This window comes from Microcoleus sp. AT3-D2, from assembly GCF_036705715.1.
In the GTDB taxonomy this organism is placed as follows: Bacteria; Cyanobacteriota; Cyanobacteriia; order Cyanobacteriales; family Microcoleaceae; genus Microcoleus.
The window spans coordinates 1-57,671 of sequence record NZ_JAUBVE010000035.1; the positions used below are offsets into that span (position 1 = coordinate 1).

Genomic DNA, 57,671 nt, shown 5'->3' on the forward strand with positions numbered 1-57,671 from the left:
CTTAAATGGCTTAATTGGTAGACCGCCAAAAACTGCACAACAAGTATAAATACTTATTGCAAAAGTGACATGCTCCCACGAGTTTCCATGTTTTTACATTCCTTAACAATGTTCGCTTCTCATGGTAGCGACCTAATTTCTGCTTTGCTATCTGTCTCTAGGCTCAAGATACACACAAGTCTAAAGGAGGATTTTGAAACAAAAAATAAAGTGTTAACTTTTGTTGCGCGAGATTTTTCAGCGATCGCCTGGATCTCTGAATACTATATACAACTGGAAGTTGAGATTGCTGCTGTGAAAAGCCCGATCGCGCTGCAGCGACAAACAACGGCGCTTTTGACTCTTCAGTAGATTTCAGATTTGAGATTTACTCCACAGATGAATCTGGAAGCTCTAAAATTTTGGCAGACTCACGACTGTTGTCGGAAAGCAAGTATCCGTTTTTGATCTCGCCCCGACTCAATCCGCGAAATCCTAGAAGCAAGAAAATTTAGTAAATTTCAACTGAAAAGCCGAACACGATCGCCCTTGAGTTAACTAAAATAAGAGATAAATAGATCGATCGGGAGAAACAGTTATCGAAACCATCTACGGCAATCTTCAAGGTTTAAAGTCCAGCCAGCTCAAGCAACTCGAAAAGCTTTACCACCAGCGACTACCGGGCGATCGCATCACCACTGCAGAATTCGCCCAGCGCGTCGCAGCCATCAGCACGGAAATAGACAAACCAATCTGCACCTACATCAACCGTCGCGGACAAGTAATTCGTGTCGGCGTGGGTACACCCCGGCAAACGCAGATTGCGCCCCTAGAATTGCCCCGCTACGGGGGAGGTCGCCTCAGCGGCATTCGCTGCATCGCCACTCACCTGAAGCCAGAAACCCCAAGCGAAGCAGCCCTCACAGCAATGGCAATTCAGCGCCTGGATGCCCTGGTTTGGCTGACACTGACCGGCGGAGGATTTCAGCGCCGGGGGGGCGGTGCGACTGGTTACATCCAAGAAGCTTATCTCGCTCACTTGATACCCCAGGGAGACCAGCCAAATTTTGAGTTTTCTGTTTTGAGCGCTCAGTTAGAACCAGATTCAACTGATGAAATAGAAGAGCCTTCAATTCAAAAGTCACTAATTCAAACTCCACACTTTCCCTGGAAAATATCAGAACCGCTGAATTTGGACGAACTCGCCGACCAAGACTTTCTGGATTTGGTGGAAGGGCTCGAAGCAGAGTTTGAAGCAGAGTTTGTCGCTAAGCAGGTCGATGCAGACCAAGACAAAGTGCTGCTGGTAGGTGTAATGACTCAGCACATGACTCAGTTGGAGTTTGAGGACGGGCTCGCAGAAATCACGCGGCTGGTTGAAAGCGCCGGGGGTCAGGTACTGCAAACAGTGCGCCAAAAACGATCGCGCCCCCATCCGCAGACAGTCGTTGGCGAAGGCAAAGTTCAGGAAATTTCCCTCACCGCTCAGACGATTAGTGCTAACCTCGTGGTATTTGATCGCGACCTGGCCCCCGCACAAATACGGAACTTGGAAACTCAGATAGGTCTTCGCGTTGTCGATCGAACAGAGGTAATTCTCGACATCTTTGCCCAAAGAGCTCGATCGAGCGAGGGTAAATTGCAAGTCGAACTCGCTCAGCTAGAGTACGCCCTGCCCCGGCTCAGAGGTCGCGGTCAGGCAATGTCGAGACAGGGTGGCGGCATCGGTACCAGAGGCCCTGGGGAAACCAAGCTAGAAACCGAACGGCGGACGATCGCCAAACGCATTTCTCGATTGCAGCAAGAAGTAAATCAACTGCTGGCGCACCGCTTTCGGCTGCGACAGAACCGCCATCATCACGATGTACCCTCAGTGGCGATCGTGGGCTACACCAACGCGGGTAAATCGACTCTGCTCAACCTGCTCACAAATTCCGAAGTCTATGCCGCCGACCAGTTATTTGCCACCCTCGACCCCACAACTCGACGGTTGACCATTCCCGGCGTCACCGGGGAACCCCTGTCGATCGTCCTCACAGATACAGTGGGCTTTATTCGCGAACTGCCTCCCGCCTTGATCGACGCTTTCCGGGCTACCCTCGAAGAAGTCACTGACGCCGATGCTTTGCTGCATCTGGTCGATCTCTCCCATCCCGCGTGGCAGAGCCAAATTCGATCGGTCATGAATATTTTGACAGATATGCCCGTAACTCCCGGGCCAGCCCTTGTAGTTTTTAACAAAATCGATGCCGTAGATGGAGAGACTCTCGCCCTCGCCCGAGAAGAATTTCCTCAAGCAGTATTTATTTCGGCGGCCAAAGGTTTGGGGATGGAAACTCTCCGCGACAGACTAGCTCAGCTCATTCAATACGCCCTCTACCCTCGGTAAATACTTAAATATTTCTTTTGAGTAGTTGACATGGGGGAATATACGTACATATACTGAGGACAGATCTAGTTGAACTATGAGATTATAAAAGAGTAGTCAGATTGTGCATGGCAAAGTACAATACAGCAGCTCTATTTTGCGATCGGTTAAATAAATAATTTCCGGAGGCCCCGGTCAAGGTAAAAACACTCTTTGTTAATGGCTGTAACGGCTGTTGGTTCAGAGGTTGCAAAAAGATGTTGCTTCACTCTGGCCCAACCACGGTACGCGACGTCAATGTAAAAGAGAATAATATTATTAAAGTGTTTGGGCACTCACCTCAAGCGCTATACTATCTTTTACAGACGTCCGCGAGAAAATACATCCATTTATTGTTAGAACTCTAAAATCCTTGCCCGTCGTACAGCGCTAATCTCTAGGACTATTTCTATTTTTTGATTTTACCACTGATTTTACCACTGTTTAACTAAATAGTTATGTGTACGCCACTGGCAAAACTAGCAATTGGACTCTCTGCCACAATGGCAACAGCGTTTTACTATCTAGCTGCCGCCCCTCCGGCAGCAGCACAAGTAGATGTGTGTGGGCCTGGAAATTATTCTACTGCCTGTGCCCCCAGCCCGGCACCAACACCACCGCCATTACCCGAACCGCCATTACCCGAACCGCCGGCGACCCAGCCGAGTTTGTCCCAAATATACACAGGCACACCTTCGAGAAACTCAACTGCTATTCCTGAACCGGGTACTGCGATCGCAGTCCTACTGACAGGTGCAGGAATGATCTGTTCGTGCAGAAAGCGAAACAAGCAGGTTGGTTCGCAGCGCTAGGCAGGCTGATGACCAACCTGTTTGCCTTTACAATGTCTCCGTTTTTTTGAGCGTGGGTATTTGTTTACTTAAATTTATATAAGAAATAAAAAATTGTATAAAAAATAACTTGACACCTCGCTTGTGCGCTGCAAATAGAGCCGGATGTTGAAGGAAGAAAGCGATAGCGACTTCAGCCAGGGTAAAAAAAAGGAAGAAGGCAAATGCACTTGCCGGCAAGGGTTTCAGCAATGAATAACCTCCGGTGTAAAAGATAAGGTTGCTATATAAAATAAAAATTAAAATATAAAAATTAAAATAAGATTGGTTAAGATCAATCCTTCGGACAGTTTTTTATAGGCAACCGTAGAATAAGGGTTTCAAGGCTCCAAGGCAAGTTTGCTACCAACGCAAAATCGAGGGTTTCAGCCTAGGAACTAAAAACAGTCCGCACTAGGGTTAAGATTACAATTAAAAAATATTGTTATTGCTTGAGCGTCCATGACCCCTAAAGTAGAAATTTACACTTGGAGAACCTGCCCGTTTTGCGTTCGTGCCAAAGCACTGCTAAAGCGAAAAGGGATTGATTTTACAGAGTACGCGATCGACGGAGATGAAGCAGCACGAGCTCAAATGAGCGATCGAGCCAACGGAGGCCGCACCCTCCCACAAATATTCATTAACGACCAACACATAGGTGGTTGCGACGAAATCCACAAACTCGATGCTCTAGGCCAGCTAGACCCCCTGCTAGCAGCAAAATGAGGCATTCCCTGTCGAATTTTCCGTTAGCCCAAATTTTCCGGCGACCAATTCTTAATTTTAATTGACAATGAAATTTGCATTCATCATCGATCCCCTCGCGCGACTAATTCCAGGACACGATACCAGCGTAGCGCTGATGGAGGCAGCTCAAGAGTTGGGTCACGAAGTGTGGGCGACTCAAGCCAACGAACTAAGCGTCATCGGCGGCAAAACCTGGGCAATACTCAGTCGGGTAGCCCTCACCCCAGTAAAAGTGGTAGATGGACGCTGGGAGGCGGCTCAGATCTGGTACGAGGTGGAACAGCCTACATTGCAGCCACTCGAAGCAATGGACGCAGTATTCATGCGGACAGACCCCCCAGTCAACGTTCCTTACCTTTACGCTACTTACCTTCTAGACGGCATCGATCCGGCTAAAACTTTGGTAGTTAACAGTCCCAAAGGATTGCGGGCGGCGAATGAAAAGATGTATGCTTTGCAATTTGAAGGAGCGATCCCGGAGACAATTGTTTCTCAAAACAAGCAGGTAATTCGGCAATTTGTTGAGAAAAAAGGAGCGGCAGTTCTTAAACCCTTGGGCGGCAAAGCTGGCGAGGGGATTTTGTTTCTGGAAGCGGACGATCGCAATCTCAACTCCCTGGTCGAAATTAGCACTCAACAAGGGCAAATTCCAGTGATGGTTCAGACTTATCTGCCGGAAGCAAAAGAGGGAGACAAGCGGATAGTGCTGTTGAACGGCAAGCCGATCGGTGCTATCAACCGTATTCCCACTGGCAATGAATTTCGCGGCAACATGGCCGTCGGCGGCCGAGTCGCAAAAACCGAAATTACCGATCGCGAACTGCAAATTTGCACTCAGTTAGAACCAGTGCTGCAACGGGACGGACTGTACTTTGTTGGCATTGATATCATTGGCGGTTATCTCACAGAAGTTAATGTCACCAGCCCTACAGGGATCAGAGAAATTGACTTGTTTGACGGCGTTAGTTTGGGAAAACAAGTAATTGAATGGGTAGTTAGTCATTAGTCATTAGTCATTAGTCATTAGTCATTAGTCATTGGTTATGAGTTATTAGTCATTAATTAGTCGTTATTAGTTATGAGTTATTTGTCATTAGTTATTGATCGCCGCTAACAACTAACAACTGCCAACTAACAACTGCCAACTACCAACTGCCAACTATCCACTGCCAACAGTCAACAGTCAACAGTCAACAGTCAACAGTTAACAATTATTAAATTATGTCAAAAATTGGCGTTGCAGTAGTCGGTACAGGTTTCGGTCAAAAAGTGCACCTTCCAGGATTCCAGGCACATCACCGAACAGAGGTTGTGGCTGTTTACCACCGGAATTTAGACAAAGCAAAGGCGATCGCCTCTACCCACAATATCCCCTATGCTTGCAACTCGATCGCCGATATAGTAGCGATCCCAGAAGTGGCGGGCGTCAGCATTTCCACACCGCCATTTTTGCATTATGAAATGGCAAAAACCGTTTTGGAAGCAGGCAAGCATTTATTATTAGAAAAACCCACCGCCCTGACAGCAAATGAAGCCAGGGAACTTTACCGATTGGCAAACAACGAATCTCAAACCGATTTTAAAAATGGTGGTTCGAGAGCAATTGCCACAATGGACTTTGAGTTTCGCTTCATCCCCGCATGGCAAATGCTAGCAGAATTATTGGCAGCAGAATATGTGGGAGAAAAGCGTTTAATTAAGATTGACTGGCTGGTGTCGAGCCGCGCTGATGCGAGTCGCCCTTGGAATTGGTACGCGCAAAAAGAGCGAGGGGGCGGAGTTTTGGGCGCGACAGGTTCTCACGTTTTTGATTATATTAGCTGGCTGTTCGGCCCGCCGCAGAGGCTTTCTGGGCAATTAATTACAGGAATTTCGCGGCGGCCAGATCCGAATGATTCGGGAAATTTAAAATTAGTTGATGCAGATGATTCTTGCACCTTGATGTTGGAATTAGCAGGGGGAACTCCTTGTCAAGTTTGTTTGAGTTCGGTTACTTATCAAGGGCGGGGACACTGGGTGGAAATATACGGGAGTAAGGGTACGTTGGTATTGGGAAGCGACAACCAGCAAGATTACGTCCACGGATTTCGCTTGTGGGGTTCCCAAGGTGGAGAACCTTTAGCTGAAATCAAAATTCCTCAAAGATTGGAGTTTCCTCAAGTTTATCCAGACGGGAGGATTGCACCGTTTATTCGAGTAGTAGATAGGTGGGTAGAAGCAATAGATGCGGGCCAATCTTTGATACCGTCCCTCAGAGAAGGGGTTTACTCGCAGTTGTTGATGGATTTGACCCAGGAGTCGAATGCTACGGGAACTTGGGTAGATTTACCTAATATAGATAAATTTTTGGGCACTAAGTAAAAGTAAAAACTCCCAAAGGAATCTCTCGCACTCGATCGCACCCCAAACCCGATAAACTACAAATAGAGAAACTCAATTCAACCCTATATCCAGAGTCGGTAGTTGTGAATGGCGCGCCCTGAAAGTCCTTGCCTCAGTATAGCGATCGCTCGCCTGAGAACCGCTGGGGCAAACCATTTTGCCACTTGGGTTCTACAAGCTCCTTATCCCAGCGGGTACGTTCACCACGACTGTATGTGGCCCGATACCCTCTCCCAATCTTGGAAAGCTTGGCAGGAAATGTTTTCGCCCTCCGGGACAATTCACGAATTGCCCCTAAATCCTGATGGCAGTTTCGTCTCGCCAGAAAACAACCAGAATATACTGGCAGAAACTGAACAACGAAGTCTTCAGTCGCTCGACCTCGCTCCAGCGACGCCCTCTGTGCCGCTCCACCTCGGTCAACGGGGGTGGGGCAACAAAGGGGATCAGCATCCGCCTCGGGCACCGGCAAGCTACAGCAGCCGCCTGATGCAGCATTTGGGGATTAATCTTTGGCAGTGGCTGTTTGAAGGGCCGATTCAGGGTAGTCTCCAGGAAAGTAAAGGTATCGCGATCGGGCAAAATCTACCCCTGCGAGTACGCATAGATTTGCGCGAACCGTATTTAATTGCTTTGCCTTGGGAAATTATGCAGCCTCAAGCAGGTCAACCGGCAATTTCTCTGTCGCAGCAACTGCTGTTCAGCCGCACTACCAGCAATGTTGAACCTTTGCCACCCCTGCAGCCTGCAGAGTCGCTCAACATTTTGCTAGTTTTGGGACAAGCAGAATCCGGCCGCGGTGCTAATTCTCAATTTTCCAACAGTAATAACGGTCATTTGCAGTTGGGAGAAGAAGCACTGGCCTTAGCGGGGATTCTGGAAAGTGCTTTTCAAACCGACGACAGCGGCAAATATTTTGACATCAGCGTTCCGACTCGCGTCGATACTCTGATCGAACCTACTGCGGCGGAACTAATTTCTCGGCTGGAAACGCAAGCTTACAACATTCTTTTCTACGCCGGCCACGGGATACCTGGCCCCGACGGCGGTTTGCTGTTTTTGGGGCCGGAAACGGCGATCAATGGCACTGAACTAGCTCAGGTATTAGTTCGGTGCCGCGTGACTCTGGCGGTGTTTAATGCCTGCTGGGGAGCTCAGCCGGCGGTGGAGATGTGGCACTCAACTAACGGCCAGCAACAGGCGATCGCCCGTAGCAGTTTGGCTGAGGTACTGATCCATCACGGGGTGCCTGCGGTGTTGGGGATGCGGGACTCGATCGCCGATCGCGAGGCCCTGAGTTTTATCCAAACTTTTGCCCAAGCTTTGGCCGGCCGGATGTCGATCGATCGGGCAGTCGCCGTCGCCAGACAGCAGTTACTAACGCTCTACAAGTTCAATCAGCCGGCTTGGACGCTGCCTGTGCTGTATATGCACCCTGAGTTTGACGGTCAGCTAACTGAGCCGGTAGATGACCTCAAAACTGAGTTGCCTTTAAATTCTTCTACTTGGCTGGGACGCTTGCCGTCTTGTGCTTATTTGCGGGGGCGCGATCGACCGAATGCCAAATCCACCGACTCCACCAATCAGGTTTGGCCGATTCGCGCAGGTATGGTTCGAGTCGGACGGTGGGAAGAAAACGACGTAGTGATTCGAGAACAGTGGGTTTCTCAAAAACACGCCGAGATTTTCTGCCGCAACACTATCGGAGATAGCCGGGAAGAACCTAGCTACTTCCTCCGCGATTTTTCTCGCTACGGGACTCTAGTTTTGGGATCTGAGGGATGGCAGAGAGTTCACCACCAAGAATTGCTGCTACGCAGCGGGACTCAGCTAAAATTTGGCAGTTCTCAAGGTCAGATTTTTGAGTTCACTATTGAGGTTCCCAAAACTTCGGGCTACAGTGAGACTGATTGCGGAACGAATTAAGGTGCGTGTGTAGCTAATGAAGGCAAGCGGCGACTGGCACAGCAAAGTTCTGGGCGTTGAGTCTCCAGTCTGAATTTAAAAGAGTTATTTACCACTGATAGCTCCCAACTAGCTCTTGGCACAGTCCCCCTTCTATATTTTCCTTTTCCCCCTGAGGTATTACATCATGGCTACCCACTCTACTGATTCTGAATATTTTCGCGAGTCTCAAACTCAGGCCCAGATGGAACTTCTCGCCACAATTGTTCAGACTGATGTTGCTTACCCCTGGAATCCTGCACAGCTTGAATCCGAATCTTATTTAACTGCCCTAGAGCAGGAATTTGCGCTATCTGATTCATTCAGCGACAGCGATATTGCCCTGAAGTCGCAAGTTTTATTCTCGCAATTAGAACAAGTTTGGCTGACGACTGCTCTGCAAAAGTCTTTGCGCGAGAAATTTGCTCGCGTTCCTCAAGATTTTCTGGCCAGCATCGCTCAAAGCGTGCAAAACGCAACTGTTAAGTATCAATCTTTAGCTGACCAGATGGTAGAGTGCGTCTTAGATATTTTGCCTCAGTGGGCTGAGGAAGATTTGCAGGTGTTGGCACGTCCTTTGGCTTATGCCATGCGAGATGTGGATTCGGAAGGGGGGGAATTGGTCATGGCGGCTAAAAGACCTTGGGCCCAATTGTCGGAAATAGAACAAGCCAGAGTTAGTTTGGCTGTCGCCCGCTATGCAATCTCGCAATTAGAAATTGCTGATTAGTTTTTTGATGGCTTGGTTTTTGGGCTGGGATAGCGGTAATTTTTTTAAATTAATATAAAATTAATCTACCTTTAGTTAGATGTCAAGTTCGTCTAATTGTTAAATTAAATAGGATTGCTATAGTTTGATATAGCAATCCTATTTGATTTGTAGACAAGATAATTTTTTTTTGAACTATAGCAAACACGCCCGACGGTTAGGACACAGATGTGGCAGCATTTTCAATAAGCTTTTTATGGGCGGCGTCGCAGAAACGGCCCACAAGAAATATTTTTTATTGTGGAACAGGCCCGAAAGCCTGTTGCTGACATTGCTGCAAGATGTAAGTTAAGAGGTTCTTAATTGCTGAAATCCTTGCCGAAGGTTGCTTCTGACCGAAAGCATCCAGGATACAAGCCCCCGAATTTATCCGTGGGGTCAATGCTTCAATCTAAAATCTAAAATCTAAAATCTAAAATCGATTGACTTCTCTCCTAGGTAACTAAAGCCTTTTTCCTTCTTCCTTCTGCTATATTTAACCAGGTTTGGACTCGCTAAGCAGTTTGGCAACACCAAGCAAGATGAATTATCATACAATGGTCAGAATGTTAAAAAATGTAAATAGAGTAATTGGGGTGTGTCGGAATTTTCAACTGAATTAAAAAGTGGACAGCAGGAAACCCTTACTGTTGCATGCACGATCGGGACTTTAAAATTATTTTATGACAACTTCAAGATTTGATTTTCAAGACTTGAAACGCCGCTTTGGGCGGATTTCGCGGGTGCAGACGGCAACGCTAGTCGTCTTGGGGGTGGTTGCTTTCGCAGGTGCGATCGCCGCAGCCTGGTTTGGCAGTGAAGGTACAGTCAGCGGTATTTTTGCCACAATCAACACTTGGCAGCAAAACCCGCCTGTGTGGCTGCAAGTGCCTGCTACGAGCAAGATGTATTTGTTACTGCCGACTTTTATGCTGGTTTCGACCGCTTTAGGTGCAATTAAAATTTCGCCTCAACCGCAGAAATGGTCGCGCGCTGTAGTAGTTGCAATAGTTCTGGCTTTAACCATTCGCTACGTTTTATGGCGATCGCTAGCTACTCTAAATTTAACCGATCCCCTCAACGGTATCTTTAGTTTGGGGCTGTTTTTCCTAGAAATGTTACTGGTTTTCAACACCAGTATTCAAATGTATTTAATGCTGAGAATGAAAGATCGGCGTCAAGAAGCCGATCGCATGGCAGTTGCAGTGGAAGCTGGAAACTTCACCCCGCCCGTAGATATTTTTATCCCAACTTACAACGAACCGACTTTCATTTTACGGCGCAGTGTAATCGGCTGTCAAGCTTTAGATTATGCCAACAAAAAAGTATATTTGCTCGACGATACCAAGCGGCATGAAATCAAGTTGCTAGCAAAAGAACTGGGATGCGAGTATATAACCAGACCCGATAATATTCACGCCAAAGCTGGAAACATCAATCATGCCACAGCCCTAACTAATGGAGAATTAATTGTAGTTTTCGATGCCGATTTTATTCCCACTAAAAACTTTTTAACTCGCACAGTTGGATTTTTTCAAAATCCCGAAATCGCCCTCGTTCAAACACCGCAAAGCTTTTACAACCACGATCCAATATCCCGTAATTTAGGTTTAGAAAATGTGCTCGCGCCGGAAGAAGAAATCTTTTATCGGCAAATTGAAATCATCAAAGACAGCGCCGACAGCGTAGTTTGTTGCGGTACATCTTTTGTAGTGAGGCGAAGTGCTTTAGAAGCAGCGGGAGGCTTGGTCACAGATTCAATCTGCGAAGATTATTTTACCGGAATTCGGCTGTCAGCAACCGGATATCGCTTAGTTTATTTAGATGAAAAATTGAGTGCTGGTTTGGCGGCTGAAAGTATAGAGGCTCATCTAAATCAAAGGCTACGCTGGGCGCGAGGCACGCTTCAGGCATTTTTTATTGATTCCAATCCTTTAACAATTCGCGGTCTCAGATTCGTACAAAGGCTGTCTCATTTGGAAGGATTGTTGCACTGGTTTACCAGTTTAACCAAGGTTTTATATCTGTTAATACCTTTAGCTTATTCATTTTTTGGAATAATTCCTTTGCGGGCAAGTGCGCGGGAATTGCTGTACTTTTTCCTGCCTTACTATTTGGTGCAACTGACTGTGTTTTCTTGGCTGAACCGCCGATCGGGATCGGCTTTGCTTTCGGATATTTATTCGTTCGTCCAGTGTATTCCTTTAGCGGTGACGGTGGTGAGTTCCATGCTGAATCCGTTTGGGAAAGGGTTTCAGGTGACGCCAAAAGGAATGGCGAGCGATCGCTTTCGTTTTAATTGGAATTTGGGATGGCCTTTGATTGTCTTGTTCGCAGCTACAGCAGTCAGTTTGTGGCACAATTTAAACATTAATTTAGTTAAAAATGTTGGCACCGTACAGTCAATATCAGAAAGTGCAGATTTGTCAAAAGGCATGGGTTTGGGATGGATTTGGAGCGCGTACAACCTGCTGATGCTGGGGATTGCCTTGCTGATTTTGGTGGATATTCCTAAGCCGGACATTTACGAATGGTTCAATTTACGCAGGGTTGTACAACTGAATATTGGCGGTCAAAGTTTTTGGGGTATAACCACTGTAATTTCCGAAAGTGGCGCTGAAGTTGCTCTGACCCAGTGGCCAAGTTTTGCGGTGAAAAGTAAAGGTAGTAAAGAGAGTTTGAACCCAGCAGAGATTTTGCCAAAATATGCCGTTCAGACAAGTTTATCGCAGGGTAAAATAAAAGCGCTCCCTCGCAGGGCGGCAGTCAAAGCGAGGAACTCGCTAGCGCCCTCTGTTCTTGAGTTGGGTAGTGAGGGTCGTTTGGCCAAAGGTTTGATTGATTGCGATTCGGCGACTCTGAAAATTATGGAAGAGAACTGTTTTATTCCTGTGGCTAAGATTGAGTTGGTGAGCGATAAATCTCAGTTGGAGTCGAGTTTTCGGGATGGAAAAGAGTGCAGTTTTGTAGAATTTCCCACTGTGCGAATTGCGTTCGATCGCCTGAACATTAGCCAGCACCGCTGTTTGATCGAAATGCTTTACTGTCGCCCGGGCCAGTGGCAGCGGCAGGAAACTCCCGGAGAATGGCGATCGCTGTGGCTGTTGTTGAGAATTGCTTTGAAACCGAGGGCTGTTTTTGAGAGGAATAGGGAAGTTAGGCCGATCGGAGTTTCACAACTTTAGATCGAGTTTCCATCCCGGGTGGGTTTCACCAAACCTTTATTGCGCCAACAAACAATCCGATCAAGCAGCCCCCGCCAAGGAGCAATGGTAGAGTTGATAACAACCGCCAAGACGGTTAGGACGTTGTTAATGGCTGACACGATTGATTTTATTGCTTCTTCCTTCTTCCTTCTTCCTTCTTCCTTCTTCCTTCGGCTATACATAGACAAATGACCAGAACTTGTTTTTTAATTAATCGGCACAAACTCGTAACCGTAACTGGTGCGATTTCCGGGTTTAACAGTTACTAATTGAACTGCTCGATTGCGATCGCCCGAAGGTAAAAACCGAATCGGGCCGGATGCTCCTTTTGCCGAAAAATCTGACGCCGATAAAGCTTGTTGAATGCCTGTACGAGTCGGATTGCGCCCTAAACCGGCAATTAACGCCTGGGCTGCGTCGTAGGCTAAAGCTGTGCGCCAACTTACTTCAGCATTCCAAAGTTGTTTGGATGTTTGGGGAAAGTTTGACTGCGGATCTGCGAGAATGTGCCAAGGAACTGCCAGCACCATATCTGTTGCTCCCGCGCCACCGATTTGCAGGATTTTAGCAGTATAAACGTCGTCTCCTGCGAGTAACGGCAGGCGTTTGGCGTTTACTTGCACTACTTGCAAAGCTTGGTCGAGCGTGGCGGTATTGGCTGCTAACACAATCACTTCTGCTCCCTGGGCGATCGCGCTTTTAAAGCTATCGGCAGCATTAAAATTACCCTTAGCAAAGTCAAATTCCGATACTACTTGTCCGCCATCTCCGTAAAGAGCAGTAGTGAATTCACTTTTTAAAGATTTGCTATAATTGCTAGCAGAATTGAAAAATACAGCAGCTTTTTTCTTTTGCAATTTTGTCAGCATATAGCGGGAAAGAGCATTAGCCGCAAACCGATCGCTCGGCACTGTCCGAAATATATTGTTGCCAACTCCTGAAAGCTGCACCGACGTACTTGTGGGAGAAATTGCTACTAATTGTTTTTGCTGGTAAATCTTGCTGGCTGCTAGCGTTGCGTCAGAACTAAAATGCCCGATCACTCCTAAAACTTCAGAGTTATTTGCGATCGCGCTGGCAATTTGCGAGGCAATCTCTGGGTTGTTGTCGTCGTTAGCAATTAGCACTTTTAATGGAGTACCGCTAATGCCGCCGCTTTGGTTGATTTCATTTTGAGCTTGAGCGACGCCCCGCAGAATTTCTTGAGCACCGTTGATATCGGCGCCAATGGGAACTGCGGCGGCAATTGTGTAGGATTTGCGATCGCCGATGCGGGCGTTGTTGAGGTAAATTAGTGCTTCTGGATCGTTGCGATTGGTGTTCAGGGAAGCTTGTAAGTCGGAAATAGCTGCGTTATACTTGCCAGAGGCGATCGCCCCTACAGCTTCTGTTTTTTTTGCTGTTGCTCCCCCCGCAATTAACAGTTTGTTCCCCGCGCTCAAACGCTGCTCAATTGACTGTTCAGACTGCGGGGATTTATTGGATAATGCCTGATTGTCGGGAGGAAAACCTTTGAAATTCGTGCCGCTACGGCTTGTCAGCCACCAAATACCTGCACCGGCTAGCCCGATCGTAATTAGGAGCGACAAGATGAGAACAGCAGTTTCATTTTTTTGTGACATAATTTTACCTTTTTAGATTTTTGAAATAACGAAGTCATTAGTCATTAGTTATTAGGAGGGAGTCAAAAACATTGACCAAGGAGAAAAAGTGATTTTAACTTGGCGATCCAGAATTGATGTAGGGTGCGTCAGATAGAGTGATTGGATCTATCAATTGATGATCTCGGAGCTGAGGCACCCTGCAAGCCTAAAATCCAGTAGTCACTATTCCCTTATTATATGCGATCACCCGGACATGATATAATTCAGTAAGATTGGCACAGTAAAAATAGCGATCGCACTCTTTAGTCTGAATGCTTTCAAAGTGGTTCCACCAGAAAAGTGCAGGAATTTTTATAAGTTACCGCATCAAAGATTAGTGAACCCTACCCTGCAAGAGCGCCACTTTCTCCATTCCAAATGTAGTTAAGCAGGCAAGAAATGATAACTGGTGAATTAGATAAAACGCTGAGTGTTGGAACTGATGTGGCAGCTTGGTTTCTCTTTCATCCGCACGATCTGGCACATCGTCGGGCAGATCCTCTGAATTGGTGGAGCTATGACTTTGCCATTTTTAAAGAATTTGCCGCTGGAACACTTGTTGCCGTCTGCACAGGGGGGGACGGTAATTCTAGAGTTAGGTTCACTAACGTCGGATTGACGGAACGAGAACTTACCTACGCAGTCTGTTGGGCCGATTTTCGGTTGGATGTAAAACATCAATCTCTCTATCTGGATGGGGGTGATGTGTTGCCCGCAGAACAGTGTGACGAAATCGAGCGATGCGATCCGGAGGGTTATGGATGGATTGAGTTACCTAATGGCAATTATCGAGTGACGGTTCATGCTATCGCTTGGTACGACGAACCAGGTGCGCTGGACGAGAACAATTATTCAACCGAGTCAGCTTTAGCTGCCTATGTTGTTCACTTTCAGCCTGTGGCAGATCTAGATTCGATTACGCCTCCAACAACGCTTCCAGATCTATATCGACTGTGTTCAACTTCCGAAGATGTGGTATTTTCTGAAGGCGAAGAGTTATCGATTGAACACACACCGTTGGAATGGTCTGAGTACCCTGTATTACAGTGGCATGAGGTGATTTTCCCTTACATTAAACACCGATTAGATATCACTGGATTAGAACCGTTTGGTCTAAGCGACGGGCAGGTGGTTACAGTTTTATCGTTAGACGTTCCTACAATTGGGACACTGGTTCAAGAAAGATATTGGGGCACAACATATAGCGAGGGCGACTCCTATAAATCAGAAATGTGTGTAGTAGCAATCCGGTTGGTTGAGTTGAAGCGGGTCTTTAAACGCAATGAGATTTTTTGGGCAGAGGTTGAACCTTATAATCCAACTTTTGTGCCTGCCGATTTAGAATCCATTGAGGAGTTGAAGCGTCTTTTTGCAGACTGTGCAGCAATCAAACTTACCAATTCCATCCATGTGGAGTATCCTCACTTTTATGCAGAACATATTGCGTCCCTGACAGAAGCCCGTGAGTTGGGATGGCGGGTGGCTCATGCTCTAGATTTAATGAGCGATCGCCAACAGGAATTACTAGCCCTATCAGAAAGAGAATTAATTCACAGGTTGATCTGTCACTTGAGTCACAGAGAGTAAACCAACATTATACAATCTGACGTGAGTCAACCTCAGAACTACCTTGAAAAACATCTAGGGGGTAGCTCTTCAGTCCTGTATTTAGTTACAAATTTTTACGTTAAAGTTGGATATATATCATAAACCTTTGAAAAAAAGCTTTTCTTAATTATATCTTTATTTTCTTCCGCGAGTGGGAGTGGGAGGGAGGCTGTAACAGCAAAGGGTTCGGTAAAATAATTAAAGTTTGTTGAAATTTATAAAAATAGCTGCAATACTTTGTAATGTAAAGAGGAAAGTTGAAAAATATCTAAAGACAAACTAATTGGATTGCGATGTCGCTAAGGTAGTATATATGACGGTTTGTCACCGAAAAAGAGTGTTAAGCTCCGCTAAGCTCAGCAAAAGTAAAAGCTCGCTATTTCATTAAGTTCGATCGATAACAAAGGCTAAGGTAAAGTTCATGGCAAACTCAGTTTTAAATCAGCCAAACGCAGCAGCAGGAGTGCAGTGGCAGCCACAAAATATTATCCGCGGCCTAGTGTGGAAAATTGCGATCGCAACCTGGCTGTTAATGGCAGTAGGCAGCGCCACGCGAGTCATGAATGCGGGGCTCGCTTGCCCCGACTGGCCGCTGTGCTACGGTCAATTAATACCTGCCGCGCAAATGAATTTGCAGGTATTTCTGGAATGGTTTCACCGATTGGACGCTGCGGCAATTGGCTTGAGCGCGATCGCACTTTTAGGGCTATCTTTGTTTTACCGCAGTCGCCTGCCAAAATGGCTGCCTTGGGCAAGCGCCGGAGCACTATTTTTAATCGTTTTTCAAGGCGTATTGGGCGGCTTGACAGTAACACAACTGCTGAGATTTGACATCGTTACCGCTCACTTGGGAACCGCTTTACTGTTTTTTGGCGCCCTGCTAGTCATCGGTTTCATGCTGACTCCCTACGAAGCTACAGGAAATGTCGGCAAATTGGCTTGGGTAAGTTCGATCGCAGCATTGTTAGTTTACCTGCAAAGTTTGCTAGGAGCATTAGTAGGCTCTAGATGGGCACTGCACCAATGTTTGGACTCCTCACAATTGTGCTCGGTAATGAACAGCCACATCGCCGGTATCGTACCAGCTACAGCAGCGACTTTAGCCGTAGCAGTCATGGCTTGGCGGCAGCCTGCACTGAGTCAAAACTTGCGAAAACTAGCTAATTGGGCGAGTGTTTGCCTCATTGCTCAATTAGTTCTGGGATTAGCAACTTTCCGGCTGCACCTTCAGGTAGAACCGCTGACAGTCGCCCACCAAGCCGTCGGTGCTGCTTTGCTGGGAACCCTGATAGCTTTTAGTGTTTTAGCTTGGCGCGATCGAGTTTTATCAGCTTGAGAGATAAGACTAAAGTAAGAGGCGGCGGGTTTATTAATCCTTGTAGCTACAGCAAATATTTCTCGTAAAACCCGCAACTCCAACCTAATGACTAATGACGAATTCGCAAATAATTACTAACAGCTTACAACCGATGCAAGAAATCCTTACCAACGACAGGCCCCGCCTCCACGAAAACTTTTCGCAAGTGGTGAAAAGTTACTATCAACTAACAAAACCTAGAATTATTTTACTGCTGCTAATCACTACCTCAGCAGGAATGTGGATGGCGGCCAAAGGAGAAGTAGACCCGCTATTGCTGGTATCAACTATTACCGGAGGTGCTTTAGCTTCTGCGTCGGCGAATACGATTAATTGTGTTTACGACAGTGACATCGATTATATTATGGAGCGCACCCGGTGGCGGCCGATTCCTTCCGGGCGTGTCAAGAAGCGGGATGCTTTGATATTTGCGATCGTCCTAGCTACAATATCCTTTACATTGCTCACAGTTGTTGCCAACTTATTAGCCGCATTGCTAGCGATGTCAGGCATCGTTTTCTATGTCCTAATTTACACCCACTGGCTGAAGCGTCACAGCGTGCAAAACATCGTCATCGGCGGTGCAGCAGGGGCGATTCCGCCGCTAGTTGGGTGGGCTGCGGTGACGGGAGATTTGAGTTGGGGTGCGTGGCTGCTGTTTGGGATTATATTCCTGTGGACACCGCCGCATTTTTGGGCATTAGCAATGATGATTCGCGACGAATACAAGGAAGTAGGCGTGCCGATGTTACCCGTAATTGAGGGCGACGAAGCCACAGCCCGCCAAATTTGGATTTACACGCTATTGATGATTCCTGCAACTTTGCTGCTAGTTTATCCCCTGCATTTAGCGGGCGCGGTGTATGCGGGAACAGCTATTGTCCTGGGTGCTATTTTTGCCCAAAAAGCTTGGTTGCTGTTGCAGACTCCAGAGGATAAGATTGTTGCGCGATCGCTCTTTAAATACTCTATTCTCTACCTGATGCTATTGTGCGCGGGCATAGTGGTTGACAGTTTGCCTGTGACTCATAATTTTACTACTGCTGTTGTACAAAATGTGCAAACTTTGATTAGTGCAGTTGTGATGTAGTCTGCTTTTAGATCCCCGGCTTCTTGAAGAAGTCGGGGATCTGGGTATATTGTAAAATTTAAAGTGGAGGAAAGTTCTGATGGCTGAGAATACTGTGAAAGTAGACATCTCATTTCAATCACTGCTGGAAGCTATTTCGTCACTGGGAATTGCTGAAAGATACAAGATATGGGAATTTTTGGAAGCTGAATTATTCCCGAATGAGGACGATTCTCCAGAAGACATTGCCGAAATTGAAGCGGCCCGTGCTGATTACAAAGCTGGAGATTACACAACTTTCGATCGATATATGGCACAACGGGCCAATAAATCGACATGACTTACACTATCCTTACCCCTAAAGCTGTACAAAAGCAGCTAGATGCCCTGCCCAATGATGTCTACGATCGTATCGCTGTCAAGATTTTGCAACTTGCCGAAAACCCGCGCCCAGATGGGGTGGTCAAGCTCAAAGGTGCTGGCAATGAGTACCGTATTCGGATCGGTGATTATCGCGTTCGTTATGAAATCGGCGATGAAGAACTAATCATTCTCCTATTACAATGCAAACATCGGAAAGATGTTTACAAAAGTTGAAATTGGCAAAACCCGGCGAATTTTAACTCTGTACTGGACAAATAAAGTTAAGCGATATTGGCAGGAGAATCCCAATGAAAGTTAAATACGATGCAGAAGCAGACATTCTGATTTTTATCTTCCGTGATGCGTTTCCAACCAATGCTATCTCTGAACCTGGAGGCATGATTGTCAGTTATGACGGAACTGACGAACCCGTTACTATCGAATTTCTCAATGCCTCCAAACGTCAACTGTTTAATCCTCAAGATCTCATACTAACGATCGCAACGTAGTTGATGCGCTTTATCGAGGTGGCATCGCAGAATTATATCGCGGTGTGAGTTTGGGGCGATAAATGAAGTAAACTATATACAAAAATTTCAAACAATTTTAACCAATACCAGCATCCGTTGCTTATCTGTTTGACAGAATCACAGTGAATCCAAGACAATGTGGCGGTCGTCCCTGCATCCGGGGAATGCGGATTCGAGTCATCGATATCCTAGAGTTGCTAGCTGCGGGTGAGCAAATTTTTAAGTTTCTCGAAGAATTGCCAGACTTGGAACTTGAGGATATTAAAGCTGCGCTGTTGTATGCAGTCCGCAAACTCGACCATCCCGTTTTAGCCGCATGACAATTTGGTTGAATTCTCATCGCTCGCCAGCAATTGATGTGTGGATTACTGGCTACCTTTGGTGAAATACATCAGCGATCTGCGGTATTTTTCTCTTCTATTGGGTATTGTACCGCAACTGCGATACAATTATAAGTTCGACTGCTAGATTTTCGTAAACTCGTAATCAGTTGATATATTTCGGGAATGTCTGAAAAAACTCTGCTAAGTGAAATTGTTCATTGTCCCCATGCACGAGAGTGTCAAGAAGATCTTTCTGTTGAAAATCCATGTCGTAAAATTGTTGACTCTCAAAATGCAATTGGGTTAGAAAAATTTCAAGTGCCTGAACCTTGGAGTGGACAGATAGAGCAAGCACCCATTCTCTTCCTGAGTTCAAATCCATCAATTGGCTCTGATGAAGATTACCCAACTTGGGATTGGTCATGTAGCGAAGTACACGATTATTTCAATTACCGTTTTGGAGGAGGACGTAAGCACTGGATCGTTGATGGTACAAAATCCTTGCTAAAAGACGGGAAATATAGTCGCTCTACTCGATTTTGGGCAGCGGTTAGACAACGTGCGATTGAGCTACTTCAACGGAACGTTAGTCCAGGCATTGATTATGCGCTTACCGAGATAGTGCATTGTAAGTCTCGTGCCGAAACTGGTGTAGAAGAATCACAGGAGCAATGTGTGGAAGCCTACTTGTTGAGAGTTTTAGAACTAGCAAAAGCAAAAGTGATAGTGGTACTGGGGGCACGCGCAAAGCAAGTGATTCAAAGCCAATTCAATATCTCTACAGCAAATTCAATATCCGAGTTCGTTGAGATAGGGAATCGTGAAAGATTTTTTGCTTTTCTCCCCCATCCAAATGCTCGGACCCACCGTTCTTTTGCTAAGTGTTTACAGGGTGATGAACTTGAAAAGTTACGCGCTTTTTTGCGGTAGCATCAAAATACGGCAAGAGATGCGCGCACTCGAACAACGCCAATGCACCCGACCGTCGAAATCCTGTCGGTGGCAGTCTGAGGTAATTTGCGGCGGGTGATTGGCAACGTTATACCGCTCAATCTGAGTTGGGTAGTGGCTTGAATGTATCTATCAAATTCCAACCCAAAGGTGAATGTCATGCAAGCTAAACTTCAAGAACAACTTTCTCCTGCTGATGCCGAAGTCATTTTGAGATGCTTGCCAGAACGAATTAAAGCGGCTCTAGTTGCGCGTGCTGCGGAAATTGAATATCCGATCGCCATTTCGATCGCCAATTTTCTCGACACAGAAGCATTAGGTTTCGTAGATTGCAAACCAGGACGCGGGCAGTAAAATCGAGAAGTCCCAGGCGATGAAGTTCGATATAAGGTGAAAGCCCGATCGCTAAAATGATGAATAGATTTTGCTGCCAAGATAACCATGACCACCATCACCCTCAACCTCTCTCCCGAACTCGAACACCAGATCCGCACTGAAGCAGCTAGACAGGGCGTGGAACCCGATCGCTACATCCTCAACGCCCTGCAAGAACGCCTCCAGCCTAGACTTCCAACCACCCAACCTACAGAAGCCGACTTGCTGCAACAAATTAACATCGGCTTTAGTGCACAAACCTGGGAAGAATACCATGCCCTCATCGCCAAGCGTCATGCCGAAACCCTGACTCCCGAAGAACACAAGCAACTGATCCAAATGAGCGATCGCCTTGAACAACTCAATGTTGCCCGCATTCAAGCCTTAATTCAACTCGCAACCTTCCGCAACCAACCTCTGACGGAGCTCATGCAAACCCTCGGCTGCCTGCGGGTTCTTCCGTCTATGATAATAAGTAGTTAGAATCAAAAAAATGTATGCCAGTTGTAGCAGTTAAAACTTACATAGAGTATCGGAATGATGCCTATTGGGTTGAAGGAACTCGGATTTCTCTTGACTCGATCGCCTATGCTTTCTGTCAAGGATTATCGCCCGAAACTATTGTTCAGTCTTTCCCACTACTGACACTGGAACAGGTTTATGGGGCAATCGCCTTTTATCTAGGCAACCGCGCTGAAATCGACGCTTACTTAGCCGCCGAAGAAGCTGCATTTGATGCCATGCCTCAACCTCTACAAACCAGCGATCCAGCTTTGTACAACAAACTGATTGCAGCTAAAGCAGCAACACAGCAGGTGCAATCGTGAATGTGCGCTATCAAGCTGATGCTGACTTAAATCAGGCGATCGTCACAGGATTACTGCGACGAGAATCTACAATCGACATTCAAACTGCCTTTGCTGCTGGGTTAGAAGGCGTTAAAGATTTAGAAGTGCTGGCAATTGCAGCACAGCAAAGACGTGTTCTTGTCAGCCACGATCGCAAAACAATGCCATCGGAATTTGCTGAGTTCATTACTACTAATCAGAGTGCTGGAGTCATTATTGTTTCCCGAAAAATACCGATGGAAGTTGTCATCGAAGAACTACTCTTGATTTGGGCAGCATCTAGTGCAGAGGAATGGGTCGATCGTATTGCTAAGCTACCCCTTTGATGCACACTAAAATGGATATTGAAAGCGTTAAGCTACAAACAGACAACAGAGAGCCAACCTACGCAAAAGGTTAATATCAATGGTTGCGATCGCCCAAAAAACCCTTTCCTTCGAGGAATTTCTCAACTGGGATGACGACTCCGGCAGGTCATTTGAGCTAGTCAATAAAGTACATCTTGAACACTACCAAACTTTTCAATGTTTCAATTTCGGGCTGTTAGTGGGAAAGTGCCGATTTCTGTTGCAGATTCTGGCAGAGGGGGGCGCAGACAAAGATAAACTAGCGGCCCTAACAGCGGAACTAGAGAGACTGCCCAAAAAATGCGATCGTCCGCAAGTCTGCGGCGTGCCATGTCGTCTCCCAAAACTGAGGGAAATATTACAGCCATCAAGCAAAAATCCCAAGTTATTAAATGCACAAAAGGAATTGACTGCCACTGCCTGACATAATCTCCCCAATCTCCATTTAACCAAGCCCAAGCTAACAGCCAGATTGTTGTTAGTAAAAGTAGAATTCCTGTCCAGCGGGAGTCTGATATTTTGAGCAACATATCTTTGCGACCGGAAAATTGTGGTTGAGGCTGGCGGAGGAGTAAATAGGGAATTAAGCCGATGATGCCGGCGCCGTTGGAAGCGATGAAAGCAGGCCAAGCGGATATATTTTGGGTTTTCTCGTCAATGAATAAGAGGCAAGCGTAGACCATCGGCCAGACTCCCATGAGAGCGAATATGGTGACAAGGTAGGGGTTAATTCCTTCTAGCTGCAACTTGAGCATTTTTTCCATAACTGTTAACGTTCCGGGCTGATCGAGAGGAGCTAGCAGTAAGGTATAGGCAATAAATGTTGCCCAGAGCAACCCCAGAAAAATTTTTGTTTTCATTATATATAACGAGTATTTGAACCAGACTAAATTAAATTATGGTAAAATAATGCCCGATTTAGGCGCGTCTATCTTAGGTCATAAGCAGTTCGATTGAAACAGCCGCTGCAAACCGGGTTTTAGTTCGGGTATGAAAGGCTCCACAGCAGGCGATCATTACTTTAGGCAGACGCAGGGGCCATGTCAGGAGAGATACATTTTAAAGAATCGGTTGTTTTTATTACAAAACCCCTTAGCAAAGGAGTTTCAGCGGTGAACTTAATATCTGTAGAGGAACTCAAAGCGCTGGTACAACAATCTTCTGGATTGTGCGTCTCTATTTATATGCCAGTCGCTCAAGGAACAGAAATTCAACAAAATCCGATTCGGTTCAAAAATTTAATCAGAGAGGCTGAAGACAAAATAGTAGAGTACGGATTTGACAAAAAAGAAGCTGCCCAATTGCTAGAGCCAGTCAGAGCCGAAATTGACCAGGAAAAATTTTGGGAAAATCAAAGCAACCTGCTGGCGATTTTTGTCGGTTCAGGATTTTTCCGCTACTATAGCTGTCCGGTGAATTTTGAGGAATTAGTGGTTGTGAGCGACAATTTTCACGTCAAACCGCTGATGCCTCTGCTGACAGGAGATAATTTATTTTATGTTTTAGCTCTCAGTCAGAAGGAAGTGAGACTGATTGAGTGTACGGCTTACAGTGCTCGGGAAGTTGAAGTTGAAAACTTGCCGAAAAGCCTTGATGACGCTCTGCAATATGACCCGACTGCTAAAGATGGTCAGTTTCGGATTGCTACTTCAAAAGGAGGCACTAATAATTCTTTTCAGCAGCCGGGAAGTTTTCACGGTCAAGGAAGTCCAGATCAAGATGAGCGCCAGCACGAAATATTGCAGTATTTCCACATAATCGATGCGGCGCTGCACGAATATTTGCGCGACAAAAAAGCTCCTTTAGTGTTAGCTGGAGTTGAGTATTTGCTGCCGCTTTACCGAGAAGCCAATACCTACCGGCATTTAGTTGAAGAAGGAATTACAGGCAATCAGAAACTCCTCAAGCCGGAAGAGTTGCGGGCAGAAGCTTGGCCGCTGGTGGAACCTTTGTTTTTGCAGGCTCAGTCAGAGGCGATCGCACAATACCACGATCTGACAGGAAGCGATAAAATTTCTGCTGATTTGAGAGAAGCTGTTTCGGCTGCTTATTTTGGACGGGTCGATCGACTATTTGTTGCTCTTGGCGTTCAGCAGTGGGGTACTTTTAATCCCGATACGAACGCGGTGCAAATCCACCCAGATGCAGAATTGGGCGACGAAGATTTGTTGAATGCGGCAGCAATTCAAACTATTCTCAACGGTGGAACTGTTTACGCGATGCCGCCGGAACAAGTGCCGGCCGAGGCGCCTTTAGCTGCTATTTTCCGCTATTAATTTACCAGGTTTAAACCAATGGAATCTACTTCAATGACAAATTCCGACAAACAAAACCAAAGTAGCAGCGGCGATACCGAACGCTGGGCATCTTTAATTGGCGGTGGGGCGCTGGTGCTTTTTGGCTTGTCGCAGCGTTCTTTGAGAGGTGCTTTGCTGGCGGTTGCGGGTGGCAGTTTAGCGGCTCGTGGTCTGGGGGTTGTAGAGGGTTTGCAGTCGGGCGCAGATGCCAATCAAAGCATTAAAGTTGAAAAGACGGTGACGATCGACAAACCGGCTGATGAATTGTACCGTTTATGGCGCAATTTTGAAAATTTGCCTCGGTTTATGAAGCATCTCAAACACGTTACGGTAATAGATGAAACACGTTCTCACTGGATTGCCAGCGCGCCGATGGGCAACAGTGTGGAATGGGATGCAGAGATTGTCCGCGAAGAAGAAAATCGCTTAATTGCTTGGGCGTCTGTTGAAGGAGCTGATGTTGACAATTCTGGCTTTGTGCGCTTTCAACCGGCACCAGCGGGACGCGGTACAGAGGTAAAAGTTGTCATCGAATACAACCCTCCGGGCGGTGCAATTGGTGCTGGCGCTGCTAAACTATTTGGCGAAGCTCCCGAACAGCAAATTGCCAATGATTTACGTCGCTTTAAGCAGTTGATGGAAGCTGGGGAAATAGCGACTACGGAAGGTCAACCTTCGGGCCGCAAGTAATAAGTTAGATGGTGTCCCCCGATCTAACCATCTTTGTTGTTTACCTGATTAGCTGATGTCATCTCAAGTGGTTTTCGGAAATGCGGGCGCTGAAGGTGCAAGTCGGGGCGGTTGGTTTGCGGGTCACTTTATGACTCCTGAAGATGACCCGCGATCGACTTCTGTTTTAGAGGTAAAATGGGGCACTCACCCCGCCGGAGATTGTAGGACTCAGTGGGCGGTAAATGCGGAAGCAACAACGCTTTCTATCCTGGTAAAAGGCCGCTTTCGCCTGCAATTTCCAGAACAAGAAATCTTGCTGTCTCGCGAAGGAGATTATGCTCTCTGGCTACCGGGAGTGCCTCATTATTGGTCGGCGGAGGAGGATTCGACGATCGTGACTGTGCGGTGGCCTTCGCTACCGGGAGATAGTTCGGGAATTAAGAATTAACTTTAACTTCTGGAACCAAAACGCGGCCAGTATAACCCGCGCGCTGGTAGCGATCGATCGCCTCGGATGCGATTACACCGCCTTTCCCAGTCTCCACCAGCGCTACGCAAGCACCGCCAAAACCTCCGCCCGTCAGCCTTGCGCCGAAGACTCCGGGGATTGACTGCAAGATTGCCGCCAGCGTGTCTACTGCCGGCACAGAAACTTCGTAGTCGTCGCGCTGGCTGGCGTGGGAAGCATTCATTAACTCGCCAAAACGTTTGGCTGGCAAAGATTTTACCGCTTCGAGCACGCGGTTGTTTTCGGTAACGACGTGCCGCGCTCGCTTTCTGAGGGGTTCCGGCAATACTTCGACAGCTTGGGGATCGGCGATATCCCTGAGAGCTTTAACTCCCAATATCCGCGCGGATTCCTCGCACTCGGCGCGCCGCTGGTTGTAGCCGCTTCCTGCTGCGAGTTCGTGGCTTTCGCCACTGTCAATTATTAAAATTTCTGTGTTTGTGGGAAAAGGTATGGGGCGGCATTCGAGGCTGCGGGTGTCGATCAATAGCATGGTGTTGGTGTCTGCTAAACTCGACGCCATTTGATCCATGATCCCACAGTTCAAGCCGGCATATCGGATTTCGACTTGCTGTCCGATTTGAGCTAGCCGCACGTCGTCTAGGGGGAGGTTCAGCAGCGCGCGCAGTCCTCTGAGGGTTGCTATTTCTAAAGCGGCGCTGCTGGACAAACCGGCTCCGATCGGCACAGTCGAGGTAATGTAGAGATTTATTGGCGGTATTTTGTATCCTTCTTTTTCTACAAGTCTCAGGCAGCCACAGATATAACTGACGAATTTTTGCGGTATGGTATCGTCGTCTGAAAAATTTATGAGTTCGTCATATTCTGCTGAATAAACATGGTGTCGATCGTCGCTGCTGAAGCCGATTTGTACTGTGGTGCGCTGGGGAATCGCAGTTGGAAGTACAAATCCATCGTTGTAGTCGGTGTGTTCGCCCAGCAGGTTTACTCGGCCGGGGGCGCTGGCTGTGGTTTTGGGTAATGTACCAAATACTCGTTGGAATTTCATTTTTGGGGAATTGGTAATTGGTAATTGGTAATTGGGAATTGGGAAGAAATAAATTTATTTTTTATCGTTTATCTTTATTATAGTGCCCATGTTTTTTGCTTAATTCAACCCATGTTAACAAAAATCAACATGACCGTAGGTTAGGAAAAGATATAGAGCTGTGATAGAATGACAGGCTAAGATTTCTCCAACAATTCAAAAAATGCGATCGACCAGACCCCGAAAACAGTTTGCTCAACATTGGCTCAAAAGCGAGAAAGCCTTAGATAAGATTGTGAAAGCGGCTTCTTTGGATGGCGATCGCGTCCTGGAAATTGGGCCGGGTACGGGGATTTTGACTCGGCGTTTGCTGCCTGCGGCTGAGTCTGTTGTTGCTGTGGAGATCGATCGAGATTTGTGTCTCAAGCTAGCCAAACAACTCGGCAAAACCGACAATTTTTTACTGCTGCAAGGCGACATCCTGGAAATGGACTTAGAGGCTGAATTAACGGCTTTTCCCAAATTCCAAAATCCTAATAAAGTTGTTGCCAATATTCCCTATAATATTACCGGCCCGATCCTGCAAAAACTGCTGGGAACGATATCTGTTCCTGCGGCTAAACCCTTCGATTCGATCGTGCTGTTAGTGCAGAAAGAAGTGGCCCAAAGGCTTTACGCTAAACCGGGTTCCACAGCTTTTGGCGCGCTGTCGGTGCGGGTGCAATATTTAGCAGAATGCGAGTTAATTTGCGATGTGCCGTCTAAAGACTTTTTTCCGCCGCCAAAAGTCGATTCTGCTGTGGTGCGGCTGCTTCCCAGACAGATAGAAACTGCGGCGGTTAATCCGCGCTATTTGGAGAATTTAGTTAAGTTGGGATTTGGTAGCAAGCGCAAGATGCTGCGAAATAATTTGAAAGGGGCTGTGGATTTAGATAAACTCGTTCACTTGTTAGAAGAGTTACAGATAAATCCTCAATCTCGTGCTGAAGATTTAAGCGTGGCTCAATGGGTAGAGTTGAGCAATAATATTATGTGCGATGTTTGAATTTCAGGATTATGTTAGATACCAGAATGCTTAAATAATTCGGATATCTGGGTATTTCTTAAGTATTTTTTGGTCTGAATACTAATAGTTGAATTTAGGTTTTATGGAAATTTTTAAAGGCTTATTGTAGGCTAATCGGAATTTGAATAATAAATTCTGCACCTTTCCCCGGTGCAGAAATACACTGCAATTCGCCTTTATGCCTTATTGTGATAATTTGATAGCCAATCGATAATCCTAATCCCGTGCCTTTACCTACTGGTTTAGTGGTAAAAAATGGATTAAATAACTGGTTCCTCACCGATTCTGTTATTTCTGGCCCGTTGTTGCTAATTCGGATTTCTACCACTTCACTGTCTGAAAGTTTGGTAGAAATTTTGATGAGGCGGCGATTAGCTTCATTGCCTGCAATCGACGCGCTGTGGCTGTCCTCTTCTAAAGCATCAATAGCATTAGCCAGGATATTCATAAACACTTGATTTAGCTGTCCCGGATAGCACTCTATTTGGGGTAAATTGCCATATTCTTTGATAATTTGAATTTTCCCCAAACCGGGCTTAGCATTCAATCTGCTTTGCAAAATCATCAGTGTGCTGTCAATTCCTTCGTGAACGTCGGCTAATTTCATTTCTGCTTCGTCATGGCGCGAAAAAATTCGCAGCGACTTGACAATACCGAGAATGCGCTCGGCCCCGTTTTTCATAGAAATTAATATTTTTGGTAGATCATAGATAATAAAATCTAAATCTACAGACTGGAGTTTTTCTTTAAGTGTGGGTAGGGGATTCGGATACTGCTCTTGATAGATATTCACCAATTCTAGCAAACTATCGGCCTACTCGCGAGCGTGAGTAACATTCGCGTAAATAAAGTTAATCGGATTGTTGATTTCATGAGCAACCCCAGCGACCAATTGCCCCAAAGATGACATTTTTTCGCTTTGAATTAGCTTTGATTGAGCCTGCTGCAATTCAGACAAGGTTTGTTCGAGCTGTTGAGTTTGAGACTTTAACTCTGCGGTGCGTTCCTCAACTCGAATTTCTAATTCTTCTTTAGCTTTTTGTAGTGCCGCTTCTGCTAATTGGCGATCGACAATTTCCGCTTCTAGGAGTCGGTTTGCCAATTCTAACTGTTGAGTTTGAGACTTTAGCTCTGCGGTGCGTTCCTCAACTCGAATTTCTAATTCTTCTTTGGCTTTTTTTAGTGCAGCTTCTGCTAATTGGCGATCGACAATTTCCGCTTCTAGGAGTCGGTTGGCGGATTCTAACTGTGCGGGACTGGGAAGTGCTAGGGCTTGAGGCATTAAGTCTACCAAAAGTATGGCTGTAGCAAATGAAATAATGGCAGTAATTGCTTTCATTGTTCCTGAAAGCCAATAGGTAGGATGCCAAAGTGTCCAGACTTCAAATATGTGAGTGATTCCACAGGCGACGATAAAGCCTCCAAACATGGTAAAGATCCAGTCAAAGGGCAAATCTTCGCGTTTGGAAATAAAATAAATCAGTGTAATCGGGATAGAGAAATACGCTAGTGCAATGAGCGAATCTGAGACCAGGTGAAGCCAGACTAACGGGGTCTGCCAGAGATAGCAGTGACCGTGAGGAATAAATGACCCGGAACTAAAAAAAGTTTTCCACATTTCCTGCATAATATTTCCTTTGAGTTGTGAGAAAATGGACTCGGACTGGTGTCAATTAATTGCAACCAGGGGTTTCTTTCACCTGCGGCTTAATCACCTATGCGTTCATATTCTCTGTTAGCTTCAGCAAAAATCAATCTGTATTTGGAAATCATAGGCGATCGCCCCGACGGATATCACGAATTGGCGATGGTACTTCAAAGCATAAATTTAGCCGATCGAATTGACTTACGCGCGATCGGTACGGACACGATTCGCGTGCGCTGCGATCACCCGCAAGTCCCTCCTGATAAGAATAACCTGGCCTACCGGGCGGCGGATTTGTTGGCGAAGCAATTCCCCGATGCTTTGGCGAAATACGGCGGAGTCGAGATTGCCATTCACAAGCAGATTCCAGTGGCGGCGGGGCTTGCCGGCGGTTCGGCCAATGCGGCTGCGGTTTTAGTCGGGATGGATTTGCTGTGGCAATTGGGACTTACTCAGTCGGAGTTGCAAGAGTTGGGGGGAACTTTGGGTTCGGATGTGCCTTTTTGCATTGCTGGAGGTACGGCTTTGGCAACTGGTCGCGGAGATAAACTGTCGCCTCTGCCTGATTTGGCGGGCTTTTCTGTGGTTTTGGCGAAGTACCGCAACCTCAGTATTTCTACGGCATGGGCGTATCAAACTTATCGCCAGCAGTTCAGTAGTTCCTATTGTGCAGCGGAAGATTTGGAGTGTCGCCGGCAACGGCTGCATTCGGGGCCGATGGTGGGGGCGATCGCCCAAAAAGATCGATCAAAAATTGGTCAATTGCTGCACAACGATTTAGAAAAAGTTGCTTTGCCTGTGTACCCGCAGGTGTTGCAGTTGCGGCAGGCTTTTGAGTCGGCGGGGGCTTTGGGAACGATGATGTCGGGTTCCGGGCCGACGGTGTTTGCGCTGGCAGAGTCTTCAGAGCAGGCTCAGCAAGTTATGGAACGGGTTAAAACTGCGATCGCCTCTCCAGATTTGGATTTTTGGGTAGCACAGTTTAGCAATACTGGAATTCAGATTTTTTCGGAGGGAAACGAGACGAAACCGCCGATTTCGAGGGTGTAACTCGAAGAGAGTGCGATCGCGATCGCCCGTAAAACCTGTTTAACAGGTGATGGTCAAGATGAATCTAACTTTTCGCAGAGTCTATTGAGATCGAAGAACTGATAATATGTCATGCAATACCGATTTTAGTTTTGGTGAATTAACCAGAAATCTAAAATCTAAAATCTAAAATCTAAAATCGCCATGACTGATTTAACTAATCCAAATTCTACTTCTAAACCTCTGAGTTCGGCTGAAGATGCAACCTCTGCATCTTCCACGCCACCGACGATTTTGCGGTGCGTGATGGGTTCGCTGATCGCGGGCGGGTTTGCGGCTGCTTTGTACGCACTAACTTTGTCTATAGTCCAAACTTTTGCAAATTCGCCCATTCATTCTGACAATGTGACTGCGATTAACATTGGCGCGGCTGTGCGAACTTTAGTCATGGGGATTGTGGCTTTGGGCGCGGGTGTTTTTGCTTTTGCATCTTTGGGTTTGATGCTGCTGGCTTTGCAACTTGTGATTCAAAAGTTGCTGAAAAAGCCCGATAGGTCTTCTGGTGTTTAAGCGTTATGTCTGTTACCAGATAAATATCAGTGCAATTATTTATTGTCACAGCAAGTGCTTAACTGGTAGTGAAACTAATTTGGCTAATTTCTCAGCAACATCTACCCGGTGACATTTATCGGGATTCATTTCAGCACATAACAATAGAACTGTGCCTTGCTGAGTGATTTCTGCAACTTCACGCAAAGCAGCTTTGGCTTTTTTTTTATTGGGCGGCATCCATTTTTGGGTGCCAGATGTATTTCCTAAATCGATTTTGGAAATGTATTCAATGTTTTGTGAAAAGCAAAATTCTTCAATTTTATCCCCATACCATCTGCGAGTCCAAGCGCGAGGATTTTTCCTAACATCAATGACATATTTAATATCATAATTTTGCAGATATGCTAAAAATAAGTCGTAGTTTTTTCGATTTCCATAACCAAAGGTAAAGATGTATTCATTTTCAGGTAGTTCAGATTCATTACATCTCTTACAAAAATCTTCAACTTCCTCTTCACTCGTCGTGCTAAGAGAAATTTGGGGGGATTGAGAAGATTGATTTTTGGTGCAAATAAGTTTATCCATCGTAATTTTAGAATTAGAACAAGGTAAGCTGAGTATGAGAAACTATGGGCGGATAAAATAAGCCAATTATCATAAAATTACTTTTTTTATAGTTTTTTAAGTTTCCTACTATAAAGTATAAATCCTTATTGCCTAAAAATTCAACCTCTAGTTTTTGCCTTACTTTTTCGATGGCATCATGCTCTTTGGCAAGTGGGGTTAAACTCTGAGATTTATCTCTACATTTCCTATAAAGTTCTTTAATTTCCCAATCACTAATACTATACCGATGTTCGTCGCCATCTTCATCAATAAAATTATACCCAAACTTATATGGGATTTTTTCAAGTTCTATTGTTGGCTCAAACAAATCTAACTGATCGATAACTCCTTGCTGCTTTGAACTCCACTCACGTGTGGTTTCTTCACAGAAATACTTTTTAATAGTTCGTGGTTTAATAATCCCTAGAGACTTATCTTGATTTTGTATATCCCGAATCGATCTGAACTGTAGTGGTAAAATAAGTTTTTTTCGTTCACTCCAGTTATTACTCGTGCCAATTTTTTTGACAACTTCTATTGATTCATCATCAATCCTAAAACTTTCCAATCTATAATCTTTCTCATCTCTTTCTATTTTAGCACTTATAATAGACCATCTTGGATAACGCCGATCGAAATCTAATTGTCGGAAGCGAATAGGATAAATGCGAACCCACTTAAGTGGTTTTTCTTCCTCATCCAAGATAACTCCCGCTGTGCATACGGTTTCTCGATATTTTGTACTAATTGATGGATATGTCTTAGTTGCAATTAATATTTTTTGGGTTTCCATAATATGTAATTAGGATTTATTTTCAGACAATAGCTAGCCATCCATTTATGTATACCATAAACTATAATTTATGGCAATAGCCAAGACATTCTCTATAATGAATAGTAGTATGTCCCAAACGGTTATAAGTGAGATTGTGAATGGAATGAGCGCTCGGTTGTCGATTTTTGACTAATTTTAGCAGCCACTCTTGACATTGCATACGTTGAAGAGTTATGAGAAACCTCCTTTGCCAGACTATATATATGATAAAGTGCGCCCAACAAATCCTACATTTAAAGATTTCGATCGAGTTTTAAAGTTGTTTGTGGTATAATTCTGCGGGACTGTAGCAGAAAGGGGTGCTTTTTGATGAAAGCAGAATTTTATTTTGACTGTCACAAATATATTTGCAGTTTAGTTCAAGTTGATTTTGTCAAAGAATTAAAAATAAAAAATCATCAAGGTTTTGTTTTGGCTGTTAAGCAAGGACAAAAGATTGGACTTTTGGGAAAAAGTCGGCATAATGCTAAACAAGTTGATGTATCTAAGCCACATTTTTATAATGTAATTAAAGCAGCAATGAGCGCTTTGGAATTAGAAACTAAAAATGAGGTGATATTAGAGAGAAATCGAACTCTTGCTGATGCCGAAGAAATGATTCAGCAGCAAAACCGAGAAATTCGCGTTCTCAACGAACAGATTAGAATGCTTGGAACTAAGGTTGATGAATTGTCAAGGGAAAAGCAGCAGTTATCAATGCAGCTAGTAGAAAAGCCAATCAGAGAAACTGAAATTAGTCAAGAACTTGATGACTTTCCTGCTTTCGAGGAAGATTTAGTGGCGGCGGAAATTGAGCCGGGGCTTGAAGAAACTGAAATTAGTCAAAAAATCGAAGAATTGTCGGTTCAAGCTTCTGGGTTAGCGGTGCAGTTAATCGCAAATCAACAGAATTCGGAGGAGATTGAGGAAGAGGAAGAAATCAGCGGGGGCGAAATTGAAATTGTGGATTTAGAAATTATAGAAGAAGTAGAAGAAAATCTCAAAGAAGTAGAAATTCAAGGAGGCGAAAGAGAAATTAAACGACTGCCTAAAAGACCTTCCAACAGAAAAATGAGAAAGAAATCTTAATACTTTAGTTATATAGCAATCCTCGCATCATTTGTGAATTTCTTACGGACTCGCAGCGGGTTCGGGGAGGGTTGGGGTGGCGTAAAAATTTACGACTCCTGCAAGGATTGCTAGAGAAGCGCTTTTAATCCATAACACCGATCGCCCTTACCTACTTTTTACTAGACAAAAACCTATTCCCTAAATAATTGAGCAAAGCGCTTTAACACCTTCAGGACAGTGTACAACCCATCCTTGCTCCGCAGCGTGAAAGAATACGACTCCGCATACTTAGGTGTTCCTTGATTGGTCACTTTCAGGAAAATAAAATCAATCCCATTTGTGACAAATCCCAAAGCAGGCTTTTCAGGATGAGGATTTCCCAGCATATATGCTAAAGCTTGGGGAATTCCTACTTCTAGCGAGTATTGTGACTTCTTAGCCTCAATTACCAATACCCAAAAATCCGGGGTAAAAACCAGTAAATCGAGGCGCCCTTTGACAATCGTTCCCTCATCTTGAGATTCAATTATCACCTCTTTTTCAGCACTCAAGTAAAAAGGAGCGCGATAAAAACCTGCTAGTCTTAATAGCGGAGCAAGCACAACCAATTTAACAACTGGCTCAAGTATTGGATACTTGGACAAGTGCATATAATCGGCTGTTACTTCATCTAGTGCTTGCTTTTCCGAGTCTGTTAGTTCCGGTAAATCATCTTGCCATTCTCGGAAAAATTGCTCGTCGTCTATCCGCTGTAAACCAAACTTTGCTTCTAAGTCATAGAGGATTATATTTTGGGCTTGAATTGTTTCCACCATAATTTTATCTCCTTGCTTTTTCTTTAATTAGATAAATTTGCACGTTCATTTTTCGATTTTTCTCTTTTGGTTTTGCGAGCCAACAAGGTAAAATACTATTATCCTAGCATTTGCCCACCAAATTTTTCTCAGCCATTAAGTATTCCGGTATCCAGAATCTATATACCGACATGAGGATAGCTACAGCCAGAAAAATATCAACATCCTCTCCCATCTCTTCTGTGGGTAACAAGCAAAATAATTTATCAAATTCCTGTACATTAGCTTTGATGTTATCACAGTTATCTAAAAGTTCGTCCGGCTAAATGCAGTGAATTCCTCCTTCATCTTCATAAAAATATTATTTTTTAGTCAAGAAGTGTGACGGTTTTAGTTCTGCCATCAGATAATCTAGCTTGTGAAACTCTGCTTCCAAAATGATCGCGACGATATCTTCCCCGTCTTACTGTAAGAGAATTCGATCGCCCTTTAACATCACTCGTTTATTTATGGCGATCGCATTTTCCCGCAATTCCTCAACATTTAAACGAAAAAATCCCTCACCTGCGATCGCCCGTTTTCCCCCCGCAGCCTCACCCACAACAGAATTTTGGCAAGAATCCAGGGCGATCGGTAAAATTACAGGTACGATGGCTACGCCCCGGCTTGCGCCTACGAACTATTGTTAGCAGCATTAAATCCTTCAGTAATTAGTCATTTGCCAACAGTCACATAAATGTTGACAATATTGCACAATAGATAAAATTGTAAATATATAGCACCTGCGTTTTTTTGACCGCTTATGAATAGCAAATTCCTCGATCGCCTCCACCACCCCTCACGCCCCGTCATCGTCTTCGACGGCGCCATGGGAACCAACCTGCAAGTCCAAAACCTCACCGCAGAAGACTTTGGCGGCAAAGAATACGAAGGTTGCAACGAATATCTCGTCCACACCAAACCGGAAGCTGTCGCCAACGTGCACCGGGGATTCCTCGAAGCAGGGGCCGATGTCATCGAAACAGACACCTTCGGCGCTGCTTCCATCGTGCTCGCCGAGTACGATTTGGCAGACAAAGCATATTATCTCAACAAAACTGCCGCCGAACTCGCCAAGGGTATCGCCGCCGAATTTTCCACGCCAGAAAAACCTCGATTTGTCGCAGGATCGATCGGGCCAGGCACCAAATTGCCCACATTAGGACACATCGATTTCGACACACTCACCACCGCTTTTACCGAACAAGCAGAAGGACTTTATGACGGCGGCGTTGACTTATTTATTGTCGAAACTTGTCAAGATGTGCTGCAAATTAAATCAGCATTAAATGCCATTGAAGAAGTATTTAAGAAAAAAGGTGCGCGAATTCCGTTAATGGTATCAGTCACAATGGAAGCCACCGGCACAATGTTAGTCGGTTCCGACATCAGCGCCGCCCTAGCCATTTTGCAGCCGTACCCGATCGACATTTTAGGCCTCAACTGCGCCACCGGGCCCGATCGCATGGCCGAACATGTCAAATACCTTTCCGAACATTCGCCCTTCGTCGTTTCCTGCGTTCCCAACGCTGGTTTACCCGAAAACATCGGCGGCCACGCGCACTACAAACTCACGCCAATAGAATTAAAAATGGCCTTGATGCGCTTTGTCGAAGACTTAGGCGTGCAAGTCATCGGTGGCTGCTGCGGCACCCGCTACGATCACATCCGCGAACTATCAGAAATTGGCAAAACTCTTAAACCCAAAATCCGCGAAATTACTTGGGAACCTTCCGCCGCTTCAATTTACACCGCCCAACCCTACGAACAAGAGAATTCCTTCTTAATTGTCGGCGAAAGACTCAACGCCAGCGGTTCCAAAAAATGCCGCGATTTGCTAAACGCTGAAGACTGGGATGGTTTAGTCGCAATGGCCAGGGAACAAGTGCGAGAAGGCGCGCACATTCTTGATATCAACGTTGATTATGTCGGCCGCGACGGCGTGCGCGACATGAAAGAATTAGTGTCCCGGGTTGTGACTAATGCAACTCTCCCTTTAATGCTGGATTCCACAGAATGGGAAAAGATGGAAGCTGGCTTAAAAGTTGCGGGCGGCAAATGCTTGCTGAATTCCACTAACTACGAAGACGGAGAACCGCGTTTTTATCAAGTTTTGGAGTTGGCGAAAAAATACGGCGCGGGCATAGTTATTGGTACAATTGACGAAGACGGGATGGCAAGAACTGCTGACCAAAAATTTGCGATCGCCCAACGCGCATATAACGCCGCCGTCGCCTACGGAATTACCGCCGAGGAAATCTTTTTTGACACCCTAGCTTTGCCCATTTCCACCGGGATTGAAGAAGACAGAAAAAACGGCAAAGCTACCATCGAATCCATCCGCCGCATCCGCCAAGAACTGCCAGGTTGTCACGTAATTTTAGGAGTTTCTAACATTTCCTTCGGTTTGAATCCGGCGGCGCGGCAAGTTTTGAATTCCATGTTTTTGCACGAAGCGATGCAAGCCGGGATGGACTCGGCAATTGTCAGCCCGAATAAGATTTTGCCGATCGCCAAAATCGACCCCAAACACCAAGAAATCTGCCGTAAACTCATTTACGACGAACGGGAGTTTGACGGCGATATTTGCGTTTACGACCCCTTGGGCGACCTGACAACGGTGTTTGCGGGCAAAACTACCAAGCGCGATCGTACAGAAGACGCAAGCCTCCCGGTAGAAGAACGCCTCAAGCAGCACATCATCGACGGCGAACGCATTGGACTCGACATCCAACTCGCCAAAGCATTAGAAACCTATCCGCCCCTCCACATTATCAATACTTTCCTATTAGACGGGATGAAAGTAGTCGGAGAATTGTTTGGTTCTGGACAAATGCAACTGCCATTTGTATTGCAGTCAGCAGAAACCATGAAAGCGGCAGTTGCCTATTTAGAACCGTACATGGAAAAGTCCGAATCCGGCGACAACGCCAAAGGAACATTCATCATCGCTACTGTCAAAGGCGACGTTCACGACATCGGCAAAAACTTAGTTGATATTATCCTATCAAACAACGGCTACCGAGTGATAAACTTGGGTATTAAACAGTCAGTTGACAATATCATCGAAGCCTACGAAAAGCACAAAGCTGACTGTATTGCGATGAGTGGCTTGCTGGTAAAATCCACCGCATTTATGAAAGAAAATCTGGAAGTATTCAACCAGAAAGGAATCACGGTTCCGGTAATTTTGGGCGGCGCGGCTTTGACTCCCAAGTTTGTACATGAAGACTGCCAAAATACTTACCAAGGTAAAGTAATTTATGGCAAAGATGCGTTTTCTGACTTGCACTTTATGGAGAAACTCATGCCAGCCAAATCTGCGGGTAAATGGGAAGATTTGCAAGGATTTTTAGATGAAATAGGGCAGGATAATGGGGCGGTTAAAGAAGCTAAAGCTGCGCCAGAAACTTCTGTAGAAGATGCGAAGAAAGCAGACACTCCTGTGGTGATAGATACCAAGCGATCCGAAGCAGTTGCAGCAGATATCGATCGCCCGACTCCTCCTTTCTGGGGGACGAAACTGTTGCAGGGAGAAGAGATCCCCTTTGAGGAGATTTTCTGGCACTTAGATTTGCAAGCGTTAGTTGCCGGTCAGTGGCAGTTCCGCAAGCCAAAAGACCAATCGCGCGAAGAATACGATGCTTTCTTAGCTGAGAAAGTTTATCCCATATTGAAAGAGTGGAAACACAAAATTATCACCGAAAAGTTACTGCATCCGCAAGCAATTTACGGGTATTTTCCCTGTCAAGCTGAAGGCAATTCTTTGCATTTGTACGATCCGCAAATTATGAATGGCGGGCAAGATGTATCGACACCCGCTGCAACATTCACATTTCCCCGGCAAAAATCGGCGCGCAGGCTGTGCATTGCCGACTTCTTCGCCCCCAAAGAATCGGGTAAAATCGATGTATTTCCGATGCAAGTAGCGACAGTGGGAGAAATTGCTACAGAGTACGCGCAAAAGCTATTTGCTAACCATCAATATACCGACTATCTCTACTTTCACGGATTAGCGGTGCAGACGGCGGAAGCAATAGCAGAATGGACTCACGCGCGAATTCGGCGGGAATTGGGATTTGGTAGCGAAGAACCGGACAACATTCGCGATATGCTAGCGCAAAGATATCGCGGTTCGCGGTACAGTTTCGGCTATCCCGCTTGTCCGAACATGGCGGATCAGTACAAGCAACTGGAATTGTTAAAGTGCGATCGTATCAACCTCTACATGGATGAAAGCGAACAACTTTATCCCGAACAATCAACAACCGCAATTATCACCTATCACCCAGCCGCCAAATACTTCAGCGCTTAATTTATAGGGTGCGCTATAAGCACCTTTGTCTCGTTTTTCTCGTTCCTTCTCCTCGTTCCCAGGCTCTGCCTGGTAACGCAGATCCAGAGGCTCTGCCTCCATTTAACAACCAGGAGGCAGAGCCTCAAGAAATGCGTTCCCAGGTAGAACCTGGGAACGATAAAAAAAATAGTTCACGAATTAAACCAACAAAAAAGCACCTTAACAAAAGTGCTTTCATGAATATAAACTTTCCGTATCTGACGAAACTTTTACGAGTAATTCCGGGGAGTGCGAGCGCCGGCAGATGCTCCTACCATCGAAGCAACTAAACCCAATAGTGAGCCGAACAAAAACGACCAACCAGCTTTCGCAGCATTACCAGCAATATTGCGAGTATCCTGAGCAGTTACGTTAGGCGCTTGGTTCGGCAAATCGACCCCGCCCGGCTGCTGCGCTTGATTAATTGCTTCTCCCGCATTCGCAGCTATGACGCCAAAAGTACCGGCCACGCCATTTGCTAACAGCCAAGAGCCAATTGTTAAGGTCGTTGCCCACAAAATTGCTCCGTTCAAAAGCGCTGTGTTGCGATTCATCGGGCCGCAAGCGCGAGCAGTTACCCAACCGCCAACGGCCAAGCTAATTAACAAACTGATAATTGACCAAATTCCGACGCCGGCACCCACGTCCCCTGAAATAGTGCGCGGAGCTCCTGAACCAGCAATGCTGCTCAACCCGATCGCAGCGCCCAATGCACTTAACACCAGTTGTGTGCCGATCGCAATTACCAAACCTGAAAAAATCGGGCCCCAACGTACTCGATCGTGGTATTCCATCACTGAATTTACGACCACGGGTTCGGTACCAACGTTATCTACAGGTCTATTTACGTATGACATAGGTTTTTTTTTCCTCTGAGATTTGCTTTAATTTTTAACAATCTTTCACCTTAAGCATTGATTGTGGCTGAGATTGATAAAAACTATATCTGCCTGGGGAAATAACCAGTATCTATGTCTGAAGAAAGAAACAAAAAAGTCATCCGCCCCCAGCCACCCGCTATTAGCTAATGACTGATGACTGATGACTGATGACTGATAGCTATTTTATCCCGTTGGAAAAGTTCCCGGATGTATACAGGAAATGCGGACGTATACAGAAAAAACAGCTTAACGCAATCTTACAGCCGTTCCAACGGCAGTAATCAGCAGCAAAGCCCCGTTTGAGTCTACATTAATCGTGCCGGTGTCAACTTCCACCCCGATTACGGCATTGGCGCCGAGGCGCTGGGCCCGTTTTTCCAGTTCCGCGAGGGCATCTCGCTGTCCTTTGAGAAACACTTCCTCGTAACTGCCGGTGCGTCCGCCGATGATGTCGCGAATGCCCGCGAAGAAATCTCGCAGGGCATTGGTGCCGTAGACAATCTCAGCAGTTACAATTCCCAGATAAGATTGAATTTCTGCTCCTTGGATGATATCAGTTGTTGTTACAATCATCAGTTGGCCTCAATCGCGAAAATTTTGAGTGGGTCTTGTTCTGTAGATTTACTACATCTCGCCGCTCAAAAATTCCTGGTAAATCATAAGTTGTCAGCTTGGCAAGCTGACAGCAACTCGCTCTTCCATTCCACATACTCTTTGAAACACATGGCCGTGCACAAACAAAGTCTCTTGGTATTCAGTACGTTGCTAGTAGCAGGATTCGCTGTCGCAGCGCCGCAGATAGCGCTCTCAGCAGAAACAGTCGTTCAAGTCAACCCTCAAAATGATTCAAATTTAGATGCTCTGCTGCGACAAGGGCGCGAGTTTGTAGATGTAGGAGACTACAGTAGGGCGATCACCATTTATCAGGAAGCGGCACGTTTAGATACGGAAAACCCGCGCATTTTTTCTGGTATTGGCTATTTAGAAGCACGTCAAGGCAACTATCAAGCCTCAGTAGAATTTTACCAACAAGCGATCGGTCTGGAACCGAACAATGCTGACTTCCAATACGCCTTAGGATATGCTATGGCGAAGTTGCAAAACTATCCTGCAGCAGCCTCCGCTTACCGCCGCGCCGCTGCGCTCGATCGCAAAAATGTCAATGCCCGGATCGGTCTGGGAGTGGTACTCTTTCAGCAAAAAGATTACAGCGGTTCTTTTAAAGCATACCAAGAGGCGCTCGCCCTCGATCCGAAAAGTTGGCAAGCTTATTCTTCAATGGGTTTAGTATTGATCCAGCAGGGAAATTTTGCCAGTGCTGTCACCGTGCTTCTAGAAGCAGCCCAACTCGCTCCCAAACAAGCCGGTGTCCAATTAAAATTAGGCACTGCTTTGCTGCGTGCCGGCTATACTTCCGAAGGGCTAGCAGCTTTTGAAGAAGCTGCCAAATTGGAGCCTCGAAATCCAGAAGTGCAGCTAGAAATTGGCGAACTTCTCCAGACCCAAAAGGATTTCGACGGAGCGCTGGTAGCTTATCAGCGGGCTATTGTGGTGCGACCAAATTTAGTGGAAGCACACGCAGGAATCGGGGAAATTCAACTGGAAAAACAAGATTTTTTAGGAGCTATTGCCACTTTTAAGCGAGTGATCAGGCTCGATCCAGACCGGGCAGAAGCTTATTACAATATGGGTACGGCACTCAAAGCACGCGATCGCAAATCCGAAGCAATTGAAGCTTTTCAACAAGCCCTCGACACTTACCGTCAGCAAGGCAACAATGATGGTGTACAAAAAGCTGAGGCTGCGCTCCAGCAACTAAAGTAATCTGTCTCAATGTACTAATAGGTAATTGGCTAGCAGTTTTGAGTGTGGAGTAAGTAATTTTCCTAGGGTTTAACTCCTTCCACTCGCCGTTTTGCAAGGACAAAAGCAATCTCAAAACTGTTTCTATTGCCTATTTTCTATGCCCCCTTTCCTCTTTCTTCTTCCTTCTTACTTCGTTTCCTTAAGTTTTTAATTTAATGCAGATAAATGTGGCTAAATAGAGTATAATATTGGCGCGATTGGAGAAGGGTGAGCGCTCTGTAAATTTAAAAAGAAATAAGGGCGCTCGCACAACAGACTTTTGTCAAAGCTCCATCTTTTGTAATATGCTGAAAAGGCTTACTAACAATGAATCTATTTCTATTGGTAGAGACGACCAAGTTGTTAACATTTGTAAAATAAGCAAAATATCCTATCCCTAGAACTTCGTCTATTATGCAAACGTATGATGTCATTATCATAGGCGCAGGTCACAACGGACTCGTCTGTGCGTCTTATCTGCTGAAAGCTGGATATACAGTCCTCTTGTTAGAAAAACGTTCAGTTCCCGGCGGCGCGGCAACTACTGAAGCTGCGATTCCCGAATTGCCGGACTTTAAATTCAATATGTGCGCGATCGACCACGAATTTATCCATTTAGGGCCAGTTGTAGAAGAATTAGAACTGGAAAAACACGGTTTAGAATATCTTTTCTGCGATCCAGTTGCCTTTTGTCCGCATCCCGACGGAAAATATTTCTTAGCGCACAAATCTGTAGAAAAAACTTGTGCTGAAATTGCCCGCTACAGCGAGCGCGATGCTAAAAAATATGCCGAATATACAGACTTTTGGCAGCGGGCTTTAGGTGCAATGGTTCCGATGTTTAATGCCCCACCAAAATCTCTCATAGATATTGCAGGCAACTACGATATTGCAAAGATCAAAGATTTATTGTCAGTCATCGGTTCACCCGACAAAACGCTGGACTTTATTCGCACGATGCTCACCAGCGCTGAAGACCTTCTCAACGAGTGGTTTGACGAGGAATTTATCAAAGCACCCCTAGCAAGATTCGCCGCAGAACTCGGCGCGCCTCCTTCGCAAAAAACCCTTGCTGTAGGCGCAATTATGCTGGCAATGAGACACAATCCCGGCATGGCAAGACCGCGCGGAGGGACGGGTGCATTAGTGCAAGCGCTGCTTAATGTAGTGAAAAAATACTCGGGTGTGGTACTTACCGACCAGCACGTAGAGAAAATATTAGTTGATGATGGTCGCGCTGTGGGAGTTCGAGTTGCCAACGGCACGGAATACCGCGCTACAAAAGGTGTCATTTCTAATATTGATGCTAAGCGCTTGTTTCTGCACTTAATGGACTCCAGCGATGTTGACAGTGCCGACCCGGATTTGCGGGAAAGATTAGAGCGCAAAATTGTTAACAACAACGAGACTATTCTCAAAATAGACTTAGCTCTCAATGAAGCGCCTAGATTCGAGCGCTGGAATCATAGGGACGAATATTTAATCGGTTCTGTGTTGATTGCAGACTCGGTGAGACACGTTGAAATTTCTCACAGCGACCCTTCAATCGGCAGAATCCCCGACTCTGACCCATCGATGTATGTAGTGTTTCCGACGGTACTAGACCCGTCAATGGCTCCCCCCGGACATCATACGGCTTGGATTGAATTTTTTGCTCCTTACATGATCGAAAATGCTGAAGGAACCGGCCAGCACGGTACGGGTTGGACGGATGAGCTTAAAAACAAAGTTGCCGATCGCTGTATTGATAAATTAGCAGAATACGCGCCAAATATCAAAAATGCAATTATCGGCCGCCACGTGGAAAGTCCGGCGGAATTGGGAGAGCGTTTGGGGGCTTTGAAGGGAAATTATTATCATGTTGATATGACGCTAGATCAGATGATATTTTTCCGTCCTTTACCGGAGTTGGCGAATTACAAAACGCCGATAGACGGTTTGTTTCTGACGGGGGCGGGAACGCATCCGGGTGGATCGATTTCGGGTATGCCGGGACGCAATACCGCTCGCGTTTTCATGCACTCGCAGCAGCCTTTCGCCCAGACTTTCGCAGATGCGGCTAATACTCTGAAATCGACGGCTAAGTCGGTATTTCGGAGTAATGAGAAGTAAGATTTTTAGCAACCGCAGATGAACGCAGATAAACGCAGATGAATCACATCTGCGTTTGTTTGTGTTAATTTATTCCCTGTGCCAGTATTTCTTTTGCTTGATGCCGCATCAAAGGAAAACGAAGCGCGATCGCATTCAATACTTTATCTAAATCTGGGGCATCTTTGGCAATATTTGGCGCTGGCTCGCGTTCCGTCAAATCTGTTAAAATAGTTAAAATGTGCTGAGCAAAATCTTCATCAGCCTTATCCAACAAATCCACTAGCTTCGCGATATCTTCTTTCGCGCCTAACCAGTACCTTGCACCCATTAACTCAGCTTTTACTGATAAAGGAAATTCCGAGTTTAGATAGTTTTCAAGTTTTGGCAATAGCTGCGGCGTACCTAAAAGCCCGATCGAGTTAGCAGCATAACATCTAACAGCTTCATCCTCATTAGTATCCAGCAGTGAAAGTTCGAGAGTGTTTATGGCTTGAGATTTTCCTAAATACCCGAGAGTTTCTGCTGCTGATGCGCGAACTAGCGCTGAAGGATCTTTTCTCAGCAAATATTCTATAGATTCAACTGCTGGGGTATAATCAATATCTCCAAGAGCCTCCACGGCTTCAGACCTCACCAGTTCTTCTTCGTCGTCCAGCAAGTTCATTAATGCAGGGCCAACTGTCTCTACTTCCTGGCTTCCCAGATAACCCAATGCTTCTGCTGCGGTGAATCGGATAGCTGCATCTGGTGACTTCAGCAACCTCATTATTTTCGGTGCAGCCTCATAAACTTCTGCATCAACTAGATCGAGAATTGCTCCGGCTTGCCTAGTTGGTTCGTCTGAATCGCAATCATCCAGAAGCAGTTCAATACTTTGCTTGTTCATAATTTTAACCTGCTCTAATTTAATCTTTTTATCGGTGGCGACTGCGACGCTTTTTTTTAGCTTTTTGAGTTGTTTTTATTTTCTGAATTTTAACTTTGTCATCATTGCGCTCAGCATTTTCCATAAGTATTTTCAGCGCTTCACCCATTGATGCTACTGACCCATATTGCATGAGTTGCTGAGCTTCTTTTAAAATCCCCGTGTCAGCGACGTTGCCTTCAGAAGTCATGTTTCTGTTTTGCCATAGTGTTTAAATACTAAAAATAATAAGTAAAATGCCGCTCGCCCATTGAGGCATCCTCAAACCTAGCGCGTTCGACTGACTTTTATTGTAGCATAACGGGAAAATTCCTAATCTTTGAAAACTCGCTTTGTTAACCAGACAGTTGTTAAACCAAAGGCTTGTTTGACTAGAACAATACTGGTGAACTGACTGTAGGGCATGGTTGTATGGGAGAATTGCTGGGCCCGGGATCGCCTGCGGATGCCCGGGATCTCGCCCTTGATGCCTAATATTACCGCAAATTCATCCTTTGTGCAGATGGAAATTATGCCTGAATATAGAAAAACTTATATTAGCCTTACCCTTTTTTGAGCGATGACAAACCGAGTGTTGATTGTCGGCGGGCGGGGACGAATTGGCAGCAGCGTTGCCCAAGACCTCGTTACCCATACCGACGCAGAAATTACTGTTACCGGACGCAACTCTGAAGCCTCTATTGGGCCTGGATTGCCGCCGGATCGGGTGCAGTACCAAACTTTTGATTTAGCAGACAGTGCAGCCCTGCAAAAAGCTGTTTCAGAGTCTAATCTTGTCGTTCACTGTGCGGGGCCTTTTCACTACCGAGACGCCGGCGTGCTGAAAACTTGCATCGAAGCAGGTGTTAATTATACTGATGTCAGTGACAGCCGCAGTTTTACTCGCAGAGCTTTAGAATTGCGCGAAGCAGCTAAAAATGCTGGGATTACTGCTATTATTAACACGGGGATTTTCCCCGGTGTGTCTAACAGCATGGTGCGCCGAGATGTGGAGCAATTAGATGAAGCAGAACACATCCATTTGAGTTATGTAGTCGGAGGTTCTGGCGGCGCTGGCGTTACCGTCATGAGAACTACTTTTTTAGGTTTGCAAACTCCTTTTGATGTTTGGGCCGATCGCCAGTGGCAGCAAGTAAAACCCTACAGCGATCGCGAAACAATTGAATTTCCCGCACCCTATGGCAAAACAGGGGTTTACTGGTTCGATATGCCGGAAGCAATCACTTTGCCCGAAACTTTCCCCGTCAAATCAGTGGTGACTAAATTCGGTACGTCTCCCGACCTTTACAATCACCTTACCTGGTTTGTTGCCAAGTATTGGCCGACTAGCTGGCTCAAAAATAACTCCGTGATTGAATTTCTCTCCTACGTCAGTTACGGAATGACCAGTGTTACTAATAGTTTTAGTGGGGTTGGTGTGGCAGTGCGATCGCAAGTGACCGGTCTCAAAAACGGTCAACCCGCTAAAGTTTCCTCGACAGCGATACACCCCAGTGCTGCCGTCGCTACGGGCATCGGTACTGGCAGCATAGCTCAATTAATGTTAGAAGGAAAACTGGAAAAACCCGGAGTTTGGTCGGTCGAACAAGCTCTTTCTACTGAGCTATTTGAACGAGCTATGCAGAACAGAAAACTAGACATAGAGCAGGTTTTTTTGTAGTTAGTAGGTTATTTTTAGCAATTTAAAATGTTGGGAAATGGGATTTTTGCCCGAACTGCGAAGACGCAAAAGACGCGCCGAAATAGAAGAGTCAGGGGCTTCGTAATTGATGAGAAAACCCCTAGATAGGGTTCCTCGCAGGAATTGCGATCGCCCCTGATAGGAGATGAGTTCCGCTTGTCTAACTAATCTATCTTTTGGTAGAAGTAATAATAACAAGCAGGCGCTTAAGATATTGGAGGTCACGGGAAACATCCCTTTTGGCTCGCTCTAGATGCGGTAGCTGCGACAAAGATTGCGCTTGAACCAAGGTTGTCAATGTGCGATCGCAGTTAAGGGGCGACAAACACCATAATTTTTGCGGAAAAATACGAGGAGAAGTTGATATGAAGCGGGTTTTAAAAGCTCTCGGACAAAGATTGAGCCAAAGCATTTTGCTGGTCTGTACCCTGGCGTTCATTGGTCTGCTAAGTCTAGCGATAGTACCTAGTCAGGCTGCTTACGCAGGTCAAGACAGAACTCAGGCGCCGCCAGAAGCTAAAATTACTGACCCCGCAGAAAGTTTCGAGGATCTGAATCCCCAAGCAGCTTACGAAGAAATAGTCAAAACCTCTCAAAATCCTGCAAAGGTCGAGAAAGCTTACGACGAAAGCTTAAAGGAGTACAAGGGAGAACACCCGCAAGAAGGCATAGTTCAAAAAGCTGAAGATTTGATCGAAAAGGTAACGGGCAACTAATAAATCAAGAGATTTATATCTAACTCAAGTTGCTGGTAAATACACAGCTTCCGTGAGTAAACAATTGAGCCGAACTCAGAACTCACTTGAACATAATTATCTAGGGTGCGCCTCGGCGCACCTGATCGCTTTATAGTAGCGTGTAAAACTACTTTTTGAGTCCAGAACTATTTTTTCGTTTCCCTGCTCTTTAAGCTAGCAGATTCATCCTCAAGGAAGATGAATAGATATGAGTTTAAAAGGTAAATTTAATAAGAGTTACAGTTAGATAAAAGGAAAAAAATATCATGAGCGATGACAAAAAAACGGTACATGAACCTGATGCTAACCTAGACCCGATTTCCGGGGAAAAGGGAGCTCATCCAGTCGCAACGGGTATTGGTGCGGCGGGTGCGGGTGCTGCAGGTGCTGCGATCGGCGGTGCCATCGGCGGGCCTGTAGGAGCAGTGGTAGGCGCTGTGGTGGGTTCGTTTGGCGGCGGTTTAGTGGGCAAAGGTGTGGGCGAGGCGATCGACCCCACGGTAGAAGAGGCTTACTGGCAAAGCAACTACAGTTCCCGTCCTTACGTGGACACTAGCGCGACTTACGAAGACTATCAGCCTGCATACCGCACGGGTTATGAAGGATACAGTCGCTATGGCGCTACGGGTAAGAAATACCACGAGATCGAAGACGATTTGCGGCGCGACTACGAAACAAATCGCGGTAAGTCTAAAGTGACTTGGGAAAAAGCTCAGCCCGCCACGCGCGACGCTTGGGATCGGGTGGAACGCGCTGTACCCCGCGACATTGACAAAGAGCGCCGCTAAGGGCTTACGCCAAGTATTTTTCAGTCTTGGACGCACACAAACTCAAGCGTTCCGGTTATTTTTAGCCGGGTACCGGAATGGAGGGAAGTGTTTGATAAAAAAAAACCCGGCTGCTGCGTCTTGGACTGTTGTTGATAGGTGGCACAGTTTTTAACGCGAGTTTAGCGAAGTTTTTGGGGATTTTCAGCCCCTCTCTACATCGGAGAGGGTATTTTTATGCTCCGTTAAAATCGCATTTTTCCGCACGATTTTTATTTCACAGGGCTGTTCGCTGTGAGAACTCGCTATAGACGTAGAGCCTTTGCTGTGCGTGAGTTTCGCACTCCTAAAAAATGCTTTTTACAAAATCGGGATGCTTCCGTTTGAGATTAACATTTTTTTTTAACTATTAGCCTTAAAATTAAACTTATTCAGGACTGAGGCATCGATCGCATATTTCTGTCATTGTTCGCGATGCGCTTTCTTCAATCGCAGCCGGATCGTAAAGCGTCGGTTGCTTCAAGTCGGATAATTGTTAATCTAAATCCTCTCATTCAAAATTGGTATTACTTGTGGATGAAATGTTGGAAAGAGCTTGGACACTCAAGCAAAATTTAATTGACTTTGTGCTGGATGCTGAGGGAGAGTTGGCGGTAGCTTTGGAAGCTTATGCTGCAGCTCGATCGACCGGCGAGCGCTACGATATTGCTCAGCAAAATCAAGTGATTGACAGTTTTACCATCGAAGGTAAAGTCGGAGACAAAACGCCGATCGACCTATTTGTCGAAAGTCAGCCGGATTTAACCGAGAGCGATCGTAGCTTGCTCGAAAGTTGGGAGCACAGAAGCTTCACTGGCTTATTTGAAATCACTCAAGTTTCCCCCGACAGGTTTGAACTGATGAACTGGCTGACGGCTAAGCACTACGTTGTCAAGCCCAACAGTCCTAATTTTCTTGCAGAAATGTCTCGCTTTAAGTTAGGAGAAATCTTGCTGGCTCGGATTTCTCCCCTTACCGATGACTGGTGGGTACTTTCGAGCTCTCCCATCCTGAAGGGGAAATTGGGTAAGCCGAAGTTGGCGGTGGCGATCGGCAATTTCAAGCAAAATCACAAACAGAACCTGTACAGCGATGCGCCGGAATTGTTAGAGCAAGCTTGGGATTCGGTAGAAAAGTACCACGAAGATTTTACCGAATTTTTTGGCAGCGAGGAAGTTACGCTATCGGGATATCACCTGAATAAACAGTTGGCTGAATTTCAGGAATTTATCACTAAAAAACGCCTAGCTGATATCGGCATTGATGAAAATAAATCTCTGGCGGATATCGTTGAAGATGCCGGAGTCGATCGAGAAGAAGTCAAAGCAGCCGCCATCGCCGCAGCAGGTGCTGATGCTAAAGCAGTTGAGGTAATGCTCGACAGCAATGCTAGTTCAAAAATGGTAATGCCGAAAGTCGAATTGCCCGATCGCTTCAAGAAAGCCGAACAGGTGACAGCACTTTCTCATCCTCGCTGGGGACAAACCTTTTTGTCTACTTACGCTCAATTTACTGCACTGCTAGCAGCCGAAGACTTTTCAACCGTTCCCGGTTACGAAAAGCTAGTGCGTAACTATCTCGAAGATCCTGCAATTAATGTCTGGATTTGGCAACGGTTAGCTAAAGTTAATCCAGCGAAATTAGAACAAGTTTTGCAAACTGTATTGGAACGTACAGACTTTCATATCGATCGCGATTTAGATGCCTTGCTGCAAGAGTTTAAAAAACCCTTAGAACCCGAACTCCCGGAAATTGCCAGCGTTCCCGTGCACCTGCACAACTTATTTCAGGAAGCTTTAGGCGAAGTTAATAAGTCAAAGTCTAAACCGCAGGAGAAAAAGAAAAGCTCTAAAGGCTTTAAATCCTAAGCAACCGAGTTTGTGGCATACTCACAGCTAACTGTGAGCTTATTGCCCGGTAATATCACTCAAATAGCTTTGCAGTCAGGACTTTAGTTTTTCTTCACCGCGATCGAAAAAACTGAAGTCCTCACTACAAACACTTTTTTTAATCTTCAACTTGTCGGACAGCCATGCGTTGCAGCGGCAGGCTGAGTATGCTAGAAGCAGTTAACAAGTAAGAAAGAACAGTAGTCAGCTTTAAACTGAGCAATAACCAGCTATCCTCTTGTAGGTGAAGTTTCAGCCCGAAAAAAGAGATGCAGTACACTATCCAGTAAGTAAAGCTCATCTTGATTAGAATTTCTTCGCTCAAAGTGCGAGCGTCCGTTGGCTGCGAGTTGCGATTATCACCCAGCAGGACTAGACCCGCAATAGAAGCCACAAAAGAAACCATAACGAGATAGTCATGCCAGTTAAGCTCAACCATTTCTAAACTCCGCTTTTATCCGAATTTTTGGAATCAGACATCAGTCTAAAGGATAAGTTTTCCCGGTCAAAGCAATAGTTACAAATTGAAACAGCCGCAGTTACAAATCGCAATGAAAATCAACCGCAACCACCAGCCACAGGCTCGTTTAGTCAGTCGCAAAGGACAATTGCCCTTAAATATTGTCAAGTTGGGAGTACCGCGCCTGCATTTTGCCGACCTCTACCACAGGCTACTAACTCTTTCTTGGCCGCGATTTTTCATCCTGATTTGTCTCTCCTATACAGTCACAAATTCTTTATTTGCCTTAGCTTACTTGGCGGGAGGAGATTGCATTGCTAACGCGCGGCCGGGTTCTTTCCAAGATGCTTTTTATTTCAGCGTGCAAACAATGGCGACGATCGGCTACGGCGCTATGTATCCGCGCACGGATTACGCTAATACTCTAGTCGCGATCCAAGCACTTTTTGCTTTGTGGGGAGTGGCGATGGTGACGGGACTGGCTTTTTCGAGATTTTCCAGACCAACAGCTAGAGTTATCTTCAGCCGCGTAGCTGTGATCGCTCCTTTCAACGGCGTTCCGACTCTGATGTACCGCACGGCAAATCAGCGTTTCAACCAAATTTTAGAAGCGCAGCAGCGAGCTACTTTGATCCGTGACGAGGTAACACCGGAAGGAGAATTTATGCGGCGTTTTTACGATTTGCAATTGGTGCGAAGTCACTCTCCGGTTTTTGCCTTAACTTGGACGGTTATGCACGCAATTGAGGAGAGCAGTCCTTTGTACCAACTTACTGCCAAAGACTTGATGGATCAGCAAGCGGAAATTGTAATTACGTTAACAGGAATTGACGAAACAGTTTCGCAAACTATTCACGCGCGACATTCTTTTGTGGCATCTGAAATTATGTGGAATATGCGGTTTGTAGATATTTTTTTGAAATCGGCGACGGGAGGGCGGGTGGTTGATTATACTCGGTTTCACGATGTGAAGCCTGTTGAATGAAAGTTTTAAGTTACATTGTTCTCGGGTTTGGTGTGCAGTCCGCTAGGACTGGTAATTAAATATATTGAATACAATTTGGGATGGTAAGTGCTAGAATAGTTTGAAGATTGACAAAACCTATATTTTTTTTACTACTTAGTACGAATAACGAATATGACACTAAAAGAATTACAACCGCAACTCCTTGCATTAACTTCCGAAGAAAAAGCTCAAGCTATACAATTACTAGCTCAAAGTTTAAGCAATTTTTGGTCGGGAATTCAAAAGACTCCTGGTGTAATGGGTGGCGAAGCCTGTATCAGACAAACGCGGATTCCTGTTTGGCTGTTGATAAGTTATCGGCGTCAAGGTGCTAGCGATGCTCATATTTTAGAAGGTCATCCCGATCTCAGTGCTGCCGATTTAGTAAATGGTTTTGCTTATGCTGAGGCACACGTTGATGAGATAGACCGAGCAATTAGAGAACAAGAAGAGGCATAAGCTGTGGCGCGTATTTATGCAGATGAACAATACCCTCTTCCGGTCGTAAAACTACTGCGTAATTTGGGGCATGATGTCCTTACAGTTCAAGAAGCGGGGAATGCCAATCAAAAGATTCCTGATGAAGAAGTTCTAGCTTTTGCTGTTAGCACGAATCGCGCAATTGTGACACTAAACCGACCAGATTTTATTCGACTGCAGCAGGTTAAGTTCTGACCATAATGGGATTATTGTATGCACGAGCGATCAAAATTGGCAGCGGCTGGCTGCGCGGATTAATGAGGCTATTTCTAATCTGGAAACTTTGAGAGGTATGCTGATTCGAGTTAACCGTCCGTCGGACTGAATATAAGTGATAGAATACATCGAGTCTGAAATTAACTTATACTATGCGAATAATTCATACTGCTGACTGGCATTTAGGGCGACGTTTTCGAGGGATCGATCGCACTTCCGAAATTGCGATCGCCCTCGAACAGATTTTGAAGCAAGCAAAAGCCTTGGATGTCGATGCTGTGCTCGTTGCCGGCGACATTTTCGACGTGCCCAACCCCACCGCTTACGCCGAACGCATTGCTTATAACTTTTTCTGCGAACTCCAAGCTGCAGGAATTCCCGCAATTGCGATCGCCGGTAATCACGATTCGGCATCCCGCATCGACAGCATCGCGCAATTGCTTTCCCTCGCCGGTGTTCGCGCTTTAGGCAAACCCAGGCTTTCCGCAGACGGCGGCACGATTACTCTCAATACAAAAAGCGGTAAACTTTGTGTGGGAGCAATGCCTTTTGCTTCTGAACAAAGACTGTTAGATGCTAATTCTCTGTGGCAGTCTGGCGATGCCGATCGCCGCAAAGATTACCGCGAAATCGTAGCATATTTAATCGAAGATTTAACCAGGGATTTTAGAGACAATACTGTCAATATTCTCATGGGACATATGAGCATTGACGGCGCTCGATTGGCAAAATCGGAAGTCGCTTATTACACGCGAGAAAAATACCTGCTGTCAGCGCAAACTCTGCCCCCGGAAGCTCAGTATGTTGCCCTCGGGCACATCCACATTCACCAGCGGATTTCTGAGACTTCTCCCGCTTATTATTCCGGTTCTTTGATTCAGTTAGATTTTGGAGAAGCGGAACAGGAAAAAGGATTTTGCTTGATAGAAGTTGAGCCGGGAAGTCAGGCCAAGGTGGAATTTAAGCCTGTGGCTTGCCACAAGCCCTTAAAAGTGCTTAAATGTCATAACGACAATCTTGATGAAACTTTACAAGCTCATCAGTATCATCCGGGTTTCTTGAAAGTAATTGTCGAACTGGACAGTCCGCAAATCGGACTTGCCGATCGAGTGCGTCAAATTTGTTCTCAAGCGCTGTTAATTGAACCGCGCTATCCAGATGCAGCGCTAGAAGCAACAGAAATAACTAATATCGATCCCAATAATTTCGATCCGGCAGCAGAGTTTTGCAACTATTATCAAAACCGCTTGGGAACGACACCGAAACCTGCAGTATTGGAGGAATTTCAAAACTTGTACAAGAAGTTTAAAGAAACAGTTAATAATTAAATGGGTAAAAAGATACAATCTACACTCTCAAATTTCACATAGTTTTTAACTGGTTCCCAGGCTCCGTCTGGGAACCAATATCCAGAGGCTCTGCCTCGCGCTTAAATAGGAAAATTCGAGGCAGAGCCTCCGGATCTGTTTTACCAGGCAGAGCCTGGTAAAGAGTAACAATCTAAAACCCCAAAACCCAAAATCTAAAATCAGTATGCGTCCACTCGAACTTATTCTCGAAGGATTTACCAGCTTCCACCGCGAACAGCGTTTAGATTTTTCTCAACTCGATTTGTTTGCAATTACTGGTGCTACAGGTGCGGGCAAATCTTCACTGTTAGATGCCATGACTTACGCTCTTTTTGGCACTACTACTCGCAGTGGCAAACAAGTAAGTGATTTGGCAAGTCAAGGTAGCGAAAATTTAAAAGTGCAGTTGCGTTTTGCTGTGGGTTCGGCACAGTATCGGGTGACGCGGAGGTGGCGTTTTCGTCCGAAATCTCCCGAAAATAAGGTGATTTTGGACAACTGGCAAAATGGTCAATGGGAAACTTTGGGAACGAGTATTGTTGCTGTTCAAAATACCATTGAACAGATTTTAGGAATGGATTTTGATACTTTTACGCGAGCAATTGTTCTGCCTCAAGGCAAGTTTGATGAGTTTATTAAAGGGGATACTTCAAAACGTCGGGAAATTTTGCGGCAGCTAGCAGGATTTGAGATTTTTGAGCAGATGCGGAAGGAAACAAATGAGCTCGCAAAGTTGCTAAAACAGGAACGGGAAATGGTGGAAAGGCAGCTAGCGGATTTAAGTGCGCCGACGGCTGATGAGGTGGCTCAAAGACGATCGCAACTTTTGATTTTAGAGCAGCAGTTGCCTGAGTTCGATCGCACCGTTATGAAAGCTCAGAAGGATTTAGATGAAGAGGAACAGCTATTTTCGCAAATTGCTCGCTGGCAAGAGCTGCAACAAGAACTGGCTAAATTAAATGCTAATTCTGCAGAGGTGACAATTTTAGCTCAGCGTTTAGAAAGAGCGCAAGCTGCCAATCATTTACAGGGAGATTGGGCTTTAGTGCGATCGGCTCGCAGTCAGTATGAAACTGCCGAAAGTGCCTCGGTGGCAGCGCGAAAGCATTTAATTAAAGCTCGCTTTGAGCTGGCAGTAGAGCAGCAGAAACTTGACGCAGCCAAAGCCAAAGAAGAGGTACTAGCGCCACAAATTAAGGCTCGCGAAGATGCTCTAGCTGCTGCTAAAGTATATGAAGAACAGCGCGCTCAATTAGAAAAAGAAGTGGCGCTTGCCCAAAAAATTCAACAGGAAAAACTCCGCTTTTTTATGGCAGCAGATAAAGATCTGCAAGCTGCTAACACTAAAATTCAAGGCGCGGGTTTTCGAGTTACTCAAGCAGCGGCACAGCTCGCACAGTATGCGCCGGGAGGAAAGCGTTTAGAGCAATTGCAGCAAATTTCACCCTTATTGATGGAAATTCAGCTAATTACCAAGCAGCAAAATACTCAGCAAGAACAGTTGGATAAATCTCTGGGCCAGAAGGAAAGCGCTCAAAAAAATTATGTGGAGGCTACTAGTAATTTAGAAGCCGTTGAACTCAGGCTAAAAGAGTGCGCCCGCGAGTTAGAAGTGGCGGAAACTGCTAATGCGGAAGCGGCACGTTTAGAGAGTGTTGCTGCTATTAGAATGTCGCTGAATTCTGGCGATACTTGCCCGGTGTGCGGGGGGGTGCATCCTGAGAGCGAGAGCCTCCCTCCTTTGCCAGATTCTAATATTGTCGATGTCGCTGATTTGCGGCGGAAATTTGCGGCGGCAAATCAGATTTTTCAAGATGCTCAAAGGTTGCTGGCGGAGGGAAAAAGTACAGCTTCAGCTTGCCAGCAAAAAGAGTCAGAAATTGCTCAAATGCTGGAATTAACGGGGAATAGAGTTGCCGAATTGCAGCAGCAAATTACTCAAGTTCTGGAAGATTCTCAGTGGGAAAGCTTGGGGTTGCAGCAGGAGTTGGCAATCCTTAAAGAGAGCGATCGCCAATACCGCCAAACCGAACAGCAGTTCCAACTGGCATCATTGGAATATGATAATTTTCAGGAAAGATTTAATATGGCGGTGGCGACTCAAGCAGCTAAACAGCAGGAATATCAAGATGCGATCGCCGAATCAGACCGCCGCCAGCAGCAGTTCCAAAGTTGTGTAAATGCGCTTTATCAAATTACGGAATATCAACCTTATGCTAATTTAGCAAAAGTCTTAGAACAAGACAAGCAAGACTTGGCAAATCTGCTTAAAGTGGCCGAAAAATCATATCAAACTGCTCAAAATAAGGTTATTCAAGCAGCAGAGAGAGAGCAACAAGCTGGAGAGGCTTTTGGGCAAGCCCAAGCCCAGAAACAGCAGCTAAACCTGGATTGGTCAGCAAAATTAACGGCGGCTGATTTCACAGAAGAGACATTTTTAGCAGCGGTTGCGACAGTTAAAGAACAATCTGAATGGGAAAATGCTATTCGCTCTCACCGCGAATCAAAAATTCAGTTAGAGACGCGGGCGAAAGATTTGAGCGAGGCGATCGCAGGCAGAACTACCGATGAGAATACTTTAGCACAAGTGCGATCGGCAAAACATACCGCCCAAGAAAACCTCAAACAAGCCAACAACAATCGCGCCGAACTTTTAGCTTGGATTCAAGTAGCAGCCCAAAATCTCGAACAAGCCGAAAGACTGTCACAGCAAATCACAAATTTCACCGAACAAGAGCAAACTTATCACACCTTAGCGCAGAACCTCAAATCCAACGAATTTCAATCCTACATTTTAGAACATTTAGAAGCAGAATTAGTCGGCAGCGCCACCTTAATTTTGCAAGAATTAACCGAAAATCGCTACAAACTAAAAAACCAAGACGGCGAATACTGGGTAGCAGATAATTGGAACGGTGGCGAAGCGAGACGAGTGCGAACCCTTTCCGGCGGCGAAACCTTTGCAACTTCCTTATCAATGGCTTTAGCTTTGTCAGAAAAACTGTCTCAAGGAACTCACTTGGGCAGCTTATTTCTTGATGAAGGATTTGGCACTTTAGATACCGAAACTCTCGAAAGCGTTACTCAAATTTTAGAATCTTTGCGGCAGCGAGACAGGCTGATTGGAGTGATTACCCACGTTCGAGAATTGGGCGAAAGATTGCCCGCACAAGTTAAAGTGTTTAAGTCGCCGCAAGGTTCTAAAATAGAATTACATAGATCCTGAAGCGGAGAGGCGAGTGCGTGAAATAGTAAACTTGCTTCAGGACGTACATTATCACGAAACCTGCCCTACAATTACCTATAATATATGATGAAAAATCACGCGACTCGGATGCAATCGGTACAGTCGCCCATAATTCCAGTAGTTGGAGAACTGATTCGCCAAAATCCGGGAACGATATCATTAGGACAAGGCGTAGTTTACTACAATCCGCCACAAGAATCATTTGACAAAATTCCCGAATTCTTTGCAAATCCCGACAATCACAAATACAAAGCGGTCGAAGGAATTCCACAATTACAGGATGCAATCGCAGCCAAACTAAAAACCGATAACGACATAGAAATTAATAGCAAAAACTGCATTGTCGTTACCGCCGGCAGCAACATGGGATTTACCAACGCCATTCTCGCCATCACTTCGGCGGGGGACGAAGTTATTATCCAATCACCTTATTACTTCAACCACGAAATGGCGACAATCATGGCAAATTGCCGACCAGTCATAGTAGAAACCGACGCCAACTATCAACTTAACATCGATGCTATAAAAAAAGCAATTACCGACAAAACGCGAGCCATAGTTACCATTTCACCAAATAATCCCACTGGTGTTGTTTATTCGGTCGAAGCACTCCGGGAAGTTAACGAAATTTGTCGCCAGCACAACATCTATCACATCAGCGATGAAGCCTACGAATATTTTACTTATAACGGCGTAAAACACTGTTCGCCCGCCGCTTTTCCCAACAGCAGCGAACATACAATTTCTCTGTTTAGCCTCTCCAAAGCCTACGGTTTTGCGAGTTGGCGGATCGGGTATATGGTAATACCAGAACACTTGCTGGTTTCTGTGAGAAAGATTCAAGATACCATCTTAATTTGTCCGCCCGTAATTTCTCAGTATGCAGCCCTGGGAGCCTTGCAAGTTGGTAGAGGTTACTGCGATAATTATGTAAGGGCGATCGCATCCGTGCGCCAACTCGTATTAGACGAACTCAATACCATCCAAAATTTGTGTACAATTTCCCCTGCCTGCGGAGCTTTCTACTTTTTCTTGAAAGTTGATACTGAACTCGATACAATGGAATTAGTAGAAAAATTAATTCGTGAATATCGCGTAGCCGTGCTTCCCGGTACAACATTCGGCATGGATAGCGGCTGCTATTTGCGGGTTGCTTATGGTGCTTTGGAAAAAGCAACCGCCACCGCAGGTATTAGGAGATTAGTTAAAGGTTTGAAGACAATTTTAAACAAGTAAAATAGGAAATTTAAAAATGGTTGCCACTAACTTAAAAGCAAATACAAAGATTCAAGATACTTCCGCTTCAAAACTGGCAGATTTGCGCGATTTGATGGCAGATTACGACTTAGATTGCTATTACATCCCAGCGGTTGACGAACATTTAAATTTATCAGTTCCAGCAGCCAAGCAGCGACGAGCTTGGATGTGCGGTTTTACGGGTTCCGCTGGTGATTTGTTGGTTGGCAAAGATTCCGCTTGGTTGTTTGTGGATTCCCGCTATTACGAACAAGCCGAATTGCAAGTCGATACTGGAATTATTCAAATATCGAAACTCGGCTTAGAAGGAAATTTAACCTTAATTGAAACTTTAGAAAAACTGGCTGTAGAATCGACCGAAAAATCAAGGAAAATTCGCATGGGTTTTGACCCGTTTACTGTAGCGACAGAGCAATATCAAAATTGGGTGAAAAAATTTGCAACTGCGGAGATTGATCTCATACCAATCCGGGAGAATTTGACAGACAAAGTGCGATCGCAAACTCCTTGGCAAACAGCAGAGACTTTACCCGCGATTGATGCAGAACCCATATTTAGCTTACCTGTATCCCTGACAGGAGAAACCGCCGCCGAAAAATTAGCCAGAGTTAGGGAAGCGATGCAAAAAGCCAATATCGATGTGCTTCCGATTACCAACTTGAATCAAATAGCGTGGCTGTTCAATCTCCGAGGCTCGGATATTCCCCACATTCCCATTTTCATA

At 45.6% G+C, this 57,671-nt stretch carries 54 protein-coding genes and 1 pseudogene (1 of these 55 running past the window's edge); 42 read left to right on the forward strand and 13 right to left on the reverse strand.

The annotated features are described in order from the left end of the window. Window positions 1–210 precede the first annotated feature (210 nt). From QUB44_RS16050 to QUB44_RS16090, 9 genes are all read left to right on the forward strand, one after another. Entirely contained in the window at window positions 211–351 is a 141-nt protein-coding gene (locus QUB44_RS16050) for a hypothetical protein (protein ID WP_333369189.1), read from the forward strand. Window positions 352–775: 424 nt separating this feature from the next. After that, complete coding sequence (hflX, locus tag QUB44_RS16055; RefSeq protein ID WP_333369191.1) at window positions 776–2,368, forward strand: GTPase HflX; 1,593 nt, start codon at window positions 776–778, stop codon at window positions 2,366–2,368. 476 nt (window positions 2,369–2,844) lie between these two features. Continuing rightward, a complete protein-coding gene (locus QUB44_RS16060; RefSeq protein WP_333369193.1) occupies window positions 2,845–3,198 on the forward strand; it encodes a PEP-CTERM sorting domain-containing protein in 354 nt (117 codons plus the stop codon). Between the two features lie 480 nt (window positions 3,199–3,678). Then, complete coding sequence (gene grxC, locus QUB44_RS16065; RefSeq protein WP_333041860.1) at window positions 3,679–3,942, forward strand: glutaredoxin 3; 264 nt, start codon at window positions 3,679–3,681, stop codon at window positions 3,940–3,942. A gap of 67 nt (window positions 3,943–4,009) precedes the next feature. Then, on the forward strand, window positions 4,010–4,969 hold the full coding sequence (gshB, locus tag QUB44_RS16070; RefSeq protein WP_333369195.1) for a glutathione synthase: 960 nt from the start codon (window positions 4,010–4,012) through the stop codon (window positions 4,967–4,969). A 215-nt stretch (window positions 4,970–5,184) separates the two neighbouring features. Then, on the forward strand, window positions 5,185–6,324 hold the full coding sequence (locus QUB44_RS16075; RefSeq protein ID WP_333369197.1) for a Gfo/Idh/MocA family oxidoreductase: 1,140 nt from the start codon (window positions 5,185–5,187) through the stop codon (window positions 6,322–6,324). A gap of 108 nt (window positions 6,325–6,432) precedes the next feature. After that, window positions 6,433–8,271: a CHAT domain-containing protein gene (locus tag QUB44_RS16080; RefSeq protein WP_333161590.1), complete on the forward strand. Its 1,839-nt coding sequence runs from the start codon at window positions 6,433–6,435 to the stop codon at window positions 8,269–8,271. 166 nt (window positions 8,272–8,437) lie between these two features. Next, entirely contained in the window at window positions 8,438–9,019 is a 582-nt protein-coding gene (locus QUB44_RS16085) for a hypothetical protein (protein ID WP_333369199.1), read from the forward strand. Window positions 9,020–9,720: 701 nt separating this feature from the next. Continuing rightward, window positions 9,721–12,222 carry a glycosyltransferase family 2 protein gene (locus QUB44_RS16090; RefSeq protein WP_333369201.1) on the forward strand — a complete coding sequence of 834 codons (2,502 nt, stop codon included), beginning with the start codon at window positions 9,721–9,723 and terminating at the stop codon, window positions 12,220–12,222. A 227-nt stretch (window positions 12,223–12,449) separates the two neighbouring features. On the opposite strand, the gene QUB44_RS16095 is transcribed toward QUB44_RS16090, so the two are convergent. Continuing rightward, the gene (locus QUB44_RS16095) at window positions 12,450–13,865 is read right to left on the reverse strand and encodes an ABC transporter substrate-binding protein (RefSeq protein WP_333369203.1); all 1,416 of its coding nucleotides are present in this window, start codon (window positions 13,863–13,865) and stop codon (window positions 12,450–12,452) included. A gap of 420 nt (window positions 13,866–14,285) precedes the next feature. Between QUB44_RS16095 and QUB44_RS16100 the strand changes: the two genes are divergently transcribed. The 12 genes from QUB44_RS16100 to QUB44_RS16155 all read left to right on the forward strand — a co-directional run bounded on the left by QUB44_RS16100 (window position 14,286) and on the right by QUB44_RS16155 (window position 21,636). Then, on the forward strand, window positions 14,286–15,473 hold the full coding sequence (locus QUB44_RS16100) for a DUF6386 family protein (RefSeq protein ID WP_333369205.1): 1,188 nt from the start codon (window positions 14,286–14,288) through the stop codon (window positions 15,471–15,473). Window positions 15,474–15,915: 442 nt separating this feature from the next. Next, window positions 15,916–16,830: a heme A synthase gene (locus QUB44_RS16105; protein ID WP_333369207.1), complete on the forward strand. Its 915-nt coding sequence runs from the start codon at window positions 15,916–15,918 to the stop codon at window positions 16,828–16,830. Between the two features lie 133 nt (window positions 16,831–16,963). Then, complete coding sequence (locus QUB44_RS16110; RefSeq protein WP_333369284.1) at window positions 16,964–17,941, forward strand: heme o synthase; 978 nt, start codon at window positions 16,964–16,966, stop codon at window positions 17,939–17,941. Between the two features lie 79 nt (window positions 17,942–18,020). Further along, window positions 18,021–18,260: a hypothetical protein gene (locus QUB44_RS16115; protein WP_332979695.1), complete on the forward strand. Its 240-nt coding sequence runs from the start codon at window positions 18,021–18,023 to the stop codon at window positions 18,258–18,260. Beyond that, the gene (locus QUB44_RS16120) at window positions 18,257–18,517 is read left to right on the forward strand and encodes a type II toxin-antitoxin system RelE/ParE family toxin (RefSeq protein ID WP_333369209.1); all 261 of its coding nucleotides are present in this window, start codon (window positions 18,257–18,259) and stop codon (window positions 18,515–18,517) included. Before QUB44_RS16115 ends, QUB44_RS16120 begins: the two co-directional genes overlap by 4 nt. Window positions 18,518–18,591: 74 nt before the next feature. Beyond that, window positions 18,592–18,792 (forward strand): DUF2283 domain-containing protein, encoded by a 201-nt coding sequence (locus QUB44_RS16125; RefSeq protein WP_333369211.1) that lies wholly within the window; start codon window positions 18,592–18,594, stop codon window positions 18,790–18,792. Window positions 18,793–18,896: 104 nt separating this feature from the next. Continuing rightward, window positions 18,897–19,133 carry a DUF433 domain-containing protein gene (locus QUB44_RS16130; protein ID WP_333369286.1) on the forward strand — a complete coding sequence of 79 codons (237 nt, stop codon included), beginning with the start codon at window positions 18,897–18,899 and terminating at the stop codon, window positions 19,131–19,133. Window positions 19,134–19,319: 186 nt separating this feature from the next. Continuing rightward, the gene (locus tag QUB44_RS16135) at window positions 19,320–20,066 is read left to right on the forward strand and encodes a uracil-DNA glycosylase family protein (protein ID WP_333369213.1); all 747 of its coding nucleotides are present in this window, start codon (window positions 19,320–19,322) and stop codon (window positions 20,064–20,066) included. Between the two features lie 180 nt (window positions 20,067–20,246). Next, window positions 20,247–20,441 (forward strand): hypothetical protein, encoded by a 195-nt coding sequence (locus QUB44_RS16140; protein WP_333369215.1) that lies wholly within the window; start codon window positions 20,247–20,249, stop codon window positions 20,439–20,441. A gap of 87 nt (window positions 20,442–20,528) precedes the next feature. Then, window positions 20,529–20,945: a hypothetical protein gene (locus QUB44_RS16145; protein ID WP_333369217.1), complete on the forward strand. Its 417-nt coding sequence runs from the start codon at window positions 20,529–20,531 to the stop codon at window positions 20,943–20,945. 14 nt (window positions 20,946–20,959) lie between these two features. Continuing rightward, window positions 20,960–21,289 carry a DUF433 domain-containing protein gene (locus QUB44_RS16150; RefSeq protein ID WP_333369219.1) on the forward strand — a complete coding sequence of 110 codons (330 nt, stop codon included), beginning with the start codon at window positions 20,960–20,962 and terminating at the stop codon, window positions 21,287–21,289. Further along, window positions 21,286–21,636: a DUF5615 family PIN-like protein gene (locus tag QUB44_RS16155; RefSeq protein ID WP_333369221.1), complete on the forward strand. Its 351-nt coding sequence runs from the start codon at window positions 21,286–21,288 to the stop codon at window positions 21,634–21,636. Before QUB44_RS16150 ends, QUB44_RS16155 begins: the two co-directional genes overlap by 4 nt. 203 nt (window positions 21,637–21,839) lie before the next feature. Here the strand turns inward: QUB44_RS16155 and QUB44_RS16160 are convergent, their stop codons facing one another. After that, window positions 21,840–22,517: a DUF2834 domain-containing protein gene (locus QUB44_RS16160; protein ID WP_333369223.1), complete on the reverse strand. Its 678-nt coding sequence runs from the start codon at window positions 22,515–22,517 to the stop codon at window positions 21,840–21,842. A 252-nt stretch (window positions 22,518–22,769) separates the two neighbouring features. On the opposite strand from QUB44_RS16160, the gene QUB44_RS16165 reads away from it, so the two are divergent. From QUB44_RS16165 to QUB44_RS16175, 3 genes are read left to right on the forward strand one after another with little or no spacing between them, the layout of a single operon-like run. Next, complete coding sequence (locus QUB44_RS16165) at window positions 22,770–23,933, forward strand: baeRF3 domain-containing protein (RefSeq protein WP_333369225.1); 1,164 nt, start codon at window positions 22,770–22,772, stop codon at window positions 23,931–23,933. 18 nt (window positions 23,934–23,951) lie between these two features. After that, window positions 23,952–24,644, forward strand: a complete 693-nt coding sequence (locus QUB44_RS16170) for an SRPBCC family protein (RefSeq protein ID WP_333369227.1) — start codon at window positions 23,952–23,954, stop codon at window positions 24,642–24,644. 55 nt (window positions 24,645–24,699) lie between these two features. Next, a complete protein-coding gene (locus QUB44_RS16175; RefSeq protein ID WP_333369229.1) occupies window positions 24,700–25,074 on the forward strand; it encodes a signal peptidase I in 375 nt (124 codons plus the stop codon). On the opposite strand, the gene galK is transcribed toward QUB44_RS16175, so the two are convergent. Next, window positions 25,064–26,143, reverse strand: a complete 1,080-nt coding sequence (galK, locus tag QUB44_RS16180; protein ID WP_333369231.1) for a galactokinase — start codon at window positions 26,141–26,143, stop codon at window positions 25,064–25,066. The two genes, QUB44_RS16175 and galK, sit on opposite strands and share 11 nt — an antisense overlap. A gap of 202 nt (window positions 26,144–26,345) precedes the next feature. Here galK and rsmA point away from each other — a divergent pair, with 202 nt between their 5' ends. Next, window positions 26,346–27,167, forward strand: coding sequence for a 16S rRNA (adenine(1518)-N(6)/adenine(1519)-N(6))-dimethyltransferase RsmA (gene rsmA, locus QUB44_RS16185; RefSeq protein ID WP_333369232.1), 822 nt, complete (start codon window positions 26,346–26,348; stop codon window positions 27,165–27,167). A gap of 121 nt (window positions 27,168–27,288) precedes the next feature. Here rsmA and QUB44_RS16190 read toward each other — a convergent pair. After that, a pseudogene (locus QUB44_RS16190) lies at window positions 27,289–28,815 on the reverse strand (sensor histidine kinase). A 90-nt stretch (window positions 28,816–28,905) separates the two neighbouring features. Between QUB44_RS16190 and ispE the strand changes: the two are divergent. Together ispE and QUB44_RS16200 are read left to right on the forward strand one after the other, a co-directional pair. After that, a complete protein-coding gene (ispE, locus tag QUB44_RS16195; RefSeq protein WP_333369234.1) occupies window positions 28,906–29,883 on the forward strand; it encodes a 4-(cytidine 5'-diphospho)-2-C-methyl-D-erythritol kinase in 978 nt (325 codons plus the stop codon). Between the two features lie 183 nt (window positions 29,884–30,066). Beyond that, the gene (locus QUB44_RS16200; protein WP_333369236.1) at window positions 30,067–30,432 is read left to right on the forward strand and encodes a DUF3082 domain-containing protein; all 366 of its coding nucleotides are present in this window, start codon (window positions 30,067–30,069) and stop codon (window positions 30,430–30,432) included. A 45-nt stretch (window positions 30,433–30,477) separates the two neighbouring features. On the opposite strand, the gene QUB44_RS16205 is transcribed toward QUB44_RS16200, so the two are convergent. Both QUB44_RS16205 and QUB44_RS16210 read right to left on the reverse strand, forming a co-directional pair. Next, window positions 30,478–30,999, reverse strand: coding sequence for a DUF488 domain-containing protein (locus QUB44_RS16205; protein WP_333369239.1), 522 nt, complete (start codon window positions 30,997–30,999; stop codon window positions 30,478–30,480). A gap of 13 nt (window positions 31,000–31,012) precedes the next feature. After that, on the reverse strand, window positions 31,013–31,813 hold the full coding sequence (locus QUB44_RS16210) for a hypothetical protein (protein WP_333369241.1): 801 nt from the start codon (window positions 31,811–31,813) through the stop codon (window positions 31,013–31,015). 351 nt (window positions 31,814–32,164) lie between these two features. On the opposite strand from QUB44_RS16210, the gene QUB44_RS16215 reads away from it, so the two are divergent. Next, the gene (locus QUB44_RS16215) at window positions 32,165–32,923 is read left to right on the forward strand and encodes a hypothetical protein (protein ID WP_333369243.1); all 759 of its coding nucleotides are present in this window, start codon (window positions 32,165–32,167) and stop codon (window positions 32,921–32,923) included. Between the two features lie 173 nt (window positions 32,924–33,096). Here QUB44_RS16215 and QUB44_RS16220 read toward each other — a convergent pair whose 3' ends face one another. Beyond that, window positions 33,097–33,720, reverse strand: a complete 624-nt coding sequence (locus QUB44_RS16220) for a type I restriction endonuclease (protein ID WP_333369245.1) — start codon at window positions 33,718–33,720, stop codon at window positions 33,097–33,099. 442 nt (window positions 33,721–34,162) lie between these two features. Next, entirely contained in the window at window positions 34,163–34,300 is a 138-nt protein-coding gene (locus QUB44_RS16225; RefSeq protein WP_333369247.1) for a hypothetical protein, read from the reverse strand. Window positions 34,301–34,501: 201 nt separating this feature from the next. Between QUB44_RS16225 and metH the strand changes: the two genes are divergently transcribed. Then, window positions 34,502–38,053 (forward strand): methionine synthase, encoded by a 3,552-nt coding sequence (gene metH / locus QUB44_RS16230; RefSeq protein WP_333369249.1) that lies wholly within the window; start codon window positions 34,502–34,504, stop codon window positions 38,051–38,053. 251 nt (window positions 38,054–38,304) lie between these two features. Here metH and QUB44_RS16235 read toward each other — a convergent pair whose 3' ends face one another. Both QUB44_RS16235 and QUB44_RS16240 read right to left on the reverse strand, forming a co-directional pair. Continuing rightward, window positions 38,305–38,931, reverse strand: a complete 627-nt coding sequence (locus QUB44_RS16235) for a hypothetical protein (RefSeq protein WP_333369251.1) — start codon at window positions 38,929–38,931, stop codon at window positions 38,305–38,307. 270 nt (window positions 38,932–39,201) lie between these two features. Further along, complete coding sequence (locus tag QUB44_RS16240; RefSeq protein WP_333369253.1) at window positions 39,202–39,528, reverse strand: YbjQ family protein; 327 nt, start codon at window positions 39,526–39,528, stop codon at window positions 39,202–39,204. A 90-nt stretch (window positions 39,529–39,618) separates the two neighbouring features. On the opposite strand from QUB44_RS16240, the gene QUB44_RS16245 reads away from it, so the two are divergent. Next, window positions 39,619–40,779 (forward strand): tetratricopeptide repeat protein, encoded by a 1,161-nt coding sequence (locus QUB44_RS16245; protein WP_333369255.1) that lies wholly within the window; start codon window positions 39,619–39,621, stop codon window positions 40,777–40,779. A 435-nt stretch (window positions 40,780–41,214) separates the two neighbouring features. Beyond that, a complete protein-coding gene (crtO, locus tag QUB44_RS16250; protein ID WP_333369257.1) occupies window positions 41,215–42,912 on the forward strand; it encodes a beta-carotene ketolase CrtO in 1,698 nt (565 codons plus the stop codon). Between the two features lie 64 nt (window positions 42,913–42,976). Here the strand turns inward: crtO and QUB44_RS16255 are convergent, their stop codons facing one another. Together QUB44_RS16255 and QUB44_RS16260 are read right to left on the reverse strand one after the other, a co-directional pair. Continuing rightward, a complete protein-coding gene (locus QUB44_RS16255) occupies window positions 42,977–43,780 on the reverse strand; it encodes a HEAT repeat domain-containing protein (RefSeq protein ID WP_333369259.1) in 804 nt (267 codons plus the stop codon). A gap of 28 nt (window positions 43,781–43,808) precedes the next feature. Next, window positions 43,809–44,009, reverse strand: coding sequence for a polymorphic toxin type 34 domain-containing protein (locus QUB44_RS16260; protein WP_333369261.1), 201 nt, complete (start codon window positions 44,007–44,009; stop codon window positions 43,809–43,811). A 369-nt stretch (window positions 44,010–44,378) separates the two neighbouring features. On the opposite strand from QUB44_RS16260, the gene QUB44_RS16265 reads away from it, so the two are divergent. The 4 genes from QUB44_RS16265 (at window position 44,379) to QUB44_RS16280 (ending at window position 48,911) form a co-directional block, all read left to right on the forward strand. Next, window positions 44,379–45,479, forward strand: coding sequence for a saccharopine dehydrogenase NADP-binding domain-containing protein (locus QUB44_RS16265; protein WP_333369263.1), 1,101 nt, complete (start codon window positions 44,379–44,381; stop codon window positions 45,477–45,479). Window positions 45,480–45,865: 386 nt separating this feature from the next. Continuing rightward, on the forward strand, window positions 45,866–46,216 hold the full coding sequence (locus QUB44_RS16270) for a hypothetical protein (protein WP_333369265.1): 351 nt from the start codon (window positions 45,866–45,868) through the stop codon (window positions 46,214–46,216). A gap of 287 nt (window positions 46,217–46,503) precedes the next feature. Then, a complete protein-coding gene (locus QUB44_RS16275) occupies window positions 46,504–47,025 on the forward strand; it encodes a hypothetical protein (protein WP_333369267.1) in 522 nt (173 codons plus the stop codon). Window positions 47,026–47,576: 551 nt separating this feature from the next. Further along, window positions 47,577–48,911: a hypothetical protein gene (locus tag QUB44_RS16280; protein ID WP_333369288.1), complete on the forward strand. Its 1,335-nt coding sequence runs from the start codon at window positions 47,577–47,579 to the stop codon at window positions 48,909–48,911. 139 nt (window positions 48,912–49,050) lie between these two features. Here the strand turns inward: QUB44_RS16280 and QUB44_RS16285 are convergent, their stop codons facing one another. Further along, on the reverse strand, window positions 49,051–49,371 hold the full coding sequence (locus tag QUB44_RS16285; protein ID WP_333369269.1) for a hypothetical protein: 321 nt from the start codon (window positions 49,369–49,371) through the stop codon (window positions 49,051–49,053). Window positions 49,372–49,483: 112 nt separating this feature from the next. On the opposite strand from QUB44_RS16285, the gene QUB44_RS16290 reads away from it, so the two are divergent. The 7 genes from QUB44_RS16290 to QUB44_RS16320 form a co-directional block, all read left to right on the forward strand. Continuing rightward, window positions 49,484–50,377, forward strand: coding sequence for an ion channel (locus QUB44_RS16290; protein WP_333369272.1), 894 nt, complete (start codon window positions 49,484–49,486; stop codon window positions 50,375–50,377). Between the two features lie 153 nt (window positions 50,378–50,530). Beyond that, window positions 50,531–50,857: a DUF433 domain-containing protein gene (locus QUB44_RS16295; RefSeq protein WP_333039227.1), complete on the forward strand. Its 327-nt coding sequence runs from the start codon at window positions 50,531–50,533 to the stop codon at window positions 50,855–50,857. Window positions 50,858–50,860: 3 nt separating this feature from the next. After that, on the forward strand, window positions 50,861–51,073 hold the full coding sequence (locus QUB44_RS31180; protein WP_445299900.1) for a DUF5615 family PIN-like protein: 213 nt from the start codon (window positions 50,861–50,863) through the stop codon (window positions 51,071–51,073). Window positions 51,074–51,246: 173 nt separating this feature from the next. After that, a complete protein-coding gene (locus QUB44_RS16305) occupies window positions 51,247–52,422 on the forward strand; it encodes an exonuclease SbcCD subunit D (RefSeq protein WP_333369274.1) in 1,176 nt (391 codons plus the stop codon). A gap of 205 nt (window positions 52,423–52,627) precedes the next feature. Beyond that, a complete protein-coding gene (locus QUB44_RS16310; protein ID WP_333369276.1) occupies window positions 52,628–55,669 on the forward strand; it encodes an SMC family ATPase in 3,042 nt (1,013 codons plus the stop codon). Window positions 55,670–55,756: 87 nt separating this feature from the next. Next, window positions 55,757–56,926, forward strand: coding sequence for a pyridoxal phosphate-dependent aminotransferase (locus QUB44_RS16315; protein WP_333369290.1), 1,170 nt, complete (start codon window positions 55,757–55,759; stop codon window positions 56,924–56,926). Between the two features lie 16 nt (window positions 56,927–56,942). After that, window positions 56,943–57,671: the 5' end (the start) of an aminopeptidase P family protein gene (locus QUB44_RS16320; protein WP_333369278.1), read on the forward strand. 1,161 nt of this gene lie beyond the right edge of the window; the window shows 729 of its 1,890 coding nt (coding positions 1–729); its start codon is at window positions 56,943–56,945; its stop codon lies off the right edge, out of view.

Bases quoted from the DNA above. Each gene is read 5' to 3' on its own strand.
- QUB44_RS16215 (WP_333369243.1), top strand. From the start codon at position 32,165: ATGAAAGCAGAATTTTATTTTGACTGTCACAAATATATTTGCAGTTTA.
- grxC (WP_333041860.1), top strand. From the start codon at position 3,679: ATGACCCCTAAAGTAGAAATTTACACTTGGAGAACCTGCCCGTTTTGC.
- QUB44_RS16275 (WP_333369267.1), top strand. From the start codon at position 46,504: ATGAGCGATGACAAAAAAACGGTACATGAACCTGATGCTAACCTAGAC.
- galK (WP_333369231.1), bottom strand. From the start codon at position 26,143: ATGAAATTCCAACGAGTATTTGGTACATTACCCAAAACCACAGCCAGC.
- QUB44_RS16270 (WP_333369265.1), top strand. From the start codon at position 45,866: ATGAAGCGGGTTTTAAAAGCTCTCGGACAAAGATTGAGCCAAAGCATT.
- metH (WP_333369249.1), top strand. From the start codon at position 34,502: ATGAATAGCAAATTCCTCGATCGCCTCCACCACCCCTCACGCCCCGTC.
- QUB44_RS16115 (WP_332979695.1), top strand. From the start codon at position 18,021: ATGGCTGAGAATACTGTGAAAGTAGACATCTCATTTCAATCACTGCTG.
- QUB44_RS16085 (WP_333369199.1), top strand. From the start codon at position 8,438: ATGGCTACCCACTCTACTGATTCTGAATATTTTCGCGAGTCTCAAACT.
- QUB44_RS16255 (WP_333369259.1), bottom strand. From the start codon at position 43,780: ATGAACAAGCAAAGTATTGAACTGCTTCTGGATGATTGCGATTCAGAC.
- ispE (WP_333369234.1), top strand. From the start codon at position 28,906: ATGCGTTCATATTCTCTGTTAGCTTCAGCAAAAATCAATCTGTATTTG.
- QUB44_RS16140 (WP_333369215.1), top strand. From the start codon at position 20,247: ATGCAAGCTAAACTTCAAGAACAACTTTCTCCTGCTGATGCCGAAGTC.
- QUB44_RS16090 (WP_333369201.1), top strand. From the start codon at position 9,721: ATGACAACTTCAAGATTTGATTTTCAAGACTTGAAACGCCGCTTTGGG.
- QUB44_RS16205 (WP_333369239.1), bottom strand. From the start codon at position 30,999: ATGGATAAACTTATTTGCACCAAAAATCAATCTTCTCAATCCCCCCAA.
- QUB44_RS16260 (WP_333369261.1), bottom strand. From the start codon at position 44,009: ATGACTTCTGAAGGCAACGTCGCTGACACGGGGATTTTAAAAGAAGCT.
- QUB44_RS16160 (WP_333369223.1), bottom strand. From the start codon at position 22,517: ATGAAAACAAAAATTTTTCTGGGGTTGCTCTGGGCAACATTTATTGCC.
- QUB44_RS16100 (WP_333369205.1), top strand. From the start codon at position 14,286: ATGATAACTGGTGAATTAGATAAAACGCTGAGTGTTGGAACTGATGTG.
- QUB44_RS16175 (WP_333369229.1), top strand. From the start codon at position 24,700: ATGTCATCTCAAGTGGTTTTCGGAAATGCGGGCGCTGAAGGTGCAAGT.
- QUB44_RS16295 (WP_333039227.1), top strand. From the start codon at position 50,531: ATGACACTAAAAGAATTACAACCGCAACTCCTTGCATTAACTTCCGAA.
- crtO (WP_333369257.1), top strand. From the start codon at position 41,215: ATGCAAACGTATGATGTCATTATCATAGGCGCAGGTCACAACGGACTC.
- QUB44_RS16315 (WP_333369290.1), top strand. From the start codon at position 55,757: ATGAAAAATCACGCGACTCGGATGCAATCGGTACAGTCGCCCATAATT.
- QUB44_RS16120 (WP_333369209.1), top strand. From the start codon at position 18,257: ATGACTTACACTATCCTTACCCCTAAAGCTGTACAAAAGCAGCTAGAT.
- QUB44_RS16265 (WP_333369263.1), top strand. From the start codon at position 44,379: ATGACAAACCGAGTGTTGATTGTCGGCGGGCGGGGACGAATTGGCAGC.
- gshB (WP_333369195.1), top strand. From the start codon at position 4,010: ATGAAATTTGCATTCATCATCGATCCCCTCGCGCGACTAATTCCAGGA.
- QUB44_RS16110 (WP_333369284.1), top strand. From the start codon at position 16,964: ATGCAAGAAATCCTTACCAACGACAGGCCCCGCCTCCACGAAAACTTT.
- QUB44_RS16210 (WP_333369241.1), bottom strand. From the start codon at position 31,813: ATGGAAACCCAAAAAATATTAATTGCAACTAAGACATATCCATCAATT.
- QUB44_RS16240 (WP_333369253.1), bottom strand. From the start codon at position 39,528: ATGATTGTAACAACAACTGATATCATCCAAGGAGCAGAAATTCAATCT.
- QUB44_RS16235 (WP_333369251.1), bottom strand. From the start codon at position 38,931: ATGTCATACGTAAATAGACCTGTAGATAACGTTGGTACCGAACCCGTG.
- QUB44_RS16310 (WP_333369276.1), top strand. From the start codon at position 52,628: ATGCGTCCACTCGAACTTATTCTCGAAGGATTTACCAGCTTCCACCGC.
- QUB44_RS16305 (WP_333369274.1), top strand. From the start codon at position 51,247: ATGCGAATAATTCATACTGCTGACTGGCATTTAGGGCGACGTTTTCGA.
- QUB44_RS16290 (WP_333369272.1), top strand. From the start codon at position 49,484: ATGAAAATCAACCGCAACCACCAGCCACAGGCTCGTTTAGTCAGTCGC.
- QUB44_RS16200 (WP_333369236.1), top strand. From the start codon at position 30,067: ATGACTGATTTAACTAATCCAAATTCTACTTCTAAACCTCTGAGTTCG.
- rsmA (WP_333369232.1), top strand. From the start codon at position 26,346: ATGCGATCGACCAGACCCCGAAAACAGTTTGCTCAACATTGGCTCAAA.
- QUB44_RS16095 (WP_333369203.1), bottom strand. From the start codon at position 13,865: ATGTCACAAAAAAATGAAACTGCTGTTCTCATCTTGTCGCTCCTAATT.
- QUB44_RS16105 (WP_333369207.1), top strand. From the start codon at position 15,916: ATGGCAAACTCAGTTTTAAATCAGCCAAACGCAGCAGCAGGAGTGCAG.
- QUB44_RS16285 (WP_333369269.1), bottom strand. From the start codon at position 49,371: ATGGTTGAGCTTAACTGGCATGACTATCTCGTTATGGTTTCTTTTGTG.
- QUB44_RS16220 (WP_333369245.1), bottom strand. From the start codon at position 33,720: ATGGTGGAAACAATTCAAGCCCAAAATATAATCCTCTATGACTTAGAA.
- QUB44_RS16150 (WP_333369219.1), top strand. From the start codon at position 20,960: ATGCCAGTTGTAGCAGTTAAAACTTACATAGAGTATCGGAATGATGCC.
- QUB44_RS16170 (WP_333369227.1), top strand. From the start codon at position 23,952: ATGGAATCTACTTCAATGACAAATTCCGACAAACAAAACCAAAGTAGC.
- QUB44_RS16080 (WP_333161590.1), top strand. From the start codon at position 6,433: ATGGCGCGCCCTGAAAGTCCTTGCCTCAGTATAGCGATCGCTCGCCTG.
- QUB44_RS16135 (WP_333369213.1), top strand. From the start codon at position 19,320: ATGTCTGAAAAAACTCTGCTAAGTGAAATTGTTCATTGTCCCCATGCA.
- QUB44_RS16075 (WP_333369197.1), top strand. From the start codon at position 5,185: ATGTCAAAAATTGGCGTTGCAGTAGTCGGTACAGGTTTCGGTCAAAAA.
- QUB44_RS16125 (WP_333369211.1), top strand. From the start codon at position 18,592: ATGAAAGTTAAATACGATGCAGAAGCAGACATTCTGATTTTTATCTTC.
- QUB44_RS16145 (WP_333369217.1), top strand. From the start codon at position 20,529: ATGACCACCATCACCCTCAACCTCTCTCCCGAACTCGAACACCAGATC.
- QUB44_RS16060 (WP_333369193.1), top strand. From the start codon at position 2,845: ATGTGTACGCCACTGGCAAAACTAGCAATTGGACTCTCTGCCACAATG.